A 55147-nucleotide genomic window follows, 5' to 3' on the forward strand; every position below is an offset into this window, starting at 1 on the left:
GTACAACGTCGACTATATCGGCGAGATCTACCAGGGAGCCGGGCACGGATTCCTGAGTGGACTGGTGGAAGGCGGGTCAGGTAGCGCCGCGGCAACGGACTCCTGGGCACGGACCCTCGAGTTCTATGCCACGCACCTCTCCGGGGCGCGGGACCACTGAGACGTGTGACCGGGCTCGGCCGTGTTCCCGCTCGACGACGCGCGTGAGGAGGACGTGCCGCGATGACACGCTTGACCATCGAGTCGGTGGAGACCACCATCGTCGACCTGCCGCTTCGCAGGCTCCACCGGTTCTCGGCGATCACCATCGACCACCAGAGTTACGTGCTCGTGCGGCTGCGCACGGCCGAAGGCGTCGACGGGCTCGGCGAGGGGGTCGTCCCCGGCGGGCCGTGGTGGGGTGGCGAGTCCGTCGAGGGCATCAAGGTAGTGATCGACACCTACCTCGCGCCGCTCCTCGTGGAGCGCGAGGCGACAAGGGTCGAACACCTCCGCGCCGTGATGGACACCGTGGTGGCGGGCAACCCGTTCGCCAAGGCGGCTGTGGAGATGGCGCTGTTCGACGCCTGGGGCAAGGCGCTCGGCGTGCCGGTCTACGAGCTGCTCGGTGGCCTCTACCGCGAGTCGATCCCGGTGACGTGGGCTCTCGGCGCCGATGAGGCGAAGGCCGCCATCGAGGAGATCGAGGCGAAACTGGAGTCCGGTCTGCACTCCAGTTTCAAGCTCAAGATGGGGGCGCAGGACCCGGCGAGCGACGTGGCGCGTGTGCTCGACATCGCGCGCGGCGTGGCGCCCGGCACCAGCCTGCGGGTCGATCTCAACTGCGCGTGGGACGAGCTGACCGCGACACGCTGGCTGCCGGAGCTGGAGGCGGGCGGCATCGACCTGGTGGAACAGCCCGTGCCCGGCTGGAACACCGACGCCATGGTGCGCCTTGCCGCGCTGCTGCGCATTCCCGTCATGGCGGACGAGAGCCTGTGGAGCCCGCACGATGCCCTGACCCTGGTCCGCGCGGCCGGTGCGGACATCTTCGCGATCAAGATCGCCAAGTCCGGTGGCCTCTCCACGGTCCGCAGGATCGCGAGTATCGCGGGTGCGGCCGGGATCGCGTGCCACGGCGGGACGACGATCGAGAGCACTATCGGCACGGCAGCGAGCGCGCAGCTCTACGGTGCCATCCCGGAGGTGACCGCGGGGTGTGAGCTGTTCGGCCCGCTGCTGCTCGCCGACGACATCGCAGTCGAGGAGGTCGAGTACCTGGACGGTCACCTGCGCGTACCGCAGGCGCCGGGCCTGGGGATCAGTATCGACGAGCGCAAGCTGCGCGCGTTCAGCCGCGCGTAGTGGCGCCGGTTGTCACCTCCTTCAGCGCAGCTGGCCGCGGATCTCTCCCGGCGGGTGCTGCTCGGTGTGCACGTTGACGTAGATGTTGCCGTCCGCCAGCTCCGCGGCGAGGTCGGACATCGACCGGCCCTCCATCGGGCCGACGAGGTCGTCCTCGGTGACCGTGCCGGTGGCGAGCACACCGTCGGTGCGACCCGGGATCGGCTCGGGCGGGGGCGAGTCCGGGTAGAGCCACACCACGACCGGTCCGTTGGCGCCCGCCGGTGCCTGGTGCAGGTGCGCCATCGTGACGTCCTCGATGTTGGCCACGTTCAGTCGGTAGCGCAGCTTCGTGCCGTCCTTGCTGAGCTGGAGTTTGAGCTGGCCCCGCGCGTCGGTGTCCACCGGCGGGACCTCTTCTTCGCCGGTGGCGTGCGCGGCGAAGTTGCGCTGGTCCGGCGGGCCGGCGTGGATCGCGGGCGCGGACGCGACGCTTGCCGCCGTCAGGAGAACGCCGAGCAGCAGAGCGGGAACGCGCAGCGATCTCGCCCGGCGTCGTGGTGCGAGAATGGCGGGGATTTCCGGTAAGTACCTCATATATTGAAGTCGCGTGACTGGCATGCGCCGTTACGCCGGGATGGTGCCGGTGAGGAACGCGAGTGAGGGCGGTGAGGGGAGTGCCCGACGCGGTGTCCGGGGTCGCGGGCGGGAGCGGACCGTCCGCGTGCGAGCCGGGCAGGTCACCGTGGTGGCGGCGGTGGGCTGCCGGGAAGCGCTGGGACGTCCTGGTCGCGGTCGGGCTCGGTGGTGCGGCCGGTACCGGCGCGCGGTACGCGGTCGCTGTGGGGATGCCGCACCCGGCTGGCGGTTTCCCGTTCGCCACGCTGCTGGTCAACGTAGTCGGGTGCTTCCTGATCGGGATGCTCGTTGTGGTCATCGCCGAGACGGTGGCCTCGCACCGGCTGGTACGCCCGTTCCTGGGTGTGGGCGTGCTCGGCGGCTTCACCACGTTCTCCACCTACACGGTCGACACCGCCGAGCTGGTCATGGCCGAGCGCGCCGGTACGGCACTGGTGTACCTGGCGAGCACCGTGCTGGCCGCCCTGGCGGCGGTCGTTGCCGGTGTGCTCGTGACGCGCCGGCTGGTTCGGGTAACGCGACGGTTTGCCCGGCGGGGTAGCGGAACGAAGGGACGGCAGCGATGAGCCGGGCGGGAGCCGTATGACCGTGGTGCTGATGCTGCTCGGCGGTGCGGTGGGGGCGAACCTGCGGTACCTGATCGACCGGCGGGCGCAGCGATGGCGCGACTCGCCGTTCCCGTGGGGCACGCTGACCGTCAACGTGCTTGGCTCGGTGGTCCTTGGCTTCGTCGCGGGTGGCGCGCTGTACGGCGTGGATGCCGAGGCGGTCCGGCTGGGGGTCGGTGTCGGCCTGTGCGGGTCGCTGACCACCTACTCCACGTTCGGCTACGAGACGTTCCGGCTGGCGACCGAGGGTGCTCGCGCGCTGTCACTCGTCAACGTCGCCACCAACGTCCTCGCCGGCCTGGGCGCTGCCGCGGGCGGCATCCTGCTCGCCGCCGCCATCTGGGCGTGACCGGGCGGCGAGGAAGGCTCCCGCGGCGCCCAGCAGGAGGATGGCGCCGACCCAGGCGAGGTGGGCGGTGAGGAAGTCGCCACGGTAGTCCGGCAGGACGGGGCGCAGCAGCCGGTAGACCGGTGCGTCCACCGACGCGAAGCCGCTCACCCAGGTGATCGAGCGGGCATAGCCGTCCATCAGCAGCCCCGCGTAGGTGAACGCACCCGCGGCCCCCAGCGCGATCGCGGCAAGGCGGGTCACCCGTCCCGCGTGGGCGAGCCACACGAGGATGACCAGCAGCGCGAGCGGGAGCACGACGACCACCTGCCTGCCCGGCCACCAGAACCCGTGCATGGTCAGCGCGAGGTAGGTGGCGACCAGCCACCCTGTCGCCAGCGGCAGCACGAGCCGTGCCGTGCCGTGCGGCCGGGCCACGAGGAAGAACCCGAGTGCGGGCACCACCAGCAGCCAGGCGGGCTGCCAGGCCACCAGCCCGAACTCGCGGTCGACGAGCAGGCCGACCAGCCGTAGCGACCGGCCGAGGTAGTCGGGATCGGTGCCCACGACCGTGAGCTCGCCGGACTCCTGGAAGTGGTCCCCGCTGGCATAGACCGTCAGGCCGCCCCACACGCGCAGGTGAACGGCCGCGTAGCAGGCGCCCATCACCGCAAGCACCCCGGCGAGTACCGCGACGTCGCGCCCGCGTCTCGCGCGCCACCAGCGCACCAGTCCCGTGATCGCGAGGACGGCCGCGACCGGTACGTACTTCACGGACAGCCACGGCGCCGCGGTGACGGCTGCGGCGAGCAGCAGCACGTTCGCCCTCGTCGGCGTACCGGTCAGCGCGGTCACCCCGAGCAGCACGACCAGGGCGGCCGGCAGCTCCGGGTAGAGCTGCTGGCCGTAAACCGCAAGGGGGGCCGATGCGGCAGCCAGCCCGGTGCCTGCGGCGGCGAGCGGGAGTGGCACGGCGAACCGGCGTACGGCCAGCCACAGCGTGAGCCCCGCAAGGACACCGGGCAGCAGCGCGAGCGACACCTTCGCGGCGACCCAGCCACCCAGCCCCATGGCGGGGGCGAGCAGCAGCGGCAGCAGCGGGTCGTGCGGGCTGATGCGCCTGCCGTCCGGCATCTCCGCGGATTGCTCGGGCGGCTCGACGTCGGCGAACGGGCGCCACCGCTGCCCGGCGAGCTCATCGGAGATGTCCAGGTCGCCGTCCTCGGCGATGGACAGCGCGGTGAGCAGGTACTGCGTCTCGTCCACAGCGACGTGCGCGCCGAACGTCGCGCGCACACCGATACCGAGCGCCGCGGACAGCACGGCGAGTAGGGCGACCGCACCGATCGCCGCGCGCAGCCTGGACGGCCGCACGGCTACCCGGCCGGGGCGAGAACGGGGTCCGTGGTCGCCGCCGCCTGCCTGGCGATGAGCTCCGCGAGGTCGGTGCGCGGCACCCAGCCGAGTACCTCGCGCAGGCGCCGCGTGTCGGCCAGCGTGTGCGCGACGTCGACCCGGGGCGCGGGCACGACATCGGTGACGACCTCGACGCCGAGCACCCGTCCCACGGCCGCCGCCATCCCGGCCAGCGAGTGCCCGACACCGGTACCCAGGTTCACCGTGCCGGTCGCCTCCGCCTGCGCAAGCTCGGCCAGCGCGCGGACCACCTGCATGACGTCGGTGAGGTCCCTGGTCCGTTCGGGCGAGCCGAGCAACCGCAGCGGCCGCCCGGCGCGTGCCGACTCGATCCACCGTGCCAGGCCCATCCCGGGACGTTGCCCCTCGCCCGCCACGGTGAACGGGCGCACCACAAGGACGTCCCCTCCCGCGGCGTGCCGCCGGGCGCAGCGCCGCTCGACCGCGAGCTTGCTGCTGGCGTAGGTCCCCAGCGGGCGAGGTGTGTCGTTCTCGGTGCTCGGCCGGCCCGGGCGGCTGCCGCCGTAGACCGAGGACGACGAGGTGACCAGCAGCCGGGTGCGCATCGGTACCGCGTCGAGTACGGTCTCCGTCGCGAGCACGTTGTCGCGGTGGCGGCGTTCGGCCGCGTCGGGCCGCTGGTCGCGCACGTCCGTGCTGCCCGCGAGGTGGAACACCGCGTCCGCATCGGCGAGCGCCTCGTGCACGAGGGGGTCGCCGTCCAGCAGGTCGGCCGTGACCGGTACCAGCCCGGGCCGGGGTGTCTGCGCGGCGCGGTCGATCCCGACGACGGTGCCGTGGCAGGCGAGGTGGCGGACCAGTGCCCGCCCGAGGAACCCGGCTGCACCGGTGACGACCACGCGCACGCCTGCTCTCCCCTCGTCGGTAACGGGCTACTAAGGTTAGCCTTACGCTACATTCCGGTCGAGCCGCGGGGAAGTGAGGGCGATCACTCGTGCGATGGGCACGCTTGGCGGTCGGCCTCCTGGTGCTCGTGCTCGCCATCGGCTATCTGGTGCGCGGTCTCGGTGACACCGACCCGGTCGGGCAGGTGGCCGAGCTGGTGCGCGCGATGCTGACCGACCCGGCAGGCCCGGTACTGGCGGTCGGGTGCTACGCGCTCGCCTTCGCCCTGCGTTCGTGGGCGTGGTGTGCGGTCCTGCCGGGCCTGCGGTTCGGGCATTCCTGGGCGGCGCTGCACGTCAGCCTGCTCGGCAACCACGTCCTGCCGCTGCGGCTCGGTGAGGTGCTGCGGGTGACGAGCGTGCTGCGCCGCACCGAGCTGCCCCGCGGGCCCGTGCTGGCCTCGGCCGTGACCCTGCGTTCCGGGGACCTGGCCGCGATCGTCGTCCTGGCGATGCTGGCGGCGCCCGCGCTGGTCCCGCGACTCATCGGCGGCTGGGGGTGGCTGCTCGCCGCCGCCGGGCTGTGCGTCGCCGGTGGTGGCGTGGCGTGGTCGTGGCGGCTCGTCCGGCGCGGGGCCGCGTTGCGGTTGCCCTCGCCGCATGTGATTCTCGCCGTCGTGGCGGCCTGGGGGTTGGAGTCGGTCGTGATCTGGGAGGTCGCCAGGATCGCCGGGTTCCCGCTCTCGGCGTCCGAGGCGCTCGCGGTGACGTCGGTGACGATCGTGGTCCAGACCGTCGCGGTCACGCCGGGAGGGTTCGGTTCCTACGAGGCCGCCGCCACCGCCGTGCTCGGCGCCATCGGTGTACCGGCCGCGGCGGCGTTCGGGACCGCGCTGGTGACCCACGCGGTCAAGACCGTCTACGCGCTGGCCGTGGGGGCTGTGGCGCTGTTCGTCCCCGCGCCGTCGTACTGGGGATGGCTGCGGTTGCCGCGTGGCCTGCCCGACCGGCCGGTCCGCGAACCGGTCGCCGACGACGCGCCCGTGGTGGCGTTCCTCCCGGTGCACGACGAGGCGGCCAGTATCGGTCGTGTGCTGGCCCGGCTGCCGGAGCGGGTCGCGGGCAGGCCCCTGACGGTGGTCGTCGTCGACGACGGCTCGGCGGACGACTCGGCGGAGCGGGCGGCCGGGGCGGGCGCCACCGTCGTCGCGCACCCGGTCAACCGCGGGCTCGGTGCCGCGGTGCGCACCGGGCTGGCCGAGGCGGTGGCGCAGCGGCCTGCGGCCGTGGTCTACCTGGACGCGGACGGGGAGTACTTTCCCGAGGACATCGACAGCGTCGCCGGTCCGGTGCTGGCCGGTGCGGCCGACTACGTCGTGGGCTCGCGGTTCGCCGGGGAGATCCGGCGCATGCTGCCGCACCGCAGGCTGGGCAACCGGGTGCTCACCGTGTGGGTGCGGTGGCTGACCCGCAGGCGGGACCTCACCGACGGGCAGAGCGGCTACCGGGCGTTCTCGCCGGAGGCAGCGGCGGCCGCCGAGGTGGTGCACGACTACAACTACGCGCAGGTCCTCACCCTCGACCTGCTCGCCAAGGGCTTCGCCTACGCCGAGGTGCCGATCCGCTACACGTTCCGGGACACCGGCACGTCGTTCGTCAAGCTCGGTCGCTACCTGCGCCGCGTCATCCCCGCCGTGCACCGGGAGCTCAATGCCGACCGGCCGCGCGGCGGCCTGTTGCGGGATCAGCGCCCGGCAGCGCGCTAGGGCGTGTCTCTTGATCCCGCGCAGCAGGTACGCGGGATTGAGAGACACGCGCTAGTCCTCGACCACGTGGTTCGCGAACCGCCTGCGGGCGGCGTGCCACGAGTCCGCGTCGAACGAGTCGCCGCGCGCGGCGTTCCCGCGTAGTGCCGCCACCGCGTCGTAGGCCATGGTCAGCGCGTGGTGGGTGTTGTCGTGCGCGAACAGCCCGAGCCTGCCGAAGGTCGTCACCCGGGGCAGGGTGTCCGCCCAGGCGTCCACACCTGCCAGGTGGTCCCGGTATCCCGTGCGGTAGATGGGGTAGACATGACGGAGCCGCCGCACGTGCACCCCCGCGGTCCGCAGTGGAGGGAGTCCGCAGCCGGTGACCGCGTCGTCCACCAGCGCGGCGAGCCGCTCGTCGGAGGCGTTCCACAGCGAGTCCCCTGCGTCGCAGGGGATCTCGGCGCACAGCACCGTCCTGTCGTGCGGGTCCTGCGAGCTGTCCCGGTAGTTGGCGGGCTCGGAGATGCGGGTGACCGGGGTCCCCTGCTGCGGCAGGTAGTGCGCGTCGAACTCGGTCCACGGCCGGGCACCGTCGTGGGTGAGGTAGACCAGCACCATGGAGCGGAACTCCAGTCGTGTGGTCGACTCCAGTGCCGTCTCGTCCGGTGCGGGACGGGTGATCCGGCCGAGGACCGGCAGCGGGATGGTGCTGAACAGCTGCCCGGCGCTCACCCGTTCACCGCCGGCCGTGGTCAGCTCGACCCGGTCGTCGCCGGTGTCGATGCCGGTCACCTCCGTTGCGCACCGCAGCGTGACCCCCGCCGCCACGGCCGCGTCGGCGAGCGCCTCGACGATCTGCCCGAAGCCGCGGCGCGGGTAGTAGAATATCCGCCCCTGCCCGGTACCGCGCCGCACGCGCAGCATGCGCTTGGCGATCTTGACGGGGGTGTCGGCCGTCACGCGGCGCCGTGCCTGTTCCGGGTCGATCTCCTCGCCGGGCAGCCCCCACAGCTTGACCGCGTACGGGCTGTACAGGGCCTCGTAGAGTGTCGGGCCGAGGCCCGCCCGCAGCGCGGCGGCATAGTCGCGCGGGTCGCGGTCCCGCCGCAGCGGCGCACCCGCCGCGTCGCGCGCCACCTTCGCGATCATGCCGGGCGGCAGTGACCGCGCCAGCTCGACCGGCCGCAGCGGGAATCCCACCCAGCGGCCGGCGACACGCAACCGGCCGTTGCGCTGCCGTCGCTGCAGGTCGTCACCGAGCAGCTCGTGCAGGTCGCCCAGGATCCGCTTGTCGATGCTCGGGTGGAGCCGGTGGCTGCCGTGGTCGACGCGCACGCCGTCCACGGTGAAGCTGGCGGCCATACCCCCCACGTCGCCCGCCCGTTCCAGGACGGCCACGGAGTGGCCCTGCCTGGCCGCCCGCCACGCGGCGGCCAGCCCGGCAGGGCCCGCCCCGAGGACGGCGAGATCCACGTGCACGGTCGGGCGCCTCAGCCGGACGACTCGAGCTGTACGTCGGTGAACTCGACCTCCGCGCCCTCGGTCAGCGCCGGGTCCTCGTCCTGCTCGCCGTGCCGGAGGAACCGTGGCGGTTCCAGCGTGACGCGCAGCGTGTACTCGCCTTGTTCGGGCACCGCGAAGTTGTTCCCGTAGTGGAAGGCCTCGCCGTAGAAGAAGTCCAGGTCGTTCGCGTCGACCACCTGGCCGTCCCCGTCGAGTATCTCCACCCGGATGGGCACGTCAGGGACCACCCGGCCGGAGTCGGCCTCGAACGGGACGACCTCGATGTGATGGGTCTCGTCGCCTGCGGGTTCGCGGAACCGCGTGTCGTCGCCCTCGGAGGCGTACCATCCCTCGGCGGGCTCGACGATGTAGCCGATCCGCCAGGGGCCGGACTCGGTCTGGCCGCCCTCGTCGGCGATCTCCTCGGCCAGGTGGGCGTACTGCTTGGCGACACCCTTGGGCACGCCTCCCGGCTCGGACCCGCTGGCGGAGGCCGACCCGCTGCCGGACCCGGATCCGCTGCCGGACCCTGAGCCACTGCCGGATCCCGAGTGGCTGCCCGACTCCGAACCGTCACCCCCTTCGAGTTCGCGGACCTCCGCGCCGTCGTCGGCGCACCCGGCAAGGAGGACTCCGAACGCGGCGAGGCACGGTACGAGTCGGCGGTACGAGGCTGTTCCGGTGTTCATCGGCTTCCTTCTCTGTGTGCACAAGTCCTGAAACCCGGTCGAGACGCCGGTCACACCAGCGAATCACGCGATCATCTGGGTGTTAGCTTAGCCTAAGTTATCCACAGCGGAAGAGCTTGACAACCCACCGGCGTCCTAGCATTGTTAACCTGGATTGGTTAGGTAAGCCAACCCTGCCCTCCAGGCCGACAAGCGCCCTCATCGGCGCGAGCCGGGAACCGGGTCTCGATCCCGAAGTACGGAGGAATGTGACGTGTTCGGCTGGTCAGGTGTCGGTCGGTCGCACAGGGCGAGGGCAGCGAACCGCGTGACCCTGCTCGTCTCCATCGCCGCCTTCGTGGTCCCGCTGTCCGGTTGCGGTGCCGTCACGGCAGGTGAGTCGGACACGGTACGGGTCTACACGGGCAGGCACTACGACCTCGAGCAGGCATTCGAGGAGTTCTCCGAGAAGACCGGCGTCTCGGTCGAGTTCCTCTCCGGAAGCGACGCCGAGCTGCGCGAGCGGATCGCGGCCGAGGGTGAGGACACGCAGGCCGATGTCTACATGACCGTGGACGCGGGCAACCTCTGGAAGGCCGAGCAGGACGGGCTGCTCGCCCCGCTGGACTCGGCGCGGCTCGAGGACGGGGTGCCGCAGGGGCTGCGCGATCCGGAAGGGCACTGGTTCGGGCTGTCCATGCGGGCGCGTACGGTGATGTACAACCCGGACGAGGTCGACCCCGGCGAGTTCGCCGCAGAGGACACCTACGCGCAGCTGGCCGAGCCCGAGTGGCAGGGACGGCTGTGCATGCGCAACTCCACGAACTCCTACACCCAGTCGCTGGTGGCGAGCCTGATCGACAACCACGGCGAGGAGCGCGCCCGCGAGATCGTCGGCGGCTGGGTCGACAACGACGTCGAGATCATCAACAACGACGTGCGGATCCTGGAGAACGTGGACGCGGGGACCTGTGACGTCGCCATCACCAACCACTACTACCTCGCCCGGCTGCTCGCCGACGACGAGGACCTGTCGGTCCGCCCGTTCTGGGCGAACCAGGACGGGCGCGGTACGCACGTGAACATCTCCGGCGCCGGCGTGCTCGCCGAGGCCGACCATCCCGAGCTGGGCCGCGAGCTCATCGAGTGGCTGGCCACCACCGGCCAGAACAGCTTCGTGGACGGCAACCACGAGTACCCGGTGAACCCCGAGGTCGAGCCCGAGCCCGTCATCGCGGAGTTCGGCGAGTTCGACTACGAGCCGATCGAGGCGGAGGCGTACGGCAGCCTCAACTCCCGCGCGGTGCGGCTGATGAACGAGGTCGGTTACGAGTGAGCGTCCGGGCACCCGTCACCGCACCGGCCCGGCTGCGACGCGGCAGCCGGCACGGGTGGTTCGTGGCGGTGGTCTCGGTCGCCGTGCTCGCGGTGATACCGGTCGCACTGGTGGCCGCGAGCGCTCTCACCCCGACCCCCGAGGTGTGGGCGCAACTGTGGGCCGGGCCGTTGCCGGGGATGCTCGGTTCCACGCTGGCGTTGATGGCGGCCGTTGCCGCGGGCACGCTGGTGCTCGGGGCCGGGATGGCCTGGCTGGTGAGCGTCTACCGGTTCCCCGGAAGCGCCACGTTCGGCTGGCTGCTCGTGCTGCCGCTTGCCATGCCTGCCTACGTGCTGGGGTTCATCTTCCTTGCCCTGCTTGACGCGCCGGGGCCGGTCCAGTCGGGCCTGCGCGCGCTGCTGGGGCCCGAGGTGTGGTTCCCCGACGTGCGTTCGATCCCCGGTGCCGCCGTCGTGCTCTCGCTGAGCCTGTATCCCTACGTCTACCTGCTGGCGCGCTCGGCGATACGGGAGCAGGCGCCCGCGACGTTCGAGGCGGCCCGCACCCTGGGGGCGGGCCGGGTGCGTGCCGGGGTGCGGGTCGCTCTCCCGCTGGCGCGCCCCTCGCTGGCCGCCGGGCTCGCGCTGGTGTCGATGGAGACGCTGACGGACTTCGCGACCGTGTCCTACTTCAACGTCCAGACCGTGTCCGTCGGCATCTACCAGGTGTGGAAGGGGCAGTTCGACAGGGAGGCCGCGACCGAGCTGGCCAGCCTCGTGCTCGTGTTCGCCCTGCTCGTGATCGCGGGGGAGCGGTTGCTGCGCGGCAGGGCGCGCTACCACCAGAAGGGCGGCGCAGGGCACGGCCTGCGTCCGGTCCCGTTGAGCGGGGTGCGCGCCGTGGCCGCGACCGGGACCTGTGCGGCGGTGCTCACCGCGGCGTTCGGGCTCCCGGTCGCGCAGCTGCTCTGGTGGTTCGGGGCGGACGTGCTGTCCGGCACAGCCGGTCTCGCCGACCCGCGCTACGTCGGGTACCTGCTCAACAGCGTCACCGTCGCGGCGATCGTCGCGGTCAGCTGTGTCGCCATCGCGCTGGTCGTCACGCACGGAACGCGCACGGCAGGCGGGCGGCTGACGGCGGCTGCCGCGCAGCTGACCACCGTGGGCTACGCGATCCCCGGGGTGGTCGTGGCCATCGGTGTGCTGCTCACCTTCGCCTACCTGGACACCGGTCTCGAGGCGCTCGGCGTGCCGGGCGGCACCGGCCTTGTCGCCACCGGGTCGGTGGTGGGCATCATCTACGCCTACATCGTGCGGTTCCTCGCGCTCGGCTACCACACCGTCGATGCGAGCTTCGCCAAGGTGAACCCGGCCATGACGGCATCGGCGCTGTGCCTCGGCGCCGCACCGATGCGGGTCATGCGCCGGGTGCACCTGCCGCTCGTCCGCACCGGTATGGCCACAGCAGCGGTACTTGTGGCCATCGACGCGCTCAAGGAGCTGCCGATCGTGCTGCTGCTCCGCCCGTTCGGTTTCGACACCCTCTCGGTGTGGACCTACGAGCTGGCTTCGGAGAGCCGCTGGGAGAGCGCCGCGTTGCCCGCGCTGACGATCGTCGCCGTCGCTGCCATCCCGGTCCTGCTACTCGTTGGCCGACGTCCGCAAAGCTTGGAGGGAGCGCGGTGAACCCGAACCACGACTCGACCCTCGTGATCGAGAAGGTGCGCAAGAAGTTCGGCCGGGTACCGGCGGTCGACGAGCTGAGCCTCGAGGTCGGCGACGGCGAGGTACTCGCGCTGGTCGGGCCGTCCGGTTGCGGCAAGTCCACCCTGTTGCGCCTGGTCGCCGGGCTGGAGCAGCCGGACGGGGGCACCATTCACCTCGCGGGCGAGCGGATCGCGGGCGACGGCGTGTGGTGCCCGCCCGAGCGCCGCAACGTCGGGATGGTCTTCCAGGATCACGCGCTGTTCCCGCACCTGACCGTCGCGGGCAACATCGCTTTCGGGCTGAACGGCTGGTCCGGCAGGCGGCGCCGCGAGCGGGTCGAGGCGGGCCTCGAGATGATCGCCATGCACCGGATGGGCGAGCGGTACCCGCACGAGCTCTCCGGTGGTGAGCAGCAGCGGGTCGCCCTCGCGAGGGCGCTGGCGTCCGAACCGGACCTGGTGCTGCTCGACGAGCCGTTCTCCAACCTCGACAGGCACCTGCGGGCGCAGGTTCGCGCCGACACCGTCGCGATCCTGCGGAAGACGGGGACCACGGCGGTCTTCGTCACCCACGACCAGACCGAGGCCCTGGCGATCGGGGACCGGGTGGCCGTCATGCGGTCGGGGTGTGTCGAGCAGCTCGGCGATCCCGCGTCCGTGTTCCACGCCCCGGCCAACCGGTTCGTCGCCACGTTCATGGGTGAGGCGGACTTCCTGCCCGCGGAGCTGGTCTCCGGCGGGCTGGTCACCGAACTCGGGCCGGTGAGCGCGCCGCCCGACCTCGAAGCCACAGGTGAGCTGGAGGTGATGGTACGCCCGCACGAGGTCACCCTTACTCCCTCCGACGACGGCACAGCCCGCGTGGTCGACACCGAGTTCCAGGGCGGTTTCGTGCTGCACACCGTCACGCTCGCCTCCGGGCGCAGGTTGCGCTCACTGCAGCCGCACACGGCGTGCTACCCGATCGGGACGCGGCTGCGGGCGGTGCTCGCGCACGGGCACCCGCCCGCCGTCCTCAACGGGGATGAGTCGGGGACCAGCGCCACAGGTTAGCCGACTTGACTCGCTATTTAGATGTATGTCAACTTAGATGAGTGTCTAATAATGGAAGCATGGACGGGTCCTGTTACTCGCCGCTGGTGCGCGAACCGCTGGGCGAGGAGCGGGCGCGGCAGCTCGCGGGAACGCTCAAGGCTGTCGCCGAACCCGTCCGCTTGCGTCTGCTGTCGCTGATCGCATCCCGCGCCGACGGCGAGGCCTGCGTGTGTGAGCTGACCGGCGCGTTCGAGGTCTCCGACGCGACGATCTCGCACCACCTCAAGGTGCTGCGCGAGGCCGGGCTGATCGAGCGGGAGCGGCGCGGCACGTGGCTCTACTACCGGGTGCGCCCGGAGGCGCTGCGCACCATAGCCGGGGCGCTGATGCCGGCCGAGGACGGGGCGGTGCCCGCGTGAGCGGCGTAGCCACCGAGGAGCGCGCCGAGCACGCCGTCGCTTCCGAACTGTCCACGCTGGATCGGTACCTGCCGCTGTGGATCGGTGCGGCCATGCTGGCCGGGCTGCTCGCGGGCCGGTGGGTTCCGGGCATGGCGCCTGCGCTGGACGCTTTCCAGATCGACGGGATCTCCCTGCCGATCGCGCTGGGGCTGCTGGTGATGATGTACCCGGTGCTGGCCAAGGTGCGCTACGACCGGCTGGACACGGTCACCGGCGACAGGCGGCTGCTGGTGTCCTCGCTGGTGTTGAACTGGCTGGTGGGGCCAGCGGTGATGTTCGCGCTCGCCTGGATCTTCCTGGCGGACCTGCCGGAGTTCCGTACGGGGCTGATCATCGTCGGCCTCGCGCGGTGCATCGCGATGGTCATCGTGTGGAACGACCTCGCGCGGGGGGACCGGGAGGCGGCGGCCGTGCTGGTGGCGCTGAACTCGCTGTTCCAGGTCGTGGCCTTCGCCGCGCTGGGATGGTTCTACCTCTCCGTGCTGCCCGGGTGGCTCGGGCTGCCGCGGACCGGGATCGACGCCTCCACCGGTGACATCGCCTCCTCGGTGCTTGTCTTCCTGGGGATCCCGCTGGTGGCCGGGTACCTGACGCGGCGGTTCGGCGAACGCGCCAGGGGGCGGGCCTGGTACGAGCAGCGGTTCCTGCCCCGGATCGGGCCGCTGGGCCTGTACGGCCTGCTGTTCACGATCGTGCTGCTGTTCGCCATGCAGGGCGAGGCGATCACCAGCGCACCGCTGGACGTGGCGCGCATCGCCGCGCCCCTGCTCGGCTACTTCGCCCTGATGTGGGCAGGCTCGCTTGTGCTCGGCCGGTTGCTGCTGCTGCGTTACGAGCGTGCCGTGGCGCTGGCGTTCACCGCGGCGGGCAACAACTTCGAGCTGGCCATCGCGGTGTCCATCGCGACGTTCGGCATCACATCCGGCCAGGCCCTCGCGGGTGTGGTCGGCCCGCTGATCGAGGTGCCCGTGCTCGTCGGCCTTGTCTACGTCTCGCTGTGGGCGCGCAGGTACTTCCCGGCGGCACGGCACGCGCCCGGGACGGGCGCACGAGTGGAGGAGGCGCGTTGACCGGCACACCCGAGGTCCTGTTCGTCTGCGTGCACAACGCGGGCCGTTCCCAGATGGCCGCGGCGCTGCTCGAGCACCGCGCCCGTGGCCGGGTGACGGTCCGCTCGGCCGGGACCGCCCCGGCGGACGACATCAACCCCGTCGTCGTCGACGCCATGGCCGAGCTGGGGGTCGATCTCACGCGGGCATCGCCGAAGCGGCTCACGCCGGAGTCCGTGGAGACCGCCGACGTCGTGATCACCATGGGATGCGGCGACTCCTGCCCCGTCCACCCCGGCAAGCGCTACCTCGACTGGCAGCTCGACGACCCGGCAGGCCAGCCCATCGACGTGGTGCGTGGCATCCGCGACCGCATCGACAGGCACGTCACCGACCTGCTCGACGAGCTGACCACGGCAGGTGCCTGACGGCCGCCACCCGCTCGCAGGGGCGAGCCGAAGGGGCCCTTCGGTGCACCACAGGTACCGAAGGGCCCCTTCGGCTCGCGCTCACTCCTCGTCGAGGAGGAAGTCGATCACTACTCGTTGGGGGTCCTCCAGGCGCTGGACCGTGAACGGCACCTCGCCCTCCAGCCCGACGTGGAACAGGTGCCTGCCCTCGAACACGGTGTCGTCGACGACCTCGACGATGTGCCCGCCCTCGGGTCCCTCGAGGCGTTCCGGGCCGTCCCATGGCTCGACCCCCTCGGGCACCGACTCCTCGTCGGTGGGCATGGCGACGTTGCGGATCGAGGCCGCGAGCACGGCATCGCCTGCGACCTCGACCTTCTCGCCCTTCCCCTGGGTGCGCGGGTCGTCGGTGTAGGCCAGGTCCCACCCGGCCTCGCCGTCCCCGCCGATGTCGAACACGAGGCGGTCGAACCCGTCGTGGCTGCCCATCCGGACATCGGTGACCACGATCATGGGTCCGGCCCCGGCGGCCGCCTGCTGATCGGTCCCGGAGCCGAAGGTGAAGGGGGTGATGCCCTCCTCGCTGGAGGACGTTGCCTCGCTGGACGGTGTCGTCTCGTCGGGTGGTGATGCGGGTACGGCCTGCTCACGTTCGCCCTGTGCGCACGCACCGAGCAACAACGCGATCGTCGCCGACGCGGCGAGGGTGGATCTCAGGCGCAATCGGTATCCCTCCTGAGCGGTTCGTCCGCCCCTGCCGGTGGAGCGGAGCCTCGGTGGAGCACGGGCGCGCTGCCCGCGCTCCACCGTTATCGTAGGAGGTCACGCGCGTTCCAGCAGGTTGAGCGATCGTCGAGGGAGTGCGTGCCGTCAGCTCCTGGCCCAGCCCTCGGCGATGTCGCCGATCACAGGCAGCTTGAAGTGCTGCAGCTTGTAGCCCTTGACACACAGCACCACCCACAGCGCGAACACTGCCAGACCGAGCACCGTGTAGACGAAGCTGAACAGTGCCCAACCGAACGGTCCGGCCATCATCAGCGTCGAGATGATCCCGAGCGCGATGTAGAGCGCCAGGAGTGCGATCGAGAGGAGGATGGACTGGGCGGCGTGGAAGCGCACCTCGCGGTGCTTCTGGGTGAAGAACATGATCAGCCCGCCGATCCAGCCGAACAGCAGGTAGGACAGTAGGCCGCCGACCTGCGGGTCGAGGGTGCCCTCGGAGCCGTGCTGGCCGGGTTGTTCGTGTCGCGGTTCGTTGTCGAAGGACTTCTCGGTACTCATCGGAGCACTCCTCGGCGTTCGTCGGGCTGGGGCAGGGTGAGGTCGACGGTGCTGGAGGATCCCGCGTATGGTCGGCGCCCTTTCGCGGAGTGGCTCCGTGCCTGCAAGCCTGCCGGACCGGCGGTGCGCTCGGTAGAGTCCGACGGATCCGGCGGCAGGGGACGTTGGACCCTGGTGTCCCGCGAGGATGCCGTGTCGATGACGAACTCGCCGGACACGCGGAAGGCGCGTACGGCAGGGTGGCGGCGCTGGCATACGGTGTTCCGGGCGGCAGGGTGTGTGCCGGCGATGGGCGGCATCGCCGCGCCGGGCCCTGGAACGCGCCGCCGCGCGAGGCGAAAGGACCACCGACCATGAGCGTGCTGCTTGCCGGGTGTGGCGACCTCGGGACGGAAGCCGCCCTGCGGTTCGCCGCGACCGGTCGCCGGGTGGTCGCGCTGCGCCGTTCGGCCGAGCGCCTCCCGGCGGCCGTCGAAGGCCGGTCGGTGGACCTCGCGAGGCAGGTTCCCGAGGTTCCCGGGGACACCGACATCGTGGTGATCGTCGTGACGGCGGACCGGCGTACGGCGGACGGGTACCGGTCGACCTATGTGGATGGTCTCGCGAACACGCTGGCCGGGGTGGAGCGTGCGGGCGCGCGGCCTAGTCGCGTGCTGCTGGTGTCGTCGACCTCGGTCTACGGCACCGACGACGGGAGCTGGGTCGACGAGGACACGCTGGCGGAACCGGCGTCGGCGACCGGGTCGGTGCTCGTCGAGGCCGAACGGACGCTGCACGATCGGGTTCCCGGCTCCATCGTGCTGCGGCTGGCCGGTCTGTACGGGCCCGGTCGCGGCGCCTTGCTCGAGCGCGTGCGGGACGGTGTGCCCGTGTCCAACGCGGCGAGCTACACCAACCGGATACACCGGGACGACGCCGCGGCCGCGATCGTGCACCTGACGACCCGGGTGGACGAGCCGGCAGCCGTCTATCTCGGGGCCGATCACGCGCCGGTCACGCGGGGCGAGATCGTGCGTTTCCTGGCCGGGCAGCTGGACGTGCCGGCACCGGAGCTCGAGCGAGCAGGCTCGCCACGCGGCAAGCGCTTCCGTAATGACCGGCTCGTGGCAAGCGGGTTCACCTTCGAGTACCCGACCTACCGGGAGGGCTATCGCGCTGTGCTCGCCGGGCACGGCACGCCGCACCGCTGAGGCCGCGTCGCGGGTGCGGGTGTCACGCCGCGTCGCCGTCGCCTGTCGAGCCGGGGTCCGGCCTGCCGGCGAGCAGCGCGGAGCCGCGCGCGGTCAGGACCGCGGTGACACGCGATCCCGGCTCGCCCGACGTCGCGCTGGTGATCAGGCCGGCGTGCACGAGACGGTGTGCGCTTCGCTGGTCGGCGCAGTGCAGCCCGTCGACGAACAGGTCGGGTTCGGAGCTGCAGGTCAGCTCCACGCGACCGGCGCGGACGGCTGCCAGGATGGCCCGGTCGCGGTGGGTCGGTAGGTCTCCTGTTGGCTCGGTGGCTGTCACGGTCACCACTCCTCGATGTTGCGGCGGTGCTCTTCGCCGGTGACACGTGCGTGAGACGTGCCGCGCGCGTGAGCATGACGCGACGCGCGGTGATTCCGCCGCTTTCACCCGGTCGGTCGAGTCCCGTCCGGTCGAAGTCCCTGCCGGCGCAGGTCCAGGGTGAAGATCGTTTCCTTGCTGAGCGCGCGTCCGGTCAGCGTGGCGGCGAGGACCGCGGTACCGGCGGGCAGCAGGACCGCCGGGTCGCCTGCCAGCTCCGTGGCCAGGACGATCGCGGTCGCGGGGGCGCGTGCGGCGGCCGCGAGCGCGGCCCCCATCCCGATCAGGCCGTACAGCCAGGGCGAGGTGGTGAGCTGGGGCAGTGTCATGGCCGTGGCTTCGGCTACCGCGACCCCGCCTGCCGCGCCGATGAACAGCATCGGGCCGAACACCCCGCCGTACCCGCCGATGCCGAAGCTCAGGCTGGTCGCCAGGATCTTGCCGAGCAGCAGCACGGCCAGGAAACCGAGCGCGTAGCGGCCGTCGAGCACGGTGCCCATGACGAGGTCACCGACCCCGTACAGCTCCGGAACCGCGAGCAGCAGCGCGCCGAGCAGCAGGCCGCCCGCGGCGGGACGCAGCCACTGCGGCCACCGCCACACCCAGTCGCACGCGTCCTCGACCAGGTACAGCACCCGGACGAACAGCACTCCCGCCGCCCCGACGACGATCCCGACCAGCGCGAACAGCAGGTAGTCCACCGGGCCCTGCGAGACGGGCCCTGGCGGGCCGAACAGGGCGACATCCCCGCCGATGGCGCGCGCGACCGCGTTCGCGGTGACGCCCGCCAGTGCCGAGACAGCAAGGGCGACCACGCTGAACCGGCGCAGGACCAGCTCGAGGGCGAAGACCGGCGCGGCGATGGGCGCGCCGAGCACTCCGGCGAGGCCGCCGGCGGCACCTCCGGCGAGCAGCGGCCGGAGGTTGGACCACGGCTGCCGGGTGATCCTGCACAGGGCCGCGCCGAGCGCGCTACCGAGGTGTGCGACGGGGCCGACCGAGCCGACCGAGCCGCCACCGGCGATGCACAGCGTGGACGCGAACACCTTCACCGCCGTTTCCCGCACCGACATGGCGGAGGTCCGGGTGTCCACGGAGTGCATGACCTCGGAGATCCCCTGCCCGGAGACACCCCGGCCTGCCGAGTTCGGGGCGAGCAGGGGGATCAGCGGACCGTAGAGGAGACCGGCCAGTACGGGTACCGCGAGGAGGAACCAGGGGCCGAGCCCCGGCAACAGCGGGTGGGACGCGTGACCGGCGGTTCCGTAGTCGGCCTTCCCGGTCAGACCCGTGGTGAAGATGGTGGTCAGCCACAGGAACGCGGTGCCGGCCAGACCGGCGAGAGCGCCGATCAGCAGGGTGAGCGCCAAGAGGGTGCCTGCGCGCCGCGCGGCGGGTGCGAGGGTCACCGCTCGCCGCGACCGGAGAGCTCCTCGACGAGGGTGAGTAGCGCCGAGTGGTCCAGCGCCCCGTCACCTCGCGCGACCATGGCGCCCACCAGCTGCGCCACGGTCGCTCCCGCCGGGATGGCCGCGCCGACCTCGCGGGCCGCGTCCTGGGCGATGCCGAGATCCTTGTGGTGCAGTTCGAGGCGACCACCGGGGGTGAAGTCGCGCCGGAGCATCCCGTCGGCCTTGCGGTCCAGCACGGCGTTGCCCGCCAGCCCTCCGGAGAGCACCCGGACAGCGGCCGCGGTGTCCACCCCGTGCGCGTCGAGGAAGACGATCCCCTCCGCAACCGCCTGGAGCATCCCTGCCACGACGAGCTGGTTGGCCGCCTTGACCGTCTGCCCCGTTCCTGCCGGTCCGACGTGCACGACCGTCCGGCCCATCGCGTCGAGCACCGGCCTCGCCGCGCGAAAGTCGGCCTCCCTGCCACCCACCATGATTGACAAGCTCGCCTCGGCTGCGCCCTGGTCCCCGCCGCTGACCGGGGCGTCGAGCGCACCTACCTCCCGGTCGGCCGCCCGACCGAAGATGGTTCGCGCTGTCTCCGGAGCGACGGTGCTGCAGTCGATGTACAGCGTGCCGGGCCGCGCGTTGGCGAGGATCCCGTCCGTGCCGAGCGTGACCGCCTCAACAGCCTCGGCGTCGGGCAGCATCGTGACGACGACGTCGGCGATACCGGCTACCTCCGCGACCGAGGCCGCCGCGTGGCCGCCCCGGTCGGCGAGCCGCTGCCGCGCTGGCAGGCTCCGGTTGTATCCGACCACGTCGAAACCCGCCGCGAGCAGGTTCGCGGCCATGGGCCCGCCCATGATGCCGAGCCCGATGAATCCCACGGTCGTCGCGCTCACGCACGACACCTTACCCAACCGGCGCCTGTCGTTCGGCCGGCCGCGGCTCAGTCGGGCAGACCGGAATGCTCGTCCGCCAGCAGCCGGGCCAGCGCGTCCTGCTCGGTGCGGAGGATGCCCGCGTAGGAGGTCTCGCTCTCGGCGAGCAACCGCAGGGCGTCGATCCGTAGCCCGGCTTGCCGCTGGTGCCACTCGGACATGCGCATGCGGAACGCGGCCTGCTCCTGGTGGCCCCGTTCGCGTGCCTCGTAGGCGTTGTGGAACTCGAATCCTGCGTCTCGGTAGTGGTTCGCTGCGGTGGTCACGGCGGCTCCCGGGATCGATGACGGTGGTGTGCGGGCGGCATGTGATCGCCCTGCACCGGTGATTACCACCGTGCCCGGTGCCGCGCAATCGTGGCACCGGGCGCCGGGAATTCGGAACGTACCCGTGCCCCCGGAGACGCCGGGTCGTTAGGCACGGGAAAGGCTCGGTAGCGAGGAGCACGGGAGGCTTGCGTTGCGCCCACGCACAGCACTGCTCGTCGGCGCCATGTGCTCGGTGCTGGTCGCCGCGGCTACGCCGACCGCGGCGGAGACCGGTGCGGTGACCGGCGAGGTGACCGGTGACGGGCCGACGGTCACCCACGAGGTGGTCGACTCGTTCGACGGCGAGCCCATCTTCACCACGCTGTTCATGCCGGAGGGGGCGAGCACAGCCGACCCGGCGCCGCTGGTGATGCGCAGTCACGGGTGGTCCGGCCACGGCGAGCGTGACCTCGCGGAGGCCTCATCGACCACCCGGGCGCTGCTCGAGGCGGGATACGCGGTGTTGACCTGGGACGAGCGCGGGTTCGGGTACTCGGGCGGCGAGGTCAACGTGCTCAAGCCACGCAAGGAAGGCCGGGATGCGAGCGCGCTGATCGACTGGCTGGCCACCGACCCCGATGTCGCCGCGCGGCTGGCTTGCGAGAGCGGTCGCGGCGAGGACGGGACCTGCGCCGACCCGGTGATCGGGATGACCGGGGGCTCCTACGGTGGCGGGATCCAGCTGGTGACCGCCGCCGTCGACGGCGAGTACTCGTCCACAACCGACGGCGGCGAGCCGCGGGTGGACGCGCTTGCCCCGGAGATCACCTGGAACGACCTGCGTTACTCGCTGTTCGGTAACCGGGTGCTCAACTTCGGCTGGGGCGAGTTGCTCTACGCGGTCGGGGTGCCGACGGCTCGTGGTGCGGGGCTCGACCCCCGCAATCCGGCAGGACCCCGGTCCGGTGGGCTGCACCCGCGGATCCACCAGGCGCAGGCGGAGGGCGCGGCCACCAACCAGATGTCCGGCGAGTCCGTGGACTTCTTCGGTCGCAGTAGCATCGCCCGCTACGGCGCGGAGAACCCGGTCGCCGTGCCGTCGCTGTTCATGCAGGGCAGTGTGGACACCCTGTTCGACCTCACCGAGGCGGCCCGCAACTTCGACCACGTACGTGACCGGGCACCTGCGAGACTGGTGGCCTTCTGCGGCGGGCACGTTTCCTGCCCGGACAGCTATGCCGACGCGGACGACCGCGCGTTCCTCGACGAGGCCATTCTGGACTGGTTCGCCAAGTACCTGAAGGGGAAGGACACCGACACGGGGCCGCCGGTGGCCTACCGCACCAATGAGGGAGTGTGGCGGTCGGCATCGGACTTCACCCCCGACGACGCCCGGTTGGTGACCGCGGAAGGGGACGGGTCCGTGGTGAGCAGCCCGGTACCGACCACTGCCGACCCCGGGTCGGGCCCGGCCGATGCGGCCATCACCGCCCAGCCGAGCGGGCCCGGTGACCCGCACGCCTTCTCCGTCGAGGTGACGAGCGCGGACGACGGGTCCGCGGAGCTGGTCGGGATCCCGCGCGCCCGGCTGGAGGTCTCCGGCGAGGGGCAGGCGATGCACCTGATGCTCAAGCTCGTCGACAGGGAGGCCGGTGAGGTCGTCAACCTCCAGGAGACTCCCGTGCGGGTCACCGACCTCGCCGGTGAGCCGCAGCGGTTCGACATCCCGATGTCGGGCATCGCCTACACCCTCCCGGAAGGGCACCACCTGGACCTGCAGGTATCGACGACCAGCGTCATGCACGCCCCCGCGAGGACCCCGGCGACCGGCGAGGTGTCCGTGGAGGTGGACGTGCCGGAGCGCCGCGCGGGCAGGGTGCGCTAACCCGCGTGTCTGGCGTTCCGGCACCACGTGTTGGGCGTCGCGGCCTTCCGTAGTGGGCTCAACGACCGGGTGCGCCGTGGCGGGCCCCGGGTCCCGCGTACGGGTGGCGGCGCGTTCGAGTCCTGTCCCTCCTGGCATGTGGTGCGAGAATGGTCCGGCATATGGAAGGGGCTCCGCCCTGCGTCGCCGGGTGGAGCCCCGCGCCGATCGCGCCGGGAGCGCCGCCGATGTCGAAGAACGTTTTCGTGCTGGGTATGGATGAGCACAACCGCGCGGTGCTGGAGGCGATGCCGGACGCCGCCGAGTGCACGTTCCACCCGCTGCTGACCTTCGACGAGATCTACGGCGAGGAGATCGACTTCAACGCGGTGCTCGCGGCCGCGCAGCGGCAGCTGGATGCCTTCTCCGGCCCCATCGACGCGATCATCGGGTTCTGGGACTTCCCGGTGAGCACGATGCTCCCACTGCTGCGCAGGCGCTACGGCCTGCCGACGGCGAGTATCGAGCAGGTGCTGATGTGCGAGCACAAGTACTGGAGCCGGTTGGTGCAGCAGCGCGTGATCGAGGAGTACCCGGCGTTCGCGGTGATCGACCCGGACAACGACGGGGAGCCGCCGGAGGAGCTGCGCTACCCGATGTGGATCAAGCCGGTGAAGTCGTTCGCGTCGGTGCTGGCCATCGGTGTCGCCGATCAGGATGCCTACCGCGAGGCGATCGAGACCATCCTCGCGAGGATGGACTGGGTCGCCACACCGTTCGAGGCCCTGCTCGAGCACGTCGAGCTGCCCGCCGACGTCGCGGCGGCCGGTGCGCGGGCGTGCCTTGTCGAGGAGGCGATCGTCGGCAGGCAGGTGACCGTGGAGGGTTACCGGTACCGGGGCGAGGTCGTCATCTACGGGGTCGTCGACTCGATCTCCTACGACAACAGCCCGAGCTTCCTGCGCTACCAGTACCCTTCCTCGCTCCCGGAGGAGGTCATCGCGCGACTGGAGGACATCTCGCGACGGCTGGTCACCGAGATCGGGCTGGAGCGGATGACGTTCAACATCGAGTACTTCTGGGACCCCGGTACGGACGCCATCTCGCTGTTGGAGATCAACTCCCGGCACTCGCAGTCCCACGCGGAGCTGTTCGCCGATGTGGACGGGATGGCCAACCACGCGGCCATGCTGCGCCTGGCTCTCGACCGCGACCCGCGGTTCCCCCGGCGCGAGGGGCGCTACGACGTCGCGGCGAAGTGGTTCGTGCGCCGGTTCTCCGACGGGATCGTGCGCCGCGTCCCGACCCACGAGGAGATCGAGGCGATCCAGCACATCGTGCCGGGCACCACCATCGAGCTGGCGGTGCACGAGGGTGAACGCCTGTCCGAGCTGCACCGCCAGGACAACTACTCCTACCAGCTCGCCAATGTGTACATCGGTGCCTCCAACGAGGCGGAGCTGACCGAGCGGTTCGACCAGGTCGTCGCCGCGCTGCCCATCGAGATCGACGACGTAGACTAGCGAGTACCCGGAGTCGCGAGGAGCTGTGCGTCATGTTGACGGTGCCCACGTTTCCCTATGCCGTCCGGGAAGAGGAGCACATCTGGATCCCGATGGCCGACGGCACACGACTGGCCGCACGGATCTGGCGGCCGGTGCATTCCGATCTCGAACCCGTTCCGGGGATCGTGGAGATCATCCCCTACCGGCAGCGTGATCTGACCTCCCGCAGGGACTCGATCCACCACCCCTACATCGCCGGGCACGGGTACGCCTGCATGCGCGTGGACCTGCGGGGCAGCGGGGATTCCGAGGGTGTGCTCACCGACGAGTACCTGGAGGAGGAGCTCTCGGACGCCGAGGACGTGCTGGCCTGGCTTGCCAAGCAGCCGTGGTGCACCGGGCGGATGGGGATGATGGGGATCTCCTGGGGTGGGTTCAATGCGTTGCAGGTCGCCGCACGCAGGCCGCAGGGTCTGGACGCGATCGTGACGGTCAGTTCCACCGACGACCGCTACACCGACGACGTGCACTACATGGGCGGCTGCCTGCTGTCGGACAACCTGTCCTGGGCCTCGACGATGTTCGCCTACAACTCCTGCCCGCCGGACCCGGCTGTGGTCGGGGAGCGCTGGCGGGACCTGTGGCTGCAGCGCCTGAAACGCAGCGGGCTGTGGCTCGAGGAGTGGTTGCTGCACCAGCGCAGGGACGAGTACTGGCGGCACGGCTCGATCTGTGAGGACTACTCGGCCGTGCAGTGCGCGGTGCTCGCGGTCAGCGGCTGGGCCGACGGGTACACCAACGCGGTGTTCCGCATGCTGGAGAACCTCTCGGCGCCGTGCAAGGGTCTGGTCGGCCCGTGGGGGCACAAGTACCCGCACCTGGGTGAGCCCGGTCCGGCGATCGGCTTCCTCCAGGAGATGGTGCGCTGGTGGGACCACTGGCTCAAGGACGTCGACAACGACGTGATGAACGAGCGGACGCTGTGGATATGGATGCAGGAGACCGTGCCGCCGTTCACCGCGTACGAGGAGCGGCCCGGTCGCTGGGTCGGCGAGCCGAGCTGGCCGTCCCCGAACATCCGGCAGATCGCCTACCCGCTGCAGCGGCACCGCATCGGGCACCCCGGCGAGCCGACCGAGTCCGAGGAACTCACGGTCGAGTCGCCGCTGTCGGTCGGCCAGTACGCCGGCAAGTGGTGCTCCTACAACGCGCCGCCGGACCTGCCCTACGACCAGCGCGAGGAGGACGGCGGCTCGCTGGTGTTCGACACGGAGGACCTGACCGAGCGGTGCGAGATCCTCGGCTCACCTGCCGTGGAGCTGGACTTCGCCGTGACGAGACCGGTGGCCATGGTGGCGGTGCGGCTGTCCGACGTCGCGCCGGACGGCCAGGCGACCCGGATCAGCTACGGGCTGCTCAACCTGACGCACCGTACCGGCCACGACACGCCGGAGCCGCTGGTTCCCGGCAGGCGCTACCGCGTGACCGTGCACCTCAACGCGATGGCACAGGCCTTGCCGCCCGGCCACCGGCTACGGGTGGCGATCTCGACGTCCTACTGGCCGCTGGCCTGGCCCCCTCCCGAGCCGGTGCGGCTGTCGATGTTCACCGGAACCAGCAGGCTCATCCTGCCGATCCGGCCCGCAGCGGAGTCCGGGGAGGAGCCGGAGGAGCCGTTCGGGCCGCCCGAGGGCGCGGAGCCGATCCCTGTGACCCAGATCGAGGCCGGTGACGAGCGCTGGACGGTCTCGCGGGACCTCGTGGAGTACCGCTCGGCGCTGGAGGTGGTCAAGGATCTCGGTGCGGTGCGCTTCGACGACATCGACCTCACCGTCACCCGCCGTGCCTACGAGCGCTACTCCTGGGTGGGTAACGATGTCGGCTCGGTCAGCGGCGAGACCGAGTGGCGGATCGGGTTCAAGCGGGGGGACTGGGAGATCTCCACCTACACCCGCACCGTGTTGACCTCGACGGCCGACGAGTTCCACCTGCGCGCCGAGCTCGACGCCTACGAGGGGGAGAAGCGCGTCGTCTCGTACAACTGGGACGACTCGGTGCCGCGCGACCTGGTCTGAGGTCCCGCTGCCGAACCGGTTTCCGGGCGCGTGGCCTGCCTGGCGACGCGGGCGGGCGAAACCGGGTTCCCGCTTGACACCGGACTAGAATAGTATTCTAGTCGTGAGATGGGTGCAGGCATGTCGGTCGCCGGTGGGGAACCGGAGCGCAGGCGCGCGATCCTGGACGCGGCGCTCGCGTGCTTCACGGTGAAGGGATTCTCCGCGACCACGGTCGACGACATCCGCATCCGGTCCGGGGCGAGCGTCGGGTCGATCTACCACCACTTCGGCGGTAAGGAACGGATCGCTGCTGCGCTCTACATCGCGGGGATCCGGGACTACCAGGAGGGCATCCTCGCGGTGTTGCGCGAGCACCGGGACGCCAGGGCCGGGATCACCGCGCTGGTCGGTCACCACCTGCGCTGGATCGCCGAGCACCCGGATCTGGCGCGTTTCCTGCTGCGGCGCCGCGAGACCGAGGTCGCGCTGGCCAGTGACGGTGAGCTGCGCGAGATGAACCGGGCGCTGTTCGAGGCCATCGCGGACTGGCTGCGACCGCACGTGGCGGCGGGCCGGGTCCGCTCGTTGCCGACCGACCTGTACAGCGCGCTGCTGATCGGGCCGAGCCAGGAGTTCGCGCGGCACTGGTTGGAAGGGCGTACCAAGAGCACGATCGAGCAAGCCGAACGCAGCCTGGCCGAGGCGGCCTGGGCCGCGGTGTCCGTGGAAGGAGCGTGACGATGGCGACGTCGTACCCGGAAGCCCTGGAGCAAGCCAGGCAGAGCACGCGGGAGTACGTGCGGGTCGAGCGGCACGGAGCCCGCGCGGTGGTGCGGATGGACGATCCGGACCGGCTCAACGCGCTCAGCGCACCGCTGACGGTGCAGCTGCACGACGCGCTTCGCGAGCTCGCGGCCGACCAGCAGCTGCGGTGCATCGTGCTCACCGGTACCGACCCCGCGTTCTCTGCCGGTGGGGACCTGAACCTGATGACCGACACCGCGCATCCCATGGTCGACGAGGGCGCGGGCGGAGCGACGTCGGTGTGGCGGTGGATCAGGGGCCAGTTCGGCGGCATCGCGCGCCTGCTCGCCGGTACGGACAAGACGGTCGTCGCCGCCGTCAACGGCACGGCGGCAGGCGTCGGGCTGGCGTTCGCGCTGTCCTGTGACCTGATCATCGTCTCGGAGCGGGCTCGTATCGTCCCGGCGTTCGGCCGGATCGGCCTGGTGCCGGAGGTGGGCACCAGCTGGTTGCTCACCCGCAGGCTCGGCTATCAGCGGACGTTCGAGCTGTTCGCCTCCGGCCGGGAACTGGACGGGGCGGAGGCGGCCGAGCTCGGGCTGGTCAACTCGGCGGTCCCGCACGAGGAGCTGCTGGCCACCGCGGACGGATGGTGCGATCGGGTGGAGGCGCTGCCCGAGCACGTCCCGGCGATGATGAAGCCGATGCTGCGGGCCGCCGCGGACATGAGCTGGGAGCAGGCGATGGCGATGGAGGAGTTCGCCGAGCCCATGTGCTTCACCACGAGCCCGCACCGGGGTGCGGTCTCCGCCTTGCTTGGCAGGTGAGCGACCGGCGCGTCACCGCTCGCGGTGCCGCGCGGGCAGCGGGGCGTCACACTGCGGCCGCCACGTGCCGAGGTGCAGCCATTGCCTGCCCCACGGGTAGCTGACAAGCACCGTGGGCCGGACGCAGCGGGGGCAGGGTTGCGGGGTGGAGTCGATGGCCATGCCGTGTTCGTCCCTCCGGCTCAAGCGGCCGTCGTGAGCGGGGCCAGCGCTGCCGCGCCTGCCTTGCTGAGCAACACCCGGCGATCGAACGGGCCGAGCCGGACCTCGATCGTGATCAGGCCGCGGTCGGCGAGCTGGTCGAGCACCGGTTCGTCCCAGGGCGGGACCTGGCCTGCCTCGCTCCCGTCGGGGCCCTGCCACCGGTAGCCTGCGGGCCCACCCCACGAGCCGAGGTGGAACAGCAGCTCGTCGTCGGCCGCGTACCGGAGCAGTCGGAGTTCGTGGTCGGTCATAGCGCACCTCACAGCTTTATGACATATCCCACCGTCTCCCGTGATTCGCGGCCGGGCATCGCGTGGATTGCGGAGATGCCTACCTATTCCCGGTACGTACGTATCGCCTACGGGCTCGTTGGCTGCCCGGGGCCGTTCCCGCCCCGCGCGGGCCGGCTCTAAACCGGTGCGGCTTCGCCGCCGGGGGTGACCACCAGCCACAGGCCGCCGTACTCGTCCACGTTGTGGCACTTCACCTCGCCGGGGTCCTCGTCGGCGTAGAAGTACAGCGGGCTGCCCGCGTAGGTGACCTGGACGCTGCCGTCGGCGCGCTCGGTCGTGCCGAGCAGGTCCTCCTGCGCTTCCCCGCCTGCCAGGGGAGCCCCGTCGGTGAGTACGGGCGGCCACGCGGCGGCGCACGCGTCGTAGCATTCCGGCTCGCTGCTGGTCTCCCTGTCGAACAGGTAGATGGCCTGCCCGCGGTCATCGAAGAGCATCTCGCCGAACTCGCTGCCGTCCGTCGTCACCAGGGTGCCGGTAGCGGCGTCGGGTGTCGCGGTCGTGGCGGGAGGGGCTCCGCCGGTTGCCGGGCCGGTTGCCGGGCCGGTTGCCGGGCCCGCCCCGGTCGTGCCGTCGGGCTCCGCGCCGGGCTCGCCGTCGGTGCCGCAGCCGGACAGGGTCAGCGCGAGCACCGTCGCCAGTACGGCAACGCGGCGCATCGGGTACCTCCTCACCGCCCCGCGCGGGGCGCCGCGCTCCAGCGTAGCGCCCCGCGCCGGGGTTCACAGCCCGAAGGTCTTCCCGATGATGTCCCGCTGGATCTCGCTGGTCCCGCCATACACAGTGGACACTACTGTGGAGCGGAGCAGCGCCTCCATGCCGTACTCGGTCGCGTAGCCGTAGCCACCCATCATCTGCATGCCGTCCAGAGCCATCTGCTTGGCGAACTCGGTCGCCTTGAGCTTGGCCATGGACGCCTCGCGGGGCAGCATCCGGCCGGGGTTGGCGTCGATCGTGGCGGCCACGTCGTGCACGAGCAGCCGGGTGCACTCCAGCTCGGTGGCGTGGTCGGCGATGCGGTGCCGCAGCGCCTGGAAACTGCCGACGGGCTGGCCGAACTGCTCGCGCTCGCGGACATAGGAAACGGTGTCGTCGAACGCGCGCCGTGCCGTGCCGAGCATCAGCCCCGCCAGGATCATGCGTTCCAGGTTCAGCCCGGCCATGAGCTGCTTCCAGCCCTGCCCCTCGGTGCCGACGACCGCGTCGGCCGGGAGCGTGCAGTCGGTGAGGAAGAGGTCGTTGACCTCCTTGCCACCCATGGTCTCGATCCCGCGGATCTCCAGGCCCTCCGTGTCGGTGGGTACCGAGAACATGGTCAGGCCCGCGTGCCGGTCCTGCTGCGCGTCGGTGCGGGCGACGAGCAGGATGTTGTCGGCGATGTGCGCGTTGGAGCACCAGGTCTTCTGCCCGTTGATCACCCACTGGTCGCCGCGCCGCTCGGCCTTGCACGTCACCCCCGCGACGTCGGATCCGGCCTCGGGCTCGGACATCGAGATCCCCAGTACCGAGCCGCCGACGACGGCCGGCAGTAGCTGCTTCTTCTGCTCCTCGGAGCCGAACTTCTCGTAGGCGGACGCGGCGATGATCGTGGTGGCGAAGCCGCTGATCGGTGCTCGCCAGTAGGACGTCTCCTCCAGGAAGATCAGCAGGTCAACCATGCCCTGCCCCGCCCCGCCGTACTCCTCGGCCACCGCGACACCCAGCCAGCCGAGTTCGGCCATCTTGCGGTACAGCTCCACGCTGTGCGGGTGCTCGCCGTTGCCGGTCAGCTCGTCCCGCTGCTCCTTGCTGCCCGCCTCGCGCTTGCAGAACTCGCCGATCGCCGCGGCGAAGTCGCGCTGCTCGTCAGTCGGTCGCACGATGGGTGCTCCTCTCCTCGAAGGGTGGTTCCGGTGCCCGGATTCGTCAGACCAGCCTGCGGCCGGTGCGGATCCGGCGGCGCAGGTCGGCGAGGCACAGGTTGTACGGGAACTGCCGCAGCGGGCGGGGGAGGCGCTTGACCACCGTCGCGATCACCGACATGAGGCGGTCGAAGCGCCGCTGCTGGCGTGGGGTCCAGGTCAGCCCCATCTCCTCGCGGAAGTGGTGCGGGAGGAACCCGGTGGTCACGAACCGGTGGAACGGCGCGAGGGGAACCCGCACGGCGCGCGGCAGGAACCGCAACATGACCAGGTCGTGCAGGTAGTCGCGCACCGTGTCGTCGATGGAGACCTGCTCGAGACCCCGCTGCCAGTACTCGGCGAACGCGGCGCGGTCGGCAGGCCACATCTCGGCCGGTACCTGCAGGGTCGTGCCGAGTGCCGCGGCGCGGGCGTAGATCTCGTCCTTGCTGTCCTCGTCGGGCTCGTCGAGGAGCGCGGCGCAGGTGTCCTCCACACCCTTGTACAGGCAGGCCGCCACCCAGAGCTGCAGTTCCGGGTCGAAGGCGTTGTAGGACACCGGGCTGGACTCGCCGGAGCGCACGGCCGCGTGCGAGCCGTTCACGGCACGGCGGTAGTGCGCCCGCTCGGTGTCGGTACCGAGCGTGGCGACCGCGAGGTAGGTCAGCGTGGTGCGGGTGCGCTTGACGGGGTGCCGGAACACCTGCCCGCTCTCCACGGTGCTCTCCACCACGCCGTAGCCGACACCGGGCCTGCCGAGCTGCATGATCACGTTCGCCGTTCCGGCCAGCAGGCTCGCACCGACGATGATGTCGTCCATCTCCGTCGAGCGAGCTTGGCTCGTATGTGTCATCGGGACCCCCGGACTCCGGAGAAATCTGAATACGGTTGTTATCAAATATGAGACGCCTCTACGGCCGGATCTGTCAAGATGGAACGCATGGGAAGCTCATCGCTCCGCGTGTACGGGGGAGTGGCCGGTAACGACCGCAAGGCCGAGCGTCGTGCGCAACTCATCGAAGCGGGCCTGGAACTGCTCGGAACCGGGGACGGTGAGCAGGGCGTGACGGTCCGGGGGGTGTGCAAGCGCTCCGGGCTAACCGCGCGCTACTTCTACGAGAGCTTCGCCGACCGGGACGAGCTCGCCGTGGCCGTGTTCGACCACGTGGTCTCCGGTATCGCGACAGCCACCCTGGAAGCGGTGGACTCCGCCCCCGCGGGCACCCGCGCGAAGGTGCGAGCGGGCCTGGCGACCATCGTGCGCACCGTCGCGGAGGATCCGCGCCGGGGGCGGTTGCTGTTCTCGCCCGCGCTGAGCTCGACGGTGCTCGCGCACCGCCGCGTCGAGTCGACCCGCATGTTCGCGCGCCTGCTCGGGGGGCAGGTGCGCGAGCACTACGGTATCGGCGGGTCCACCGCGCTCGACCTGATGACCGAGTTCCTGGTGGGTGGTCTGGCGCAGGCGTTGACGTCCTGGCTCAACGGCGTACTCGACCTCAGCGAGGAGGGGCTCGTGGAGCATTGCCTCGAGATGTTCCTCGCGGTGCAGGGCGGGCGGTTGGAGCCGGGCGACGGGGCAGCCGGGCTACAGGCCGGGACCGGCTGACGTTCGCGGGGACGGCCGGGGAGCGCAGGCTTACCTCCGCGTGGGGATGATCGGCCTGCGCTCCAGCAGCCATTCGACGACGCCGCCGTCCAGGCGCCGGGCCGCCTTGCCCTTGCTGCGCAGCAGCCGCACCGCCGCGTACGGCCGCGCGCAGTAGCTGCTGCGACCGTAGACGACGATCTCGACATCGTCCGGGAGGGCACTGATGTTGTCGGTGAGCCGGTCGAACGGCAGGCACAGCGCCCCGTCGATATGGCCGGCGTCGAACTCGTCCTCGCCGCGCACATCGACAACCACGATCGGGCCGGTGCGCAGGATGTCGGCGAGCTCGTCGCGCCCGAGCGGAGTCTCCTCGTCGTCGCCGAGGAGCTCGCGTGCGGCGCGTTCGGTGGCGGCCAGCTGGCTGTCCGCGACCTGCCGCACGGCCGCGAACGCGTCCAGTACCTCCGCACCGGCCAGCCGGTAGTACACCCGGTTGCCGACCTTGCGGTTGGTGACCAGCCCGCTCTGGTGCATGGTCTGCAGGTGAGCCGAGGCCGTCGTGGTCTTCAGCGCCGCGGCTTGCGCGAGCGCCTCCACTGTCCGCTCGCCTTGCGCGAGGACGTCGATCAGTTCGAGCCGCTTGGAGCTGGCAAGCGCCTTGCCGACCCGAGCGAACTGCTGGTAGATCGACTCCCGTGCGGCAGAAGCCTCAACCATATCGATACTTTCTCATGGAGTACTGGAATTCCCGACCGTTCAGGCCTCCGCTTCGCCCAACCGGGGGATCACCTGGCCGTGATGTTCACGGTCGGTACCCCTCCGCGGTGATCGCCCCGTCGGTGCTGTAGAAGCCTTCGGCATCCACCGACGCGGCGAGCTGCTGGTACCCGCAGGTCCGGCCGTGCCGCCACATCAGCATGTCCTGCAGGTCGAGATGCGGCCTGTCGACGGGGTTCGCGTAGTTCATCGACAGCAGCAGGCCGCGCAGCCGTTCGATGAGCTCGGTCGGTGCCGTCGTGCCGACGGTGAGGTTGCCGAGGTCGTACGGCGCGGTCCGGGTCAGTACCCGCGTGCTCCTCGGCGGGAGCGTGTTCTGCCTGGTGAAGATCAGGTGGTTGAGGTCGATCACGGCGGCGGCGTCGACCGAGCCCGCGAGCAACGCGGCCGCGGCCGCACGCTCCCCCGCGTCGTCGTTCCCGTGCAGGCCGACCCCTTCGTCGAAATGCCGTACCGTGACGTTCTCCCCGGGAACCAGCCCCGACTCCCGCAGGAGCGCGCGGGGAAGGAGGCTTGCCTGCGGCGAGTCGACGGCACCGAGCCCGATGGTGTGCTCGGTCAGGTCGGTGATCTTCTCGTAGGGGGAGTCCCTCCTGACCAGGATGACCGAGGTCAGGTCCTGGTCCGAGTCCCGCATGACCAGTGGCCACGTCGAGCGGCCCGCGGCGTTGGCGAGCCGCTCGGTCCTGATCCATGCCAACGGGGAGTTCCACGCGACGTGCACGTTGCCCGCGACCAGCTCCTCGACCTGGAGCTCGTAGTGCGAGTAGAGCACGAAGTCGACGGGCAGCCCGCGTTCCCTGAGCCAGGTGCGCAGCCCCGACCAGACTGTGACCACCTTGGGATCGTGCGCGACCGCGCCGAGAACCAGCGTCATGTCATCACTCCCTCAGCAGGGCGGGAGATGTACGAGAGCGGGAATCTCGTTCGCGGCACTGCACTATTCTATGGGTAATTGGATAATACACACGGTAACCGTTAACGGTGCGTATGTCCAGAACTACTGTCTGATAACCCGGTCGTGACGGTGCGGCACTGACCCGCGGTCACCGCAGGGCGGCCGGTGGCAGGTCACGCTCACTTCCGAGGGGCCATCGATGCGGTGTGCGTGCGCGGCCATCCAGGGCACGTTTCCGACACGGACAGCCCGTGGACCTCACGCGGCGTCAGGCCTGGGCGAGATCATCGAATTCACCCGCCTGGCATCCTTTGATCCAAGCCGCGATCTCTGCTCGGGTGAACAACACCGTACTCGCTTGTGGGTGGTTGCTGTTGCGTACGGCAATCCTGCCGTCGTTGAGTGCGGCGACTTCCACGCACTGGCCTTGGTCATTGCTGAAGCTGGACTTGCGCCACGTGACGTTGTCCAACTTGTCCGCCGTGATCTGCGTACGCGGTAGGTCGGTCATAGATACTCCTTCGCGACTTCACGAATCATTGTGACCGACTCGTCGGGACGAAGGGCATGGGCACATAAGTGCTCAAAGGCTACGGTGTGCGCCTTGATCTCGGCCGGCTCCTCCAGGTAGAAAGCGCCGGATCGGTGCTCGATGTAGACCACACCGGGGTCGGCCGGCCACGGAAAGTCCAAGATCGTGAACGGTCCCTGCATCCCCGGATGCGCCCCGTGGTGGAACGGAAGAACTTGCAGAGTGATCTTGGCTTGGTCGGCGGCGTCGGCGAGTTGGTTGAGCTGGTCACGCATGATGGCCCGGCTGCCCACCACTCGCCGCAAGGCTGCCTCATCGAGGACGACCCACAACCGGAGCGGATCAGGATCTCGGGTCAGCACAGCGCGGCGTGAGGTGCGGAACTCGACACGGCGGGCAATCTGTTCCTCGGTCAACTCCGCCGTTCCTCGTCGGACGATGGCGTGGGCGTAGTCTTCAGTCTGCAGGACACCGGTGATGAGTTGGGCGTCGTAGATCCGCAACTGTTCCGCGCCCTGTTCCAGACCGATGTACAGCGACAGCCACTCGGGAATTGCGTCGGCGCCGTAGCGTTCCCACCAGCCCTTTTGTCGGGAGCTTTTCGCAGCTTCCAAGTAGGACGGCCAGCGGTCCTCGGGAACTTTGTACAGCGGCAGCAGCACTTCGTCGAGGTCACGCAGCACGACCGGACGTTCCGCGTTTTCGAGGTAGGACACCTTTGTCACGGTGCAACGCAGCGCCTTGGCCACGTCCTTTTGCTCCAGACCTGCTTCCTTTCGAAGTCTGGTCAGTTCGAATGCCAACCAACGGCGCCACACAGTGGGACTCGTCGGCGTGTCCGTCATGCCTTGGCCTCCCATCGCGCGCATCCTGCCGCGTCGTACGGCAGCAGCGTGGTAATGCCCTATCAACTCAGCGTGACGCAAGAGTTCACGCCAAGATCACCCGATCAGTCTATCACGTTTTGGTAAGTAAAAATTTATACTTACCAATAACAACGACGCAATCGGCTACACCACAGCACACATGATCAACGAACCGTAACCCGTCGCAGGTCAGATCCAATGCTTGGGGATGGAGACAATCATGGCCGCAGCAAGGACGTGGATGGACAAGGCGCCGTCCGACGCTGAACACGAGACACAGCCAGCAGCACCGAACGCGGACACTTCGAACGGCCAGGACGTGAATGAGCATCCGCTGGATGCGCTCGTGCCTGACCCGTCGGACAGGCCGCCGCTGTGTGGCGAGCCACGATTCACCGAGATCCTGGAAGGGATGGTCGCCGACGCAGCGCCGCGTGTATTCGCTGTGGTGCAAGAATACGGCGATCGGGTCGACGCTCGGATCGCCGCCTGGGGGATGGCCTTCGAGAGCCACAGTGAAGTCGTCTCAGTCGAACGCGGAATGCGAATGAGCCTACAAACCCCAGAGTGCGCCCGGCGCGGCTTCGCCTGGGGCAGTCACATTCATGCGCGCCTGGTGTGGTTCAACGCCGACGCCATCACGTCCGCCGAGGAAGACGAAGCCCCTGACGTAGCTGGGCCAATGCCGGAACAGAGTTTCGACGAAGGTTGACGTCCAGCTCTAGAACGGTTGAGGCGTATCGAGATAGTCGTTGTACAGCGTGTCCGTCTCGCTTATCAGCACTTCGGGGGTGACCTCGACAAAGTGGTTGAGTCTGCGGTCGCGTACCACGTCCCACAGTGAGCAGATCGCCCCGTCGTATTTGTTCCACGAGCCGATGACCAGGCGCGGCAATCGCGCGAGCACCAGAGCGCCTGCTGACATCGTGTTCGGTTCGAGCGTGGTCACCAAGGTGCAGCCGTCGAGACGCCACGTTCCCAAGGCATTGCCTGCCGCGCGGAGCGCAAGGATCTCCGCGCATGCTGTGGCGTCGTCGGTGCGGGCACGGTCGTTATGGGCGGCGGCGATCTCGTGGCCGTCACGGTCATAGACCACAGCTCCGACCGGAGGATCGTCCGCGCGTTGGCTGGGCAATGTGCGTGCGACCTGTAGCGCGCGGCGCATCCAGGGTTCGTATTCAACGGTCGGTCTGCGTCGCACCTTGGTCATTGTGCCGATGTAGATCACGGACCATTGTTCCAGGGTGCTCGTGGTGCCACCCGTTCGGCGGGAGCGCAGCCGGTCTGCGCTGAGTAAACTTGATCATTTGTACTTGGTACGTAAACGATGGGGGTTGGTGTGGATTCTGGCCTTGGCGACGACACGGGGGCCAGCGACGCGAGTGACTTCTTCGAGGATACGGCGGGTTTTCTGCACCGAGTGATCGATCTCGGTCTACGCTTCAAGGCCCAATCGGACATCTTCAGTGACCGGATGCCGCCTGAGAAGATCCGCGATGTACTGGTGTCGGAACTTCCGGACGCGCCGAGTGGTCTGGATGCCGTTCTGTCGATGTTTGCACAGACGGTCCTACCGCTGTGTAAGAACGAAGCAAGCCCGCACTTCGTTGGGTTCGGAGACACCGGCGATGATCCGGCCGCACTCGCGGGCGGATTGCTGGCGCTGCTTACACAACAGAACCTGATCAATCAGAGCTTCGATGCACCGAGTGCGACGTTTGTCGAAATGGTCGTGTTGCGCTGGTTGCGCGACCTGTTGGGCTACCACAATGCTCCGGTATCGAACATCCAAACGGTCTGGGATGTCGGCGGTGTGATTACGCATGGTGGTACGACCAGCAATGCGGTGGCGATGATGCTCGCTCGCGAGCACAAGGCACCCGGCACTATGCACGTGGGTGTAGTGAATCCGAACCAGTTCGGGATCATCGTGCCGCGGGGGATCGGGCACTACAGCGTCAAGAGCGCACTGACCTGGATCGGGGTGGGCGACCAAGCCATCGAGGTCGATACCCACGCCTTCCGCTACGACCTCACGGCCTTGGAGCGAGCGCTGCACGAACATCGCGATCAGGTCATGTCCGTGGTCGCTTACGCAGGGGACAGCCGCACTCAGACCGTCGAGCACCTGCGTCGTGTCTATGAGATCGTTAGCACTGCCGATCCGCGAATCTGGCTTCACGTGGATGCCTGTTGGGGCCTGGTGGCGGCCTTCAGCGACAAGTTTCGCTATCTCCTTGACGGGATAACCGAATTCGACAGCGTGACTGTCGACCCCCACAAGGTCATGGCCGTGCCCTACAGCTTGAGCGCTCTGGTGGTCAGGCAACCCGCCAGCCTGCGCACGGTGTCGAGCTATTCGGACCTGATCATGCAGGAAGATTACGCCTTCGGGCAGGTTACTCCGTTCATCGGCACCAAGGGATGGTTGTCGTTGAAGCTGTGGATGATGATGCTATCCCACGGCCGCGCCGGACTTGCTGCACTGGCCGAGCATCGTGTGAGCAAGGCTCGGCGATTCGCTGCCTTACTGGACGAACATCCGCACATGCTGCGTATGCACGATCCCGACCTGTCGGCGGTCGCATTCGTGTACCTGCCAAGCAACGTGCGGCCCGAATCGACGGTGACCGAGCTGGAAATTGACTGGATCAACACTGTGAACCAGGGCATTCACGACCGGATGCTTGCAGAAGGAAGCTGGTATCTCCATCAGTTCAGCCTTCCCGACGATCACGGAAGGCTGCGGGCGGGGGCTACGCTCTATCCCTTCCGGTTCATGGCCAACAATCCGCGTACCGGAGAACATCACATGGCCGAAGTGATCGACTACGTGACCAAACTCGGCGGAAACCTCGAAGGAGAACTTCGGTGACTGATGTCAAGCAGTTTCGCTCGGTCTACGAAACCGGCGGCGTGTATGACCGTCGCTTGCTGGCCCACTACTACAACGGACGCGACGATCTCGACCTGATCAGCGCGTTGTTGACCGCCCACTACGGTCAGCCCGCGGGTGGCCTCAATGTTGTTGAATTCGGTTGCGGTACAGGACGCGCCACTGCTCGACTCGCGCCCTACGCGAGGCACTTGACCGTCTCTGACTCCAGCCCAATCATGATCGACGCCGTAGGCGAACGAAACGCGCAAGCCCGAACGATCTGTGCGAATACACGTGATGTTGTGGCGGAGTTGCTCGCCGACGGTCGCGCAGGCTCGTTTGATCTTGTCGGTGCGTTCTGGTCGCTGAGCTATCCGCTCGGCGAGTATTTCGAAACCATGACCGCAGAGGGCATTCAACCGGCCACTGACGTTGCCGCCGCGCGCCGACACGCCAGTACCTTCGTTCGCGATATGACGCGTTTGCTTGCCCCCGGAGGGCACCTGCTTGCGCTGTTCTTCGACTCCGACACCCCTGAACAGCAGTTAGTCACGCGCTTGTGGGAACGGATCGCGTCGTTTCCCGAGGAAGGCCGCAGCTACACGCGCAACGTCCTGCTGGCCGCACTTCGGGAAGCCGAGGGCGCCGGGGACGGGACTCTGGCCCACACGCGCCGTAGCGGCACCGCGTTCGCACCGGATATCGACTCCGCGATCGCTTGGTTCAACGTTGTCCACCTCAAGAGCTTTCCCGCGTTGGTCAACGACCCCACCGTGCAGGAGGAGATTCGTAGTTTTGTCCGTCGCTACGAGCACCCCTCGGGAGAAGTCACGTTGCCGAGCGGCGTCCACGTGATCGATTTCCACGCCACCCGCCACCCAGCACACCACTTGCCGAGGTAGTGCGTGGAGACCATTCAGGGCGCCGCGTTCGCCGCGGCCAGCGCGATACGCAGCAGGTTTGTCGGGGGCGCCGGGTACGGGCTGGCGTATGGATCACACCCCGCCGGTACAGGGACACAGCGATCAGATCTCGATATTGTCTTGATCGGCACAGCCTCTACCAGACGACGAGCTGTATCGACTCGTTGACGCCGTATGTTACCTCCACCGTGTATGCGGCTTCGACCTAGACACCGAAGTCGACTACGCGGTCAAGGTGCACGTGAGCTTTGCCGATGTTGACTCAGCGGTACGTCTGCAATGCTTCGACATTGACAGCCGTGGATGTATCACTGTGTCGCCGGTAATCGTCGAGCCATGGTTTCTCAACTCCCGCACCTTCGCCCACCGTCTCCTACTGAACGCGCTGACCAGTCCGCATGTGTTTCTCGGCGGCGATGCCGTCACCTATGAACGCCATCGCAAGCGTGCCGAACACGCGCTGGCAGTGCTGGCGGTGGCTCTGCTTGGCGGCGTGAACAGTTTCACGCTCGAGGAGGCCGTCGCCGCTGTCACGCACGGCCCTGAGCAGGCCAGCGGCGAAGACTTCCTGGGCTATATAGGCAGCCGGCACCTGTATACGATTCTGCTTCGTGGCCTGTCCCGGCTCGCACGCCACGGCATCCTCCGCCGCCCCGGCCGTACCCGGTTCGAGCTTGATCACGCCGCGTTCGAAGCTGTGATCCGGCTGCTTCGGCCTGCGCGCGGGCCGGGTGCTCCCGCCTGGGATAATGCTCGCCGAGAAGGAGGGTTTACTCAGTGACGAACCATGAGGTGCTGCCGCTGCTCGGCCAGGTCGCCGACAGCGTATCCCGGGCGATCGCCCACGTTCACCCCGAGTTGGCTGGAGCCGATCCGGTCGTCCGCCGATCCGAGCATGCTGACTTCCAGTCGAACGCAGCCCTCGCCCTGGCCAAACGCGCGCGCACCAAGCCACCCGAACTAGCCCAAGCTCTCACTGCGGCTTTGGCCGATGACCGCGGTCCGGCCACGCACGTCGAGGTATCCGGACCGGGCTTTGTCAACATCACGGTGCCGGATCAGCTCCTCTGGAACCAGGTCGCGGCTCGCCTGGCCAACTCGCGCCTCGGCATGGGAACGCCCAACGAGGGGCAGCGGACCGTCATCGACTACTCCGCACCCAACATCGCCAAGGAGATGCACGTCGGGCACCTACGCACCACGATCATCGGCGACAGCCTCGCCCGGGTGCTCGGTTTCCTCGGCTCCGAGGTGATCCGGCAGAACCACCTCGGCGACTGGGGCACCCAGTTCGGGATGCTCATCCAATACCTCGATGAGCATCCCGAACTCACCTGGCACCACGACGAGCTGGAACGAGGCGCTTCGGCGGTCTCAGCGCTGGACGAGCTGTACAAGACCGCCCGCGCCGCCTTCGACGACGACCTCGAGTTTGCCGACCGCTCCCGCGACCGCGTGGTCGCCCTGCAATCCGGCGACCCCGACACGATCGCGCGCTGGAAGGAGATCGTCAGCGAGTCCGAAAAGGCCTTCCGCGATATCTACGACCGACTCGGCGTGCTACTCACGCCCGAGGACTCGGTGGGCGAGTCGTTCTACAACCACCTTCTCACTGACGTGATTACTGAACTGACCGAGGCCGGGATCGCGGTCGAGAGCGAAGGCGCATTGGTGATCTTCTCCGAGGAAGTCACCGGACCGGACGGCAATCCTGCGCCCCTGATGGTGCGCAAGCGCGAGGGCGGCTATGGCTACGACACCACGGATCTGGCTACGATCCGCTACCGCATCCACGACCTCAAAGCTAACCGTCTGCTGTATGTCACCGACTCACGCCAGGCGCTGCACTTCCAGATGATCTTCGAGGCAGCACGCCGCGCTGGCTGGCTCACTGACGGCATCGAAGCAGCGCACGTGCCCTATGGCACGGTCCTCGGCCCTGACGGGCGCCCGTTCAAGACTCGCTCTGGCGGCACCGTGCGGCTGATGGACCTGCTCGATGACGCCGTATCCCGTGCCCGCGCCGTCGTCAGCGAGAAGAACCCTGATCTTGCCGCTGACGCGTTGGATCAGATCGCCGAGCAAGCGGGCATCGGCGCGGTCAAGTACGCCGACCTGTCCTCCTCACGGGTCAAGGACTACGTGTTCGACGTCGAGCGCATGGTCTCCTTTAACGGCAACACCGGGGTCTACCTCCAGTACGCTCATACCCGCATCCGCTCGATCCTGCGCAAGGCGGGAGACCCCGAGGCGTCGATCGATCCCACGATCGAACTCCAACCGGCCGAACGGGCGTTGGCCCTCGAGCTCGACGCGTACAGCACGGCACTGAGCGAGGTCAGCAGTACGTTGGAACCCCTCAAGCTGTGCGGGTACCTTTACGACCTCGCTCGCGACTTCACCACCTTCTACGAAGCCTGCCCCGTGCTCAGCGCCGATGAACCCGTTCGCAGCAACCGCCTGGCGCTGTGCCAGCTCACCGCGCGCACGCTCCAGCACGGGCTCGACCTGCTTGGCATCAGTGCCCCGGAACGCATGTAGCCCGGACGGTTCCGCTGGTGACCCGCGGTCACCGCAGGGCGGCTGGGGGCAGGTCACGCTCACTTCCGAGGGGCCACCGATGCGGGTGCAGGCCGAGCCCCGTGAGCTCGTCGACCTGCAGGCGGCACCACGGTGACACGTCCTGCCTGCCGCCGAGCACGTCGGAGACGAGGCTGGTCCAGTCGACCCAGGCGACCTCGGCGACCTCGGCCGGGTCGGGCGCGGGAACCGCGCCGGTGCGCGCGCGAAAGACGGGGCAGATCTCGTTCTCGACCAGCCCGGAGGCCATGACGGCCCGGTAGCGGAATCCGGGCAGGATCAGCTCGGGTGGTTCGATGGTCAGACCGAGCTCCTGCCACAGTCGCCGGGTGACCGCGTCGCCGAGGGACTCGCCCGGCTCCGGATGGCCACAGCAGCTGTTGGTCCACACCCCCGGCCAGGTGAGCTTGTCGTCCGCGCGCCTGGTGAGCAGGAACCGTCCGCGCGTGTCGAAGACGTAGCAGGAGAACGCCAGGTGTAGCGGGGTGTCCGTGCTGTGCACCTCGGCCTTGTCCGCGGTGCCCGCGCGGTTGCCCTGCTCGTCGAGCAGGACGACGCGTTCTTCTTCCGGCACCCGGGCTCCTCTTCACTCCGCGCAGGGCCTCGAGCCTACCGTGCCGGGTATCCGTGCCTCACGGCTTGCGCCACACCGTGGCGACCGAGATCGGGTGGTTCCGGAACCGCTTCCATTGGGGTTTGACGGCGAGCCACTGCTCGTCGATGACCCCCTCGCGCATCTCGGCCAGCCGCCAGCCCGCCTCCAGCGCGGCGGTGACGTGGTCGCTGATCAGGTGCACCGTGGTGCTGATGGCGGTCGGCTCGCCGTCCGGTGGCGTGTAGTGCGTCGGCATACCCGCGTGCATGATGAAGTGCGGGTGGTAGCCGACGAGCACGAACGCGCCACCGGACACGGCGAGCCGCCACGCCTCCCCGTACAGCGGGGCCAGGTCGGCGAGGTGCTCGTCGACAAGGGACGCGACGACAAGGTCGTAGGCCCCTCCTGCGAGGCCGGTGTCCCGGACGTCGGCCTCACCGAGGTAGTCGTGCGCGCCGCGGAGACGGGCGCGGTCGAGCATCTCCGGGGTGAGGTCCACCCCGTCCACGGCCGCGGCACCGCGTTCCCGCAGCCACGCTCCGGTACGTCCGGTGCCGCAGCCGAGGTCGGCCACGCGCCGCGCCCGCTCCCAGGACGGTTCGGTGAGCAGCTCCAGCAGCCCGATGTCCATCACGTCCTCGACGGACCGCTCGTAGGTGCGGACCCATTCGCCGTAGCCGGAGCGCACGTCGACCGTCCGGTACCCGCGCGCGTCGAAGTCACTGAACAACATCACGGCGCATTATCTGCCGTGCTGGGCGATGCGGCCAGCCATTTTCGTTCCGGGTGGGTCGCCGTCCGGGGCCGGTGGCCGCCTACCGGGCGGCCTCTGTGGTGCTGCTCTCCGGCATCTCCTCGAGCTCCTTGCCCTTCGTCTCCGAGATCGCCTTGGCGACGAACACGATGCTCAGGCCCGCGCACGTGGCGTAGATCCCGTAGGCCAGACCGAGGCCCACGTCGCTGAGCACCGGGAACGTGGTGGAGACCGCGAAGTTCGCCAACCACTGGGCCGCGGCCGCGACGGCGATGGCGGCCGCCCTGATCCGGTTGCTGAACATCTCGCCGAGCAGGATCCACACGACCGGGCCCCAGCTGGCGCCGAAGCAGACGACGAAGACGTTGGCGGCGATCAGGGCCGCGGGACCGGCCACCGGCCCGAGCTGCGGTTCGTCGTCGACGATCGGCGCGTTGCCGAACAGCAGGGCCATCACCGTCAGGGCGGCGAACATGCCGACGGAGCCGGACAGCAGCAACGGCTTGCGGCCGACCTTGTCCACCGTCGCGATCGCGATGAACGTGACGGCGATGTTGGTGATGGAGGTGATCATGGTGATCAGGAACGAGTCGGACTCGCTGAAGCCGACCGACTGCCACAGCACCGTCGAGTAGTAGAAGATCACGTTGATACCGACCAGCTGCTGGAACAGCGACAGGCCGATACCGGCCCAGACGATCGGCAGCAGGCCGAGCCGGGGGCCGAGCAGGTCGGCCAGCCGTGGCGTGCGCACCGAGCGCAGCGTCTCGCGGATCTCGTCGAGGCGTTCCTCGGTGTCGCCACCGACGAAGCGGTCCAGCACCGCACGTGCCTCGGTGAGGCGCTCCTTGAGCACCAGGTAGCGCGGGGACTCGGGGATACGCGACGCGAGGACACCGTAGGCGACGGCAGGCACGAGCTCGGCGAGGAACATCCAGCGCCAGGCGTCCGCGCCGAGCCACAACGGCTCGGTGGCACCGCCGGCGCCGGTGGCGATCAGGTAGTTGGACAGCAGGGCGACGAAGATGCCGATCACGATGGCCAGCTGCTGCAGCGAGCCGAGCCTGCCGCGGATGCCGGCCGGAGCGATCTCGGCGATGTAGGCCGGCGCGATCACCGAGGCCGCACCCACGGCGAGGCCACCGACCACGCGCCACGCGGTCAGGCTCCAGATGTCCAGCGCCGCGGCGGAGCCGATCGCGCTGACACTGAACAGCAGGCTGGCCATCAGCATCACGCGGATCCGCCCGTAGCGGTTGGCGAGCGGCCCGGCGAACCACGCGCCGGCCGCGCAACCGAGCAGTGCCGAGGCGACCGAGAAACCCAGCAGCAGGGAGCCGGGGCCGAAGGTCGTCTCGATGGCACCGACCGCACCGTTAATGACAGCGGTGTCGAAACCGAAGAGGAAGCCTCCGAGTGCGGCGACCCCGGCCACGAGGGCTGTGTGGAGGGTTCTCGGCCCGGAAGGGTGGCGTCCCTTCGCGGTGGCGTCCGTGCTCATGCCGCACACCTCCGGCCGGGTTCTCGCTCTCCGTTGACCACGTCGGCGACCTCCTTGGCTCCCGTGTTCCAGCGTGCCGTTCCGGTGCGGGCACCCCCGGGGTGAGCGCGTGTCCCGCACATTCCGAGCCGTTAACCTAGAAGGGTCATTTGATCGTGTCAATATCTAATTCCTCGGAGAGGTTCCGGATAATTAGTACACAATCAGTATTAATTGATAGGCTGGGATCATGCGAACCCGGCACGGCAGCTCCCTGGAGGACCTGCGTCGCTTCAACCGCGGCACGATCCTCGACGCGCTCGCGACCTCGGGTGCGCTGAGCCGCGCGGACCTGGCGCGGGTGACGGGCGTGTCCCGGGCCACGGTCTCCAGCCTGGTGCACGACATGCTCACCGACGGGCTCGTGGTCGAGGAACGTGGCAAGGGGACGCCGCACAAGGGGGGAAGCGGCAGGCCGCCGATCCTGCTGCGGCTGGCGACGCCTCCCGGTGTCGTCGTCGGGGTCGATCTCGGGCACCGGCACATCCGTGTCGCGGTGGCCGAGCGCACGTCGGTGATCCGGGCCGAACGCACCATCGCCTTCGACGTGGACCACGATGCCGCCGGGGCCCTGGACGCCGCCGCCCGGCTCACCGAGCAGGCGCTCGCGGAGGCGGGCCAGGACCTCGGGGGTGTGGCCGGGGTCGGGATGGGCGTACCCGGTCCGGTCGACTGGCGTTCCGGCAGGATCACGTCGGCGGTGCTGCCCAGCTGGCGGGGCCTGTCGCCCGGCGCCGAGCTGGAGCGCCGCCTCGGCCATCCCGTCTCGGTGGACAACGACGCCTACGCGGGCGCGCTCGGCGAGCTGAGCTACGGGGCCGCGCGGGGGTTCGATGACGTGATCTACGTGAAGGCGGCCGGGGGTGTGGGTGCCGGGCTGGTACTCGGTGGCAGGCTGCACAGGGGAACATCGGGTATCGCCGGTGAGGTCGGTCATGTGCAGGTGCACGCGGACGGCCCTGTGTGCCGTTGCGGGAGCCGCGGATGCCTGGAGACCCAGGTCTCGGCACCGAAGCTGATCCAGCTGCTGCAACCGGCGCACGAGGAGGAGCTGACCGTGGCGCGCATGCTGGAGCTGGGGCGGCAGGGTGACGCGGGGGCCAACCGCGTGCTCGACGACGCGGGGCGCACCATCGGCCGCGTCCTCGCGGACCTGTGCAACAGCCTCAACCCCGCGGCCGTGGTCGTCGGCGGCGACATCGGGCCCTCGCCCGCGCTGGTCAGCGGGATCCGCGACTCGGTCGACCGCTACGCCCAGCCGGATGCCGCCGCCGCGCTCCGGGTCACCGCGGGGGAGCTGGGTGACCGCGCCGAGGTCATGGGTGCGCTCGCGCTGGCCTTGAACGTCAGCGCCGCCGCGTGAGTCGCACCGGGCATGTCCTCCCCGGCGGAGGGCGCGTCGCAGGCGCGGCTAGCGTGTGGCCATGACCCGGCCGACTCGCGAGGACCTGGAAGCCGCCCGCGACAAGACCATTCCCGACGTGATCGCTGCCGATCTCGATGTGCTCTTCTGCGGGATCAACCCCGGGCTGTATTCGGGAGCGACCGGGTTCCACTTCGCGAGGCCGGGCAACCGGTTCTGGCCCGCGTTGCACCAGGCGGGTTTCACGCCACGACAGCTCCGTCCAGCTGAGCAGGACGAGCTGCTCAGCCATGGCGTCGGCATCACCAACCTCGTCGCACGCACGACCGCGCTGGCCGATGAGCTCCGCGAGGACGAGCTCCGCGACGGAGCCGAGCGCCTCGCGCGGCTGGCGGGGCAGTACCGCCCGCTGGCAGTCGCCGTCGTCGGGATCAGTGCGTATCGCGTGGCCTTCGCGCGGCCGAAGGCACGGGTCGGCAGGCAACCACACGACCTCGACGGCGCGGCGCTGTGGGCGCTGCCGAACCCGAGCGGTCTCAACGCGCACTACCAGCTGCCCGCTCTCGCCGCGGAGTTCCGCGCGATCAGGCAGGCCGGTGCCACCGGGGAACGGTCCCGGTGATCAGCCATCGCCCGCCCCGACGTCCTCGTCCCAGACACCGGGGAACCGCTCGATGAACTCCCGCATCAGGCCGGCGCACTCGGCGTCGTCGAGTACGCGCACGTCGACGCCGTTGCGGGCGAGCAGGTCCTCTGTGGCCTCGAACGTCCGGTGCTCACCGATGACCACGCGGGGAATCCGGTACAGCAGCACCGCTCCGGCACACAGGTGACACGGCGACAGCGTGGTGTACAGGGTGGACCGCCGGTACACCGGCGGGGGAAGGCGACCGGCGTTCTCCAGGCAGTCGGTCTCGCCGTGCCGGATCACGCTGCCCCACTGCACGCGCCGGTTGCGCCCCACACCGAGCACGGAACCGTCCGCGACGAGGGCAGCGCCCACCGGGACCCCGCCCTCCGACAGGCCGGTGCGCGCCTGCTCGATCGCCAGGTTCATGAACTCCTCGTGCATCTCCACACCACGACCTCCTGACCGCTCGGTTCCGCGCATCGGACCGGTTACCGGTGCGCGCGCCGGCCCGCCGCGGCCAGGATGCGCTGCAGGTGCAGGCCGCGCCGGACATCGCAGGGGTGCTCGTGCTTGCCAGCGAGCACGTGCTCGACGAACTCGCCGAGCAGTGCCGCGTACGCAGCCGCGGGATTCTCGGGCTTGCCCGAGACGGTGCGGTAACCGTGCCGGCCGTAGGCCGCGCATTCCAGCACCGTCGGCCGCATCGGCAGGGACAGCGACAGGGTCGCCGTGCTGGTGGCTCCGCAGGCGTGGGCGAGAAGCAGGTTCCACAGGTCGGGTTCGGTGTGCTCGGCGGCGAGCACCGAGGTAATCTCGCCGATGCCGGCGTCCAGCAGGTCGAGCGCGTGCGGTCCGATATCCGCGAGCGCGCCCCCCTCATGCCGCCACGGGGAGCCGTGCCCGCTCAGCAACGCGCCGGACAGCCAGCGCAGGCTCGCGCCTGCCCAGCCGTCGTGCGCGGCGAGCGAGTCCAGCCAGTCCCTGGTGCGCGACCAGTAGCGCAGCGTCAGCACCATGACGGTCGTGACCCCGGCCGCGGCGTCTGCCAGCCGCTCGGCCGCGCCGACATCGCCTGCCAGCGGCTTCTCCAGGATGAGGTGCTTGCCAGCGCGGGCGGCGCGGAGGGCCAGCTCCGCTTGCACGGAAGGGGGGACGGCGAAGGCGACCGCGTCGCACCGCGCGAGTAGCTCGTCGACGGAGTCGCAGACCCGCGCGCCGGTGCCGGCCGCGAGCGCGGACGCCGCGTCCGGCCTGCGCGACCAGACCGCGGCCAGCGAGGTCCCCGGGTGCCGGGCCAGCCCGGGGGCGTGCACCGCGCTCGCCCACGGTCCCGCTCCGATCAGCCCGACACGGACAGCCATACCCCCATCCTGCCGCACCCCGTGCGGCGAGCGTGGAGGAGCCGAAGGTGGCACCCGGCTCCCTCTATGGAACGGAGGTCACCTTCGGCGCCCGCCTGCGCCGGGGTGGGTCAGCTGTATTCGTAGAAGCCGCGGCCGGACTTCTTACCGAGCAGGCCCGCGTCGACCATGCGAAGCAGCAGCGGCGGCGCCGAGTACAGCGGCTCCTTGAACTCGTCGTACATCGACTCGGTGATCGACTTGATCGTGTCCAGCCCGACGAGGTCGGCCAGCCGCAACGGACCCATCGGGTGCGCGGTGCCCAGCTCCATGCCGTGATCGATGTCCTCCGCGGAGGCGAAGCCCGACTCGAACATCCGGATCGCCGACAGCAGGTACGGCACGAGCAGGGCGTTGACGATGAACCCTGCCCTGTCCTTCGAGCGGATCACGGTCTTGTTCAGCGTGTCGGCGACGTAGCTGCGGGTGCGCTCGACCACCTTCTCGTCGGTGAGCAAGGACGGCACTAGCTCGACGAGCGGCAGCACGGGAACCGGGTTGAAGAAGTGCACCCCGACCACGTGCTCGGCGCGGTTGGTCGCCATGCCGAGTTTCATGATCGGGATGGACGACGTGTTCGAGGCAAGGATGGCGTCGGGCTTGTCCACGACGGCGTCCAGCTGACCGAACAGGTCGACCTTGGCGGCCTCCTGCTCCACGATGGCCTCGACCACGAAGTCGGACTCGGCCAGCGCGCGCAGCTCCGTGGTGTAGCTCAGCCGGTCCTGCGCCTGACGTGCATCGTCCTCGCTGAGCTTGCCGCTGCGTACGGCACGCTGTAGGGACTTGTCGATGCGTGCCCGGCCTGCCTCCAGCGCCGACTCGTCCGTCTCCCGGACCGTGACGTGGCGACCGGCCCGTGCGTTGACCTCCGCGATCCCCGAGCCCATGAGCCCGGCACCCACGACGCCCACTCGTTCAATCTCGGACACAGCTCACTCCTTCACAGCTTGCCCTGCCTGCTTCGCGCACAACGAATACCCGAAAGGGTGCGACCCGCGTACACACCACGAGCGCGAGAGTACGCCCCGGTCATCGGGACGACTCCCGCGCTCGTGACGCGTTCAGCTACGGTGCCCGTCCTCACCCTCGTACGGGTCGTACGAGTCGTAAGGGTCGTACGGGTCGTGGTACTGATCTTCGTTGTGGCCTTGGCCAGGCGACTTACCCGCCAACTCGCGCTCAAGGGCGTTTAAGTCTGTGGGGGGAGTGCGGTACTTGAGCTCCCGGGCCACTTTCGCCTGCTTGGCCTTAGCTCGGCCGCGCCCCATGGCTCGACCCCCTCACACAGGGGCGGGGCGGCCGCGGGAAACGGCGGCCCCGCATCTCGTCTCGACAACTCTTTCCTGGCTCCTACCGTACCGTGTCCCCGCGGACGGACGCGACGCGGTTGGGGCATGAATCCGAATCGGGCGTTGCCCAGCGGTGTGGTGACCTGGATCAGTCCCGGAGTGTGATGCCGGACACGCGTGCGGGTGCCGGTTACCCGCCGAACCGGGGAACGGCCCGCCCGGCAGTCCCTCCGGCCACGGAACGTGCCACGATTGGAACGTGCTCCGTCCGTACTCCGCGTACTTGCGGGTCTACGAACCACTGTCCGCGTTCAACGGGCAGGTCGACACCGCGACCATCGCCGAATCCGCACTCGACTCCGGTGAAGCGGAGCGTTACGAGCAGGCCATGTGGTTGCGTTCGCAGGCAGCCGCCACACCGACGCTGCTGCCTGCCGAGCTCACCGACGGGCGCCCGGAACCGGGCACGGCCACCGACATGCTGGTGTGCGAGCCGGAGGACGTTCCGGGTGGAGCCGACGCGGGTGTGGGACCCGGACCGTTGGTGTGCCCGCTCGAGCTGCGCGCCCGCTCGGCTGCGGCCCTTGTGAGCTTCCTCGGCGAGGCGCATCCTGCGCTGCGCTCGGTGATCGTGAGCGGGGCCGACGGGTCCGTGGAGTCGGTCCGCGCGCGGGCGAACGCGGTGCTGTCCGAGCGGGAGAGCTCGGCGATGCACGTGCTTTCGGTGAACTGGTCCGTCCCGCTGCCCTGGTTCACGCTGATCGACCCCGCCCAGCGCAAGCTCGTGCTGGGCTCGGGGGCGCACGACCCGGAGCGGGAGCTGTCCTGGCGAACGGCCATGGCGGACGCGCGCAGGAGGGTTGCCGAGGCCAGGGAGCTGGCCGAGCGCACCCTTGGCGACGAGGGGCCGACCCAGGTGCTGATCGACACCGAGCGGTGGTTGACGGCGTTCCACCCCCACTCGGCCGTCGAGCTGGACTACGGCGGGCTCGTGCAGCTGATCGACGACGCCACGCTGGAGTCGGACACCTCGGCGGACGACGTGCACGCGATCGTGGCCGCGTTGCGTTCGGGGGATATCGAGCAGCTCACCGACCTGTTCCAGGAGCTGCGGGAGTACTGGGGCGCACTCGCCGCGCGGGAGCGCTACAACTGATCACCGCGTTCGGTGGCCAGTAGCTCGTCGACGGAGGCGTGGCCCGCGGCATAGCGGCTGGTGATCTCGGCGTTGAGCCGGTCGACAACGGCCTGGACCTGCTGCCTCCGCCCGGAGACAGAGGCTTCCTCGGTCAGGTAGGCATCCAGCCCCTCGGCGAGGGCGTCATCCGACAGCGACTCGACGTCGGTCAGTCCGGCATCGGCGATGAGCGACTCCACCTGCCGCCTGCACTCACCGGTCCTGGTCGGCTCCATCGGTTGGTGCCGGCCGGGCCGCGCCGGGGTGTGGATCGCGTTCTTGGCCAGGATGGCCGTGAGCTGGTCGACCACGCTGTGCTGCCCGCCACTGGCGCGCCGGGTCTGCTCGGCGCGCACGATATCGATGCGCGCGTGCAGCATCCGCCGCAGGAAGGACAGGTCGGTCTCCTCTTGCGCCGCCTCGTCGCGCCGATCGCGCAGCTCGGTCAGCGGCATCTGGTCGATGCCGCTGGTGTAGTCCTCGCCGAGGACGCGGTCGATGCGCCGACGGCCGCCGGGCCGAACTTCGATCACGTGGTTATCCTGCTCCCGCGGGGTGCATGTTGCCAAGCGACTTCGGTAGGTATCACGCGGATGGCGGTGTGATTGCCGTGCTCACCCCTTCAGCTTGGACACGGCCTCCCGCCCCGGCGCGGGGCCTTCGCCGGGAACCGAGTCCGGGTCGATCGAGGCCTGTACCGGGTTCTCCTCGCTGCCGACCAGCAGCTCGGCGTCGGAGCGTACGGAACGTTTCACCAGGCCGAGCGCGACAGGTCCGAGCTCGTAGTGCTGGACCACGGTGCCGAGCCTGCCGACGGTGCGTTCACCCGACCGGATCGGGTCGCCGGTCTCCGGCGTGATCTCGGGGGAACCGTCCAGATGGAGTAGCAGCAAGTTGCGGGGCGGCCTGCCCACGTTGAAGACCTTGGCGACGGTTTCCTGCCCGCGGTAGCAGCCCTTCGCGACGTGCGCGGCCGAACCGATCCAGTTCACCTCGTGCGGGATGGCGCGCTCGTCGGTGTCCACACCGTGGCGTGGCCGCACCGACTCGACTCGCAGGGCATCGAAGGCCCACGAGCCCGCCGGGCGTGCCCCGGCGTCCGTGCAGCGCCGCCACAACGCGGTCAGCTCGGACCTCGGTACGAGCAGGTCCACCCGCCCGGAATGGGGCCACGGCATCCTGCGCGCGATCACGTCGCCCGCACCCGCCACCGCGTACGGCTCGGCACCGAGCTCGATGCCGAGCGCGGACAGCACCGAACCCGCCTCAGGGCCGAGCAGGCTGAGCACGGCTCGCTCCCCGGTGGCGTCGCGGACGGTGACATCGGACCAGAAGCGCATCGCGTCCAGGTACTGCAGCAGCGGCTGCTGGCCTCCCTTGGGCAGTGCGCTGGTCGCCAGGTTGCCCTGCTCGGTGTCCATCCAGACGACGCCGTCGTGGTGCGCGAGCACCAGGTGGGCCTCGATGTGTCCCTGGCTGTCCAGCACGAGTGCCTCGGTACCGGCACCGTCCGCCAGCTCGGTCACGTGCTGGGAGATCACCAGGTGCAGCCAGGACAGGCGTTCGCTGCCCTCGACGGCGTAGACCGCGCGGTGCGAGCGGTCGACGATCGCGACCGACCGGGCCGCCACCCGCTGCTCGGTGAACGGGTCACCGAAGTGCCAGGGCACCCCTTCCTCGGGGTGGCCCTCCGGAGCGGGAATCGCGTCGTGTGTCTCGAGGATCGGGGAGGTCAACCGTGTCTCCTAGCTGGTGGGGCGCGTGCCGGCCCGCGACCGCCGGCTGGTGGACAACCCTATGGTGTAGCCTGCCCTGGTTGTTCACCACCGTGGGTCGCCGGGACGTGCTGGTCGGGTGCCGCAGGCGGGCCCGCGGCCGCGGGTGCGAGCGGTCCGGTCTCCGCCGACCGGGCCGAGTAGCGCGACGGGACTACCCTGTCCATTATGCGCGTACTCATCCACCTCGACGGATCCGTGGCCGACCCGGACACCCCGCAGGTCCGCGTGGACGACCTCGGCCTGCTCCGCGGCGACGGGGTCTTCGAGACGGTCCTGGTCTCCGGCGGGCACGCCCGCGAGCTCGACAAGCACCTGGACCGGCTGGAGCGTTCGGCGGGCATGCTCGACATGGACACGCCGGACCGGCAGGCCTGGCAGCGAGCCGTGGCGGCGGCGATCGAGCGCTGGCCGGAAGGGTCCGAGATGGCGCTCAAGCTCGTCTACACCAGGGGGCTCGACTCCGACCCCGGCGCGGACCCTACAGCGTTCGCGCTGGGCATCGAGGTCAGCGAGGGACTGTTGCGGGCGCGTGCGGAGGGCATAGCGGTGGTCACCCTCGAGCGCGGGATCGACACCGAGCTCGCCGAGCGCGCACCGTGGCTGCTGCTCGGCGCCAAGTCGCTGTCCTACGGGATCAACATGGCCGCGATGCGCGAGGCCGAACGGCGCGGGGCGGAGGACGTGATCTTCACCGCGGGCGACGGCACCGTGCTGGAAGGGCCGATCGCGAACGTCGTCGTGGCCGACGCCGGCACGCTGTACACGCCACCGCCGAGCATCGGCATCCTGCCGGGAACCACGCAGGCAGGGTTGTTCCGCGCGGCCGAGCGGGCAGGCTGGAGCACGAAGATCGAGCCGTTGCGCCTCGAGGACCTGCGTGACGCCGACGGGGTCTTCCTGACCTCGTCCATCCGCAAGGTCACCCGGATACACACGCTGGACGGCGAGCAGCTACCGGACTCCCGCGCGCTGCACGCCGAGCTCGCCGCAGCCTACGAGTCCGAGTACCCCGGCTAGGGGGCGAGCCGAATGACTCCTTCGGTACACCACAGGTACCCGAGGAGGCCTTCGGCTCGCGGTTGCCGGGAACGCGCGATCAATACGTCGTCGCACACCCCGGATCACCGTCCGGTAGACAGGTGATGCACTGGCCGGTGGTAGTGCGGCCCATGGAGTTGATCTTTCCAGCGGAGAGCTCTGGCGAGTTGTTCCGCGGTGAGCCCTGCTTGGCTGGCGAGTTGCTCAGGCGTGCGGGTGGGCACCGCCTGCGGGCAGTGGCGTGTCGCGCGACGAAGTTTGGCGTGCCAGAACTGCTCGTCATTCCATGTTCGGGTGCCGTAGTCCATGAGCCTGCTTGCGTGTTCGGTACAGCAGGCGTGCGTACGGCGCCGTCCGTCGCGAGTGAAGTCCGTAGGGTCGACGTAGCTGGAATCGGCGACCACGATCTGGTGCAGGCTGGCTTCGAGTGCGGTGTGCCCGCACCATTCACAGAAGGCTTGCGGCCCGCGCGCGGCGGTCTTCATGGCGTGCTGGTACATGGTCATGGGTATGCTCACTGTGGGTCATAGGCGGTTCAGTGGTGTTCTGGCGTAACGGGCGAGTAGCCGAGCCGGACGCTGACCGGGCTCAGGTAGCGGCGTGGCCCGTGCGGGGGAGGGCTGTCGCAGTCGAAGCTCCATACCGGTAGCACTCCTAGCGCCGGGGTGGTTGCCACGGAAGCGCGGTCAGCGCCGCGGCGGCGACACCCGTGCTGATCAACGTGAGCCCGGTGATCTGACCCGCACCGAGCATTCCCAGTCTGTCGGGACCGCTGACGATGGTGACCAGTACGCCGGGGACGCCGGTCGCTACCGCTGTCACGGCCAATGCGGTGAGGACGGGCAGACGCGTGCGGCCATGACCTACTCGGGGTTGATGCACGGTCATGGCCGGCAACCTTTCTCGTTACGGCGTTGATCCGGATGAGCCCATCTTCGTGATGGCCATCGGGTGTACCTGGCTGTTGTGTTCGGTCGCCTGTGCGCCGTTCGCGTGCAGGGACGCGGCCTCCTTGGCGATCTGTCCGCCGAGGCCGGTTACCCCGGGAAGGACCTGGGGGTCACTCAGCAGGCTGAGATGCACGGTGTCGCGGTGGATCGCCGCGGCGATCGCCAGTGCCTGCCCGGGCGCGAGGGGTGCGATGGGGTAGATCTCGTCCAGCTCGGCCTCGTCGAGCCGCAAGGTGGTACGGGGCACCGGGATGGTGCTGATCATGGTGTCGAACAGTAGGGCCGAGGCCTGCCCGAGTAGGGGCGTGGTCACGCGATGGGCGCCCGTCGGCAGCGCTTCGGCCAGCAGGGGGAATGCTCCGGGTCCGCGACCCGGCCCGCGGACCTTGTTGGCGTGCATGCTCGCCCGCACCGAGCGCAGCCGTTCGACCGGGTCCGTTTCGCGTACCGGCAGGTCACACAGGTAGCCGGAGAGCTGGTTCCCTCCGGTGCCGGTACCCCGGTGCCGGTGGCGCATGTTCACGGGGACGAATGCTCGCGGATGCCACCCGCGTGCCAGGGCCGCTGCGGCGTCGGTTTGGCGGATCCACCGGCCGATACCCCCGGCGATGCTCGATAGCACGACGTCGTTGAGCGTGCCTCCCACCCGGCGCCGTGCTTGTTGGAGGTGGTCGACAGGAAGCCGGATCAGGCTCGACCGGCGATGGGATGTACCGCCGAACAGGGTGGTGATCGGGGATTGGACGGCGCCGGGGCGCAGTGCGGACAGCGTCGCGCCGGTGATGCCGCCCAGACGGACTGCTTGTCCGGCACAACCTCCGGCGGTGCCGGCCAGCGCACCGAGTTCCCGCCGAGCCCGCTGCGGCCAGCCCAGTACCGTCCGGGCCCACGAGCCCGGCGGCGCCGTGGTGGTCTCGGCAGCCGTGCGTGGCGGCGGCACACGGTCGGTACCGTCATCGAGCAGGGCACCGGCCACGGCCCACGTCCCCGCGGCATCGGCGAGAGCGTGGTGCAGCTTGAGAAGGACCGCGAACCGTCCATCGGCAACGCCCGCGAAGACATGTGCCTGCCAGGGCGGCCTGCCCATCGGCAACGGTTGAGTCATCGCCGCGGACACCGCGGACTCGAGCTGCTCCGGCGCACCCGGACGTGGCAACACGTGCGGGTGGATGTGCTGGTCGGGCTCGAAATGCGGATCACTCACCCACTCCCGGGACCCCGGCGGCCACCACCGCTCCCGCACCGTCGTGGCAAGCTGCGGTATCTCCGATGCACGCTCGGCGAGTAGCCGCCCGATCCGTGCCGGGTGTACGCGGCACCGCGGAGCGAACGTCAACACGGCACCCAGGTGCATGGGCCGCGTGCTTCCCTCCAGACACAGGAACGACACATCCAGCCCCCCGAGTTGCTGTGACATCGTCGATCTCCTTCTGGCCGGTGACACGACAGGTGCGGCCGTCGGGGTTCAGCGCTCGCTCCGTGCACGCTGGCCGGGGATGTGGTGCGCGTTCACGGGCTCGTGATGTGCGGGCCAGCGCAACGCCCGGCTCAGTTGGTTCGGGCTGAGACCGGCCAACTGGGCGAAGCGCTCGACGGTGAGGCGTCCGCAAGGCCACAGGACAGCCGCGCGGCGTACCTTCTCGGCCCACAGTTGCTCGTCGATCCACGAGCACCGCCCCAGCTCGATCAGCTCATGGGCGTGTGCGGGAGTGCAGGCGTAAGCGAAGCGGATGCCGTCCTGGGCCGGG

Annotated in this window: 61 protein-coding genes (2 of these 61 only partly in view); 27 read left to right on the plus strand and 34 right to left on the minus strand. The window is 69.6% G+C overall.

What is annotated here, in order from left to right; translation table 11 throughout:
- Positions 1 to 160: the 3' end of a dienelactone hydrolase family protein gene (locus H0B56_RS02170; protein WP_180891219.1), read on the plus strand. 590 nt of this gene lie to the left of the window's left edge; only the last 160 of its 750 coding nucleotides appear in the window; its start codon lies off the left edge, out of view; it ends in the stop codon at positions 158 to 160.
- A gap of 62 nt (positions 161 to 222) precedes the next feature.
- Positions 223 to 1344 carry a muconate cycloisomerase family protein gene (locus H0B56_RS02175; protein ID WP_180891220.1) on the plus strand — a complete coding sequence of 374 codons (1122 nt, stop codon included), beginning with the start codon at positions 223 to 225 and terminating at the stop codon, positions 1342 to 1344.
- Between the two features lie 21 nt (positions 1345 to 1365).
- On the opposite strand, the gene H0B56_RS02180 is transcribed toward H0B56_RS02175, so the two are convergent.
- Positions 1366 to 1920: a CHRD domain-containing protein gene (locus tag H0B56_RS02180; protein ID WP_180891221.1), complete on the minus strand. Its 555-nt coding sequence runs from the start codon at positions 1918 to 1920 to the stop codon at positions 1366 to 1368.
- A gap of 80 nt (positions 1921 to 2000) precedes the next feature.
- Here H0B56_RS02180 and crcB (H0B56_RS02185) point away from each other — a divergent pair, with 80 nt between their 5' ends.
- Both crcB (H0B56_RS02185) and crcB (H0B56_RS02190) read left to right on the plus strand, forming a co-directional pair.
- Positions 2001 to 2528, plus strand: a complete 528-nt coding sequence (crcB, locus tag H0B56_RS02185; RefSeq protein WP_343063716.1) for a fluoride efflux transporter CrcB — start codon at positions 2001 to 2003, stop codon at positions 2526 to 2528.
- Positions 2529 to 2544: 16 nt separating this feature from the next.
- Positions 2545 to 2919 carry a fluoride efflux transporter CrcB gene (gene crcB, locus H0B56_RS02190; protein WP_180891222.1) on the plus strand — a complete coding sequence of 125 codons (375 nt, stop codon included), beginning with the start codon at positions 2545 to 2547 and terminating at the stop codon, positions 2917 to 2919.
- Here the strand turns inward: crcB (H0B56_RS02190) and H0B56_RS02195 are convergent.
- Both H0B56_RS02195 and H0B56_RS02200 read right to left on the minus strand, forming a co-directional pair.
- Positions 2833 to 4272, minus strand: a complete 1440-nt coding sequence (locus tag H0B56_RS02195) for a hypothetical protein (protein WP_180891223.1) — start codon at positions 4270 to 4272, stop codon at positions 2833 to 2835. The two genes, crcB (H0B56_RS02190) and H0B56_RS02195, sit on opposite strands and share 87 nt — an antisense overlap.
- A 2-nt stretch (positions 4273 to 4274) precedes the next feature.
- Complete coding sequence (locus H0B56_RS02200; protein ID WP_180891224.1) at positions 4275 to 5180, minus strand: NAD-dependent epimerase/dehydratase family protein; 906 nt, start codon at positions 5178 to 5180, stop codon at positions 4275 to 4277.
- A 104-nt stretch (positions 5181 to 5284) separates the two neighbouring features.
- Between H0B56_RS02200 and H0B56_RS02205 the strand changes: the two genes are divergently transcribed.
- Positions 5285 to 6925, plus strand: a complete 1641-nt coding sequence (locus H0B56_RS02205) for a lysylphosphatidylglycerol synthase domain-containing protein (protein ID WP_180891225.1) — start codon at positions 5285 to 5287, stop codon at positions 6923 to 6925.
- A gap of 51 nt (positions 6926 to 6976) precedes the next feature.
- On the opposite strand, the gene H0B56_RS02210 is transcribed toward H0B56_RS02205, so the two are convergent.
- Positions 6977 to 8386, minus strand: coding sequence for an FAD-dependent oxidoreductase (locus H0B56_RS02210; RefSeq protein WP_180891226.1), 1410 nt, complete (start codon positions 8384 to 8386; stop codon positions 6977 to 6979).
- An 11-nt stretch (positions 8387 to 8397) separates the two neighbouring features.
- On the minus strand, positions 8398 to 9099 hold the full coding sequence (locus H0B56_RS02215; RefSeq protein ID WP_219632087.1) for an iron transporter: 702 nt from the start codon (positions 9097 to 9099) through the stop codon (positions 8398 to 8400).
- A 307-nt stretch (positions 9100 to 9406) separates the two neighbouring features.
- Here H0B56_RS02215 and H0B56_RS02220 point away from each other — a divergent pair, with 307 nt between their 5' ends.
- Genes H0B56_RS02220 through H0B56_RS02245 form a run of 6 tightly spaced genes read left to right on the plus strand, consistent with a single transcriptional unit; the run spans position 9407 to position 15074 of the window.
- Positions 9407 to 10414 (plus strand): extracellular solute-binding protein, encoded by a 1008-nt coding sequence (locus H0B56_RS02220; RefSeq protein WP_180891227.1) that lies wholly within the window; start codon positions 9407 to 9409, stop codon positions 10412 to 10414.
- Positions 10411 to 12081, plus strand: a complete 1671-nt coding sequence (locus H0B56_RS02225; RefSeq protein ID WP_180891228.1) for an ABC transporter permease subunit — start codon at positions 10411 to 10413, stop codon at positions 12079 to 12081. The genes H0B56_RS02220 and H0B56_RS02225 overlap by 4 nt, the downstream gene beginning before the upstream one ends.
- Positions 12078 to 13154 carry an ATP-binding cassette domain-containing protein gene (locus H0B56_RS02230; RefSeq protein WP_180891229.1) on the plus strand — a complete coding sequence of 359 codons (1077 nt, stop codon included), beginning with the start codon at positions 12078 to 12080 and terminating at the stop codon, positions 13152 to 13154. Before H0B56_RS02225 ends, H0B56_RS02230 begins: the two co-directional genes overlap by 4 nt.
- 59 nt (positions 13155 to 13213) lie before the next feature.
- Entirely contained in the window at positions 13214 to 13555 is a 342-nt protein-coding gene (locus H0B56_RS02235; protein WP_180891230.1) for an ArsR/SmtB family transcription factor, read from the plus strand.
- The gene (arsB, locus tag H0B56_RS02240; RefSeq protein ID WP_180891231.1) at positions 13552 to 14667 is read left to right on the plus strand and encodes an ACR3 family arsenite efflux transporter; all 1116 of its coding nucleotides are present in this window, start codon (positions 13552 to 13554) and stop codon (positions 14665 to 14667) included. The genes H0B56_RS02235 and arsB overlap by 4 nt, the downstream gene beginning before the upstream one ends.
- Entirely contained in the window at positions 14664 to 15074 is a 411-nt protein-coding gene (locus H0B56_RS02245) for an arsenate reductase ArsC (RefSeq protein WP_180891232.1), read from the plus strand. The genes arsB and H0B56_RS02245 overlap by 4 nt, the downstream gene beginning before the upstream one ends.
- An 81-nt stretch (positions 15075 to 15155) precedes the next feature.
- Here the strand turns inward: H0B56_RS02245 and H0B56_RS02250 are convergent, their stop codons facing one another.
- Complete coding sequence (locus H0B56_RS02250; protein ID WP_180891233.1) at positions 15156 to 15779, minus strand: AMIN-like domain-containing (lipo)protein; 624 nt, start codon at positions 15777 to 15779, stop codon at positions 15156 to 15158.
- Between the two features lie 147 nt (positions 15780 to 15926).
- The gene (locus H0B56_RS02255; protein WP_180891234.1) at positions 15927 to 16337 is read right to left on the minus strand and encodes a DUF4870 domain-containing protein; all 411 of its coding nucleotides are present in this window, start codon (positions 16335 to 16337) and stop codon (positions 15927 to 15929) included.
- A 353-nt stretch (positions 16338 to 16690) separates the two neighbouring features.
- Here H0B56_RS02255 and H0B56_RS02260 point away from each other — a divergent pair, with 353 nt between their 5' ends.
- On the plus strand, positions 16691 to 17527 hold the full coding sequence (locus tag H0B56_RS02260) for a Rossmann-fold NAD(P)-binding domain-containing protein (protein WP_180891235.1): 837 nt from the start codon (positions 16691 to 16693) through the stop codon (positions 17525 to 17527).
- A gap of 22 nt (positions 17528 to 17549) precedes the next feature.
- Here the strand turns inward: H0B56_RS02260 and H0B56_RS02265 are convergent, their stop codons facing one another.
- The 4 genes from H0B56_RS02265 to H0B56_RS02280 all read right to left on the minus strand — a co-directional run bounded on the left by H0B56_RS02265 (position 17550) and on the right by H0B56_RS02280 (position 20486).
- Positions 17550 to 17846, minus strand: coding sequence for a hypothetical protein (locus H0B56_RS02265; protein WP_343063717.1), 297 nt, complete (start codon positions 17844 to 17846; stop codon positions 17550 to 17552).
- Between the two features lie 104 nt (positions 17847 to 17950).
- Positions 17951 to 19294 (minus strand): chloride channel protein, encoded by a 1344-nt coding sequence (locus tag H0B56_RS02270; RefSeq protein ID WP_180891237.1) that lies wholly within the window; start codon positions 19292 to 19294, stop codon positions 17951 to 17953.
- On the minus strand, positions 19291 to 20181 hold the full coding sequence (locus tag H0B56_RS02275; protein ID WP_180891238.1) for an NAD(P)-binding domain-containing protein: 891 nt from the start codon (positions 20179 to 20181) through the stop codon (positions 19291 to 19293). The genes H0B56_RS02270 and H0B56_RS02275 overlap by 4 nt, the downstream gene beginning before the upstream one ends.
- A 47-nt stretch (positions 20182 to 20228) precedes the next feature.
- A complete protein-coding gene (locus H0B56_RS02280; RefSeq protein ID WP_180891239.1) occupies positions 20229 to 20486 on the minus strand; it encodes a hypothetical protein in 258 nt (85 codons plus the stop codon).
- A 193-nt stretch (positions 20487 to 20679) separates the two neighbouring features.
- On the opposite strand from H0B56_RS02280, the gene H0B56_RS02285 reads away from it, so the two are divergent.
- The 5 genes from H0B56_RS02285 (at position 20680) to H0B56_RS02305 (ending at position 27465) form a co-directional block, all read left to right on the plus strand.
- The gene (locus H0B56_RS02285) at positions 20680 to 22353 is read left to right on the plus strand and encodes a CocE/NonD family hydrolase (RefSeq protein WP_180891240.1); all 1674 of its coding nucleotides are present in this window, start codon (positions 20680 to 20682) and stop codon (positions 22351 to 22353) included.
- A gap of 227 nt (positions 22354 to 22580) precedes the next feature.
- Positions 22581 to 23855: an ATP-grasp domain-containing protein gene (locus tag H0B56_RS02290; RefSeq protein ID WP_180891241.1), complete on the plus strand. Its 1275-nt coding sequence runs from the start codon at positions 22581 to 22583 to the stop codon at positions 23853 to 23855.
- Between the two features lie 32 nt (positions 23856 to 23887).
- Positions 23888 to 25912, plus strand: a complete 2025-nt coding sequence (locus H0B56_RS02295; protein WP_180891242.1) for a CocE/NonD family hydrolase — start codon at positions 23888 to 23890, stop codon at positions 25910 to 25912.
- 108 nt (positions 25913 to 26020) lie between these two features.
- Positions 26021 to 26632 carry a TetR/AcrR family transcriptional regulator gene (locus H0B56_RS02300; protein WP_180891243.1) on the plus strand — a complete coding sequence of 204 codons (612 nt, stop codon included), beginning with the start codon at positions 26021 to 26023 and terminating at the stop codon, positions 26630 to 26632.
- 2 nt (positions 26633 to 26634) lie between these two features.
- Positions 26635 to 27465, plus strand: coding sequence for an enoyl-CoA hydratase/isomerase family protein (locus H0B56_RS02305; RefSeq protein ID WP_180891244.1), 831 nt, complete (start codon positions 26635 to 26637; stop codon positions 27463 to 27465).
- Positions 27466 to 27477: 12 nt separating this feature from the next.
- On the opposite strand, the gene H0B56_RS02310 is transcribed toward H0B56_RS02305, so the two are convergent.
- From H0B56_RS02310 to H0B56_RS02330, 5 genes are all read right to left on the minus strand, one after another.
- Positions 27478 to 27651: a hypothetical protein gene (locus H0B56_RS02310; protein WP_180891245.1), complete on the minus strand. Its 174-nt coding sequence runs from the start codon at positions 27649 to 27651 to the stop codon at positions 27478 to 27480.
- Positions 27648 to 27920 carry a hypothetical protein gene (locus tag H0B56_RS02315; protein ID WP_180891246.1) on the minus strand — a complete coding sequence of 91 codons (273 nt, stop codon included), beginning with the start codon at positions 27918 to 27920 and terminating at the stop codon, positions 27648 to 27650. The genes H0B56_RS02310 and H0B56_RS02315 overlap by 4 nt, the downstream gene beginning before the upstream one ends.
- A 158-nt stretch (positions 27921 to 28078) precedes the next feature.
- On the minus strand, positions 28079 to 28618 hold the full coding sequence (locus H0B56_RS02320) for a COG4315 family predicted lipoprotein (RefSeq protein WP_180891247.1): 540 nt from the start codon (positions 28616 to 28618) through the stop codon (positions 28079 to 28081).
- Between the two features lie 63 nt (positions 28619 to 28681).
- Positions 28682 to 29818: an acyl-CoA dehydrogenase family protein gene (locus tag H0B56_RS02325; RefSeq protein WP_180891248.1), complete on the minus strand. Its 1137-nt coding sequence runs from the start codon at positions 29816 to 29818 to the stop codon at positions 28682 to 28684.
- A 46-nt stretch (positions 29819 to 29864) separates the two neighbouring features.
- Positions 29865 to 30692, minus strand: a complete 828-nt coding sequence (locus H0B56_RS02330) for an oxygenase MpaB family protein (RefSeq protein ID WP_180891249.1) — start codon at positions 30690 to 30692, stop codon at positions 29865 to 29867.
- A gap of 87 nt (positions 30693 to 30779) precedes the next feature.
- Here H0B56_RS02330 and H0B56_RS02335 point away from each other — a divergent pair, with 87 nt between their 5' ends.
- Complete coding sequence (locus tag H0B56_RS02335) at positions 30780 to 31445, plus strand: TetR/AcrR family transcriptional regulator (protein WP_180891250.1); 666 nt, start codon at positions 30780 to 30782, stop codon at positions 31443 to 31445.
- A 30-nt stretch (positions 31446 to 31475) separates the two neighbouring features.
- Here H0B56_RS02335 and H0B56_RS02340 read toward each other — a convergent pair whose 3' ends face one another.
- The 4 genes from H0B56_RS02340 to H0B56_RS02355 all read right to left on the minus strand — a co-directional run bounded on the left by H0B56_RS02340 (position 31476) and on the right by H0B56_RS02355 (position 34479).
- Complete coding sequence (locus tag H0B56_RS02340) at positions 31476 to 32144, minus strand: ArsR/SmtB family transcription factor (RefSeq protein ID WP_180891251.1); 669 nt, start codon at positions 32142 to 32144, stop codon at positions 31476 to 31478.
- Between the two features lie 85 nt (positions 32145 to 32229).
- Positions 32230 to 33081 carry a phosphate/phosphite/phosphonate ABC transporter substrate-binding protein gene (locus tag H0B56_RS02345; protein WP_180891252.1) on the minus strand — a complete coding sequence of 284 codons (852 nt, stop codon included), beginning with the start codon at positions 33079 to 33081 and terminating at the stop codon, positions 32230 to 32232.
- Between the two features lie 289 nt (positions 33082 to 33370).
- Positions 33371 to 33613, minus strand: a complete 243-nt coding sequence (locus tag H0B56_RS02350; protein ID WP_180891253.1) for a DUF397 domain-containing protein — start codon at positions 33611 to 33613, stop codon at positions 33371 to 33373.
- A complete protein-coding gene (locus H0B56_RS02355; RefSeq protein WP_180891254.1) occupies positions 33610 to 34479 on the minus strand; it encodes a helix-turn-helix domain-containing protein in 870 nt (289 codons plus the stop codon). The genes H0B56_RS02350 and H0B56_RS02355 overlap by 4 nt, the downstream gene beginning before the upstream one ends.
- Positions 34480 to 34720: 241 nt before the next feature.
- On the opposite strand from H0B56_RS02355, the gene H0B56_RS02360 reads away from it, so the two are divergent.
- Positions 34721 to 35212, plus strand: a complete 492-nt coding sequence (locus tag H0B56_RS02360; RefSeq protein ID WP_246360780.1) for a hypothetical protein — start codon at positions 34721 to 34723, stop codon at positions 35210 to 35212.
- A 9-nt stretch (positions 35213 to 35221) separates the two neighbouring features.
- Here H0B56_RS02360 and H0B56_RS02365 read toward each other — a convergent pair whose 3' ends face one another.
- The gene (locus H0B56_RS02365) at positions 35222 to 35728 is read right to left on the minus strand and encodes a nucleoside deaminase (protein ID WP_425484481.1); all 507 of its coding nucleotides are present in this window, start codon (positions 35726 to 35728) and stop codon (positions 35222 to 35224) included.
- Positions 35729 to 35839: 111 nt separating this feature from the next.
- Here H0B56_RS02365 and H0B56_RS02370 point away from each other — a divergent pair, with 111 nt between their 5' ends.
- From H0B56_RS02370 to argS, 4 genes are all read left to right on the plus strand, one after another.
- A complete protein-coding gene (locus H0B56_RS02370) occupies positions 35840 to 37375 on the plus strand; it encodes a pyridoxal phosphate-dependent decarboxylase family protein (protein ID WP_343063719.1) in 1536 nt (511 codons plus the stop codon).
- Positions 37372 to 38280 carry a methyltransferase gene (locus H0B56_RS02375; protein ID WP_180891255.1) on the plus strand — a complete coding sequence of 303 codons (909 nt, stop codon included), beginning with the start codon at positions 37372 to 37374 and terminating at the stop codon, positions 38278 to 38280. The genes H0B56_RS02370 and H0B56_RS02375 overlap by 4 nt, the downstream gene beginning before the upstream one ends.
- 262 nt (positions 38281 to 38542) lie before the next feature.
- Complete coding sequence (locus tag H0B56_RS02380) at positions 38543 to 39082, plus strand: hypothetical protein (RefSeq protein ID WP_180891256.1); 540 nt, start codon at positions 38543 to 38545, stop codon at positions 39080 to 39082.
- An 11-nt stretch (positions 39083 to 39093) separates the two neighbouring features.
- Positions 39094 to 40842 carry an arginine--tRNA ligase gene (argS, locus tag H0B56_RS02385; RefSeq protein WP_343063720.1) on the plus strand — a complete coding sequence of 583 codons (1749 nt, stop codon included), beginning with the start codon at positions 39094 to 39096 and terminating at the stop codon, positions 40840 to 40842.
- A 28-nt stretch (positions 40843 to 40870) separates the two neighbouring features.
- Here argS and idi read toward each other — a convergent pair whose 3' ends face one another.
- From idi to H0B56_RS02400, 3 genes are all read right to left on the minus strand, one after another.
- Positions 40871 to 41455 (minus strand): isopentenyl-diphosphate Delta-isomerase, encoded by a 585-nt coding sequence (idi, locus tag H0B56_RS02390; protein ID WP_180891258.1) that lies wholly within the window; start codon positions 41453 to 41455, stop codon positions 40871 to 40873.
- 58 nt (positions 41456 to 41513) lie between these two features.
- A complete protein-coding gene (locus H0B56_RS02395; RefSeq protein ID WP_219632095.1) occupies positions 41514 to 42209 on the minus strand; it encodes a class I SAM-dependent DNA methyltransferase in 696 nt (231 codons plus the stop codon).
- 82 nt (positions 42210 to 42291) lie between these two features.
- A complete protein-coding gene (locus H0B56_RS02400; protein ID WP_180891260.1) occupies positions 42292 to 43731 on the minus strand; it encodes a sugar porter family MFS transporter in 1440 nt (479 codons plus the stop codon).
- A gap of 229 nt (positions 43732 to 43960) precedes the next feature.
- On the opposite strand from H0B56_RS02400, the gene H0B56_RS02405 reads away from it, so the two are divergent.
- Both H0B56_RS02405 and mug read left to right on the plus strand, forming a co-directional pair.
- Positions 43961 to 45133 (plus strand): ROK family transcriptional regulator, encoded by a 1173-nt coding sequence (locus H0B56_RS02405; protein ID WP_180891261.1) that lies wholly within the window; start codon positions 43961 to 43963, stop codon positions 45131 to 45133.
- Between the two features lie 61 nt (positions 45134 to 45194).
- The gene (mug, locus tag H0B56_RS02410; protein ID WP_180891262.1) at positions 45195 to 45755 is read left to right on the plus strand and encodes a G/U mismatch-specific DNA glycosylase; all 561 of its coding nucleotides are present in this window, start codon (positions 45195 to 45197) and stop codon (positions 45753 to 45755) included.
- On the opposite strand, the gene H0B56_RS02415 is transcribed toward mug, so the two are convergent.
- The 4 genes from H0B56_RS02415 to H0B56_RS02430 form a co-directional block, all read right to left on the minus strand.
- Positions 45756 to 46205 (minus strand): nucleoside deaminase, encoded by a 450-nt coding sequence (locus tag H0B56_RS02415; protein WP_180891660.1) that lies wholly within the window; start codon positions 46203 to 46205, stop codon positions 45756 to 45758.
- 47 nt (positions 46206 to 46252) lie between these two features.
- Positions 46253 to 47125 carry a Gfo/Idh/MocA family protein gene (locus H0B56_RS02420; RefSeq protein ID WP_180891263.1) on the minus strand — a complete coding sequence of 291 codons (873 nt, stop codon included), beginning with the start codon at positions 47123 to 47125 and terminating at the stop codon, positions 46253 to 46255.
- Between the two features lie 110 nt (positions 47126 to 47235).
- On the minus strand, positions 47236 to 48096 hold the full coding sequence (locus H0B56_RS02425; RefSeq protein WP_180891264.1) for a 3-hydroxybutyryl-CoA dehydrogenase: 861 nt from the start codon (positions 48094 to 48096) through the stop codon (positions 47236 to 47238).
- A gap of 132 nt (positions 48097 to 48228) precedes the next feature.
- A complete protein-coding gene (locus tag H0B56_RS02430) occupies positions 48229 to 48435 on the minus strand; it encodes a DUF3073 domain-containing protein (RefSeq protein WP_089300516.1) in 207 nt (68 codons plus the stop codon).
- A 280-nt stretch (positions 48436 to 48715) separates the two neighbouring features.
- Between H0B56_RS02430 and H0B56_RS02435 the strand changes: the two genes are divergently transcribed.
- The gene (locus tag H0B56_RS02435) at positions 48716 to 49612 is read left to right on the plus strand and encodes a DUF8083 family protein (protein ID WP_180891265.1); all 897 of its coding nucleotides are present in this window, start codon (positions 48716 to 48718) and stop codon (positions 49610 to 49612) included.
- Here the strand turns inward: H0B56_RS02435 and H0B56_RS02440 are convergent.
- A complete protein-coding gene (locus H0B56_RS02440; RefSeq protein ID WP_180891266.1) occupies positions 49603 to 50166 on the minus strand; it encodes an RsiG family protein in 564 nt (187 codons plus the stop codon). The genes H0B56_RS02435 and H0B56_RS02440 overlap by 10 nt on opposite strands.
- Positions 50167 to 50247: 81 nt before the next feature.
- Positions 50248 to 51369, minus strand: coding sequence for a CAF17-like 4Fe-4S cluster assembly/insertion protein YgfZ (gene ygfZ, locus H0B56_RS02445; protein WP_180891267.1), 1122 nt, complete (start codon positions 51367 to 51369; stop codon positions 50248 to 50250).
- A 207-nt stretch (positions 51370 to 51576) separates the two neighbouring features.
- Between ygfZ and H0B56_RS02450 the strand changes: the two genes are divergently transcribed.
- Positions 51577 to 52428 carry an aminodeoxychorismate lyase gene (locus H0B56_RS02450; RefSeq protein ID WP_180891268.1) on the plus strand — a complete coding sequence of 284 codons (852 nt, stop codon included), beginning with the start codon at positions 51577 to 51579 and terminating at the stop codon, positions 52426 to 52428.
- Between the two features lie 104 nt (positions 52429 to 52532).
- On the opposite strand, the gene H0B56_RS02455 is transcribed toward H0B56_RS02450, so the two are convergent.
- From H0B56_RS02455 to H0B56_RS02470, 4 genes are all read right to left on the minus strand, one after another.
- Complete coding sequence (locus H0B56_RS02455; RefSeq protein WP_180891269.1) at positions 52533 to 52955, minus strand: hypothetical protein; 423 nt, start codon at positions 52953 to 52955, stop codon at positions 52533 to 52535.
- A gap of 148 nt (positions 52956 to 53103) precedes the next feature.
- On the minus strand, positions 53104 to 53271 hold the full coding sequence (locus H0B56_RS02460) for a hypothetical protein (RefSeq protein ID WP_180891270.1): 168 nt from the start codon (positions 53269 to 53271) through the stop codon (positions 53104 to 53106).
- Positions 53272 to 53355: 84 nt separating this feature from the next.
- On the minus strand, positions 53356 to 54816 hold the full coding sequence (locus tag H0B56_RS02465; RefSeq protein WP_180891271.1) for a wax ester/triacylglycerol synthase domain-containing protein: 1461 nt from the start codon (positions 54814 to 54816) through the stop codon (positions 53356 to 53358).
- 48 nt (positions 54817 to 54864) lie between these two features.
- Positions 54865 to 55147 carry the 3' portion of a hypothetical protein gene (locus tag H0B56_RS02470; RefSeq protein ID WP_180891272.1) on the minus strand. 155 nt of this gene lie beyond the right edge of the window, so only the last 283 of its 438 coding nucleotides appear in the window; the start codon falls outside the window, past its right edge; it ends in the stop codon at positions 54865 to 54867.

The organism is Haloechinothrix aidingensis (genome assembly GCF_013450155.1).
GTDB lineage: Bacteria > Actinomycetota > Actinomycetes > Mycobacteriales > Pseudonocardiaceae > Haloechinothrix > Haloechinothrix aidingensis.

What these genes read in the sequence shown, in the direction of transcription:
- H0B56_RS02175 (WP_180891220.1), top strand. Translation starts at nt 223, where the DNA reads ATGACACGCTTGACCATCGAGTCGGTGGAGACCACCATCGTCGACCTG.
- H0B56_RS02180 (WP_180891221.1), bottom strand. Translation starts at nt 1,920, where the DNA reads ATGAGGTACTTACCGGAAATCCCCGCCATTCTCGCACCACGACGCCGG.
- crcB (WP_180891222.1), top strand. Translation starts at nt 2,545, where the DNA reads ATGACCGTGGTGCTGATGCTGCTCGGCGGTGCGGTGGGGGCGAACCTG.
- H0B56_RS02215 (WP_219632087.1), bottom strand. Translation starts at nt 9,099, where the DNA reads ATGAACACCGGAACAGCCTCGTACCGCCGACTCGTACCGTGCCTCGCC.
- H0B56_RS02235 (WP_180891230.1), top strand. Translation starts at nt 13,214, where the DNA reads ATGGACGGGTCCTGTTACTCGCCGCTGGTGCGCGAACCGCTGGGCGAG.
- H0B56_RS02255 (WP_180891234.1), bottom strand. Translation starts at nt 16,337, where the DNA reads ATGAGTACCGAGAAGTCCTTCGACAACGAACCGCGACACGAACAACCC.
- H0B56_RS02260 (WP_180891235.1), top strand. Translation starts at nt 16,691, where the DNA reads ATGAGCGTGCTGCTTGCCGGGTGTGGCGACCTCGGGACGGAAGCCGCC.
- H0B56_RS02290 (WP_180891241.1), top strand. Translation starts at nt 22,581, where the DNA reads ATGTCGAAGAACGTTTTCGTGCTGGGTATGGATGAGCACAACCGCGCG.
- H0B56_RS02295 (WP_180891242.1), top strand. Translation starts at nt 23,888, where the DNA reads ATGTTGACGGTGCCCACGTTTCCCTATGCCGTCCGGGAAGAGGAGCAC.
- H0B56_RS02300 (WP_180891243.1), top strand. Translation starts at nt 26,021, where the DNA reads ATGGGTGCAGGCATGTCGGTCGCCGGTGGGGAACCGGAGCGCAGGCGC.
- H0B56_RS02305 (WP_180891244.1), top strand. Translation starts at nt 26,635, where the DNA reads ATGGCGACGTCGTACCCGGAAGCCCTGGAGCAAGCCAGGCAGAGCACG.
- H0B56_RS02315 (WP_180891246.1), bottom strand. Translation starts at nt 27,920, where the DNA reads ATGACCGACCACGAACTCCGACTGCTCCGGTACGCGGCCGACGACGAG.
- H0B56_RS02320 (WP_180891247.1), bottom strand. Translation starts at nt 28,618, where the DNA reads ATGCGCCGCGTTGCCGTACTGGCGACGGTGCTCGCGCTGACCCTGTCC.
- H0B56_RS02330 (WP_180891249.1), bottom strand. Translation starts at nt 30,692, where the DNA reads ATGACACATACGAGCCAAGCTCGCTCGACGGAGATGGACGACATCATC.
- H0B56_RS02335 (WP_180891250.1), top strand. Translation starts at nt 30,780, where the DNA reads ATGGGAAGCTCATCGCTCCGCGTGTACGGGGGAGTGGCCGGTAACGAC.
- H0B56_RS02340 (WP_180891251.1), bottom strand. Translation starts at nt 32,144, where the DNA reads ATGGTTGAGGCTTCTGCCGCACGGGAGTCGATCTACCAGCAGTTCGCT.
- H0B56_RS02345 (WP_180891252.1), bottom strand. Translation starts at nt 33,081, where the DNA reads ATGACGCTGGTTCTCGGCGCGGTCGCGCACGATCCCAAGGTGGTCACA.
- H0B56_RS02350 (WP_180891253.1), bottom strand. Translation starts at nt 33,613, where the DNA reads ATGACCGACCTACCGCGTACGCAGATCACGGCGGACAAGTTGGACAAC.
- H0B56_RS02355 (WP_180891254.1), bottom strand. Translation starts at nt 34,479, where the DNA reads ATGACGGACACGCCGACGAGTCCCACTGTGTGGCGCCGTTGGTTGGCA.
- H0B56_RS02360 (WP_246360780.1), top strand. Translation starts at nt 34,721, where the DNA reads ATGGCCGCAGCAAGGACGTGGATGGACAAGGCGCCGTCCGACGCTGAA.
- H0B56_RS02395 (WP_219632095.1), bottom strand. Translation starts at nt 42,209, where the DNA reads ATGTTGTTCAGTGACTTCGACGCGCGCGGGTACCGGACGGTCGACGTG.
- H0B56_RS02400 (WP_180891260.1), bottom strand. Translation starts at nt 43,731, where the DNA reads ATGAGCACGGACGCCACCGCGAAGGGACGCCACCCTTCCGGGCCGAGA.
- H0B56_RS02405 (WP_180891261.1), top strand. Translation starts at nt 43,961, where the DNA reads ATGCGAACCCGGCACGGCAGCTCCCTGGAGGACCTGCGTCGCTTCAAC.
- mug (WP_180891262.1), top strand. Translation starts at nt 45,195, where the DNA reads ATGACCCGGCCGACTCGCGAGGACCTGGAAGCCGCCCGCGACAAGACC.
- H0B56_RS02415 (WP_180891660.1), bottom strand. Translation starts at nt 46,205, where the DNA reads ATGCACGAGGAGTTCATGAACCTGGCGATCGAGCAGGCGCGCACCGGC.
- H0B56_RS02420 (WP_180891263.1), bottom strand. Translation starts at nt 47,125, where the DNA reads ATGGCTGTCCGTGTCGGGCTGATCGGAGCGGGACCGTGGGCGAGCGCG.
- H0B56_RS02430 (WP_089300516.1), bottom strand. Translation starts at nt 48,435, where the DNA reads ATGGGGCGCGGCCGAGCTAAGGCCAAGCAGGCGAAAGTGGCCCGGGAG.
- H0B56_RS02450 (WP_180891268.1), top strand. Translation starts at nt 51,577, where the DNA reads ATGCGCGTACTCATCCACCTCGACGGATCCGTGGCCGACCCGGACACC.
- H0B56_RS02455 (WP_180891269.1), bottom strand. Translation starts at nt 52,955, where the DNA reads ATGACCATGTACCAGCACGCCATGAAGACCGCCGCGCGCGGGCCGCAA.
- H0B56_RS02465 (WP_180891271.1), bottom strand. Translation starts at nt 54,816, where the DNA reads ATGTCACAGCAACTCGGGGGGCTGGATGTGTCGTTCCTGTGTCTGGAG.